The 57,479-nt window shown below is 61.8% G+C and carries 51 protein-coding genes and 1 pseudogene (2 of these 52 cut by a window edge); 30 read left to right on the top strand and 22 right to left on the bottom strand.

The features are described from left to right. On the top strand, nt 1–1,627 hold the 3' portion of the coding sequence (locus tag ACVHNU_RS28435; protein WP_473018734.1) for a heavy metal translocating P-type ATPase. Its footprint begins 767 nt before the window's first position; only the last 1,627 of its 2,394 coding nucleotides appear in the window; its start codon lies beyond the left edge, outside the window; its stop codon occupies nt 1,625–1,627. Beyond that, nucleotides 1,624–2,037, top strand: coding sequence for a Cu(I)-responsive transcriptional regulator (cueR, locus tag ACVHNU_RS28430; RefSeq protein WP_473018733.1), 414 nt, complete (start codon nt 1,624–1,626; stop codon nt 2,035–2,037). Before ACVHNU_RS28435 ends, cueR begins: the two co-directional genes overlap by 4 nt. Here cueR and ACVHNU_RS28425 read toward each other — a convergent pair. From ACVHNU_RS28425 to ACVHNU_RS28415, 3 genes are all read right to left on the bottom strand, one after another. Next, complete coding sequence (locus ACVHNU_RS28425) at nt 1,991–3,193, bottom strand: MFS transporter (RefSeq protein ID WP_473018732.1); 1,203 nt, start codon at nt 3,191–3,193, stop codon at nt 1,991–1,993. The genes cueR and ACVHNU_RS28425 overlap by 47 nt on opposite strands. A gap of 222 nt (nt 3,194–3,415) precedes the next feature. Then, nucleotides 3,416–4,312 carry a PA4780 family RIO1-like protein kinase gene (locus ACVHNU_RS28420; protein WP_003221347.1) on the bottom strand — a complete coding sequence of 299 codons (897 nt, stop codon included), beginning with the start codon at nt 4,310–4,312 and terminating at the stop codon, nt 3,416–3,418. 323 nt (nt 4,313–4,635) lie between these two features. Continuing rightward, nucleotides 4,636–5,913, bottom strand: a complete 1,278-nt coding sequence (locus ACVHNU_RS28415; RefSeq protein ID WP_473018731.1) for an acetyl-CoA C-acetyltransferase — start codon at nt 5,911–5,913, stop codon at nt 4,636–4,638. Between the two features lie 282 nt (nt 5,914–6,195). On the opposite strand from ACVHNU_RS28415, the gene ACVHNU_RS28410 reads away from it, so the two are divergent. The 4 genes from ACVHNU_RS28410 to ACVHNU_RS28395 all read left to right on the top strand — a co-directional run bounded on the left by ACVHNU_RS28410 (nt 6,196) and on the right by ACVHNU_RS28395 (nt 12,171). Beyond that, nucleotides 6,196–7,548: a 3-oxoacyl-ACP reductase gene (locus ACVHNU_RS28410; protein WP_103520191.1), complete on the top strand. Its 1,353-nt coding sequence runs from the start codon at nt 6,196–6,198 to the stop codon at nt 7,546–7,548. Between the two features lie 2 nt (nt 7,549–7,550). Further along, entirely contained in the window at nt 7,551–8,405 is an 855-nt protein-coding gene (locus ACVHNU_RS28405) for a MaoC family dehydratase (protein ID WP_473018730.1), read from the top strand. A 332-nt stretch (nt 8,406–8,737) separates the two neighbouring features. Beyond that, nucleotides 8,738–10,366, top strand: a complete 1,629-nt coding sequence (locus ACVHNU_RS28400) for a collagen-like triple helix repeat-containing protein (RefSeq protein WP_400508217.1) — start codon at nt 8,738–8,740, stop codon at nt 10,364–10,366. Nucleotides 10,367–10,500: 134 nt separating this feature from the next. Beyond that, complete coding sequence (locus tag ACVHNU_RS28395) at nt 10,501–12,171, top strand: ShlB/FhaC/HecB family hemolysin secretion/activation protein (RefSeq protein WP_473018729.1); 1,671 nt, start codon at nt 10,501–10,503, stop codon at nt 12,169–12,171. 169 nt (nt 12,172–12,340) lie between these two features. Here ACVHNU_RS28395 and ACVHNU_RS28390 read toward each other — a convergent pair whose 3' ends face one another. From ACVHNU_RS28390 to ACVHNU_RS28370, 5 genes are all read right to left on the bottom strand, one after another. Continuing rightward, nucleotides 12,341–12,478, bottom strand: coding sequence for a hypothetical protein (locus ACVHNU_RS28390; RefSeq protein WP_473018728.1), 138 nt, complete (start codon nt 12,476–12,478; stop codon nt 12,341–12,343). Continuing rightward, entirely contained in the window at nt 12,471–12,641 is a 171-nt protein-coding gene (locus tag ACVHNU_RS28385) for a hypothetical protein (protein ID WP_473018727.1), read from the bottom strand. The genes ACVHNU_RS28390 and ACVHNU_RS28385 overlap by 8 nt, the downstream gene beginning before the upstream one ends. A 111-nt stretch (nt 12,642–12,752) precedes the next feature. After that, nucleotides 12,753–13,160 carry a response regulator gene (locus tag ACVHNU_RS28380; protein ID WP_003221334.1) on the bottom strand — a complete coding sequence of 136 codons (408 nt, stop codon included), beginning with the start codon at nt 13,158–13,160 and terminating at the stop codon, nt 12,753–12,755. 71 nt (nt 13,161–13,231) lie between these two features. Next, on the bottom strand, nt 13,232–13,438 hold the full coding sequence (locus ACVHNU_RS28375) for a Flp family type IVb pilin (RefSeq protein WP_003221332.1): 207 nt from the start codon (nt 13,436–13,438) through the stop codon (nt 13,232–13,234). Nucleotides 13,439–13,468: 30 nt separating this feature from the next. Then, nucleotides 13,469–13,684: a Flp family type IVb pilin gene (locus tag ACVHNU_RS28370; RefSeq protein WP_003221330.1), complete on the bottom strand. Its 216-nt coding sequence runs from the start codon at nt 13,682–13,684 to the stop codon at nt 13,469–13,471. 331 nt (nt 13,685–14,015) lie between these two features. Here ACVHNU_RS28370 and cpaB point away from each other — a divergent pair, with 331 nt between their 5' ends. The 8 genes from cpaB to ACVHNU_RS28330 are packed head-to-tail and all read left to right on the top strand — an operon-like array spanning nt 14,016 to nt 21,468. Further along, on the top strand, nt 14,016–14,954 hold the full coding sequence (cpaB, locus tag ACVHNU_RS28365) for a Flp pilus assembly protein CpaB (RefSeq protein WP_473018726.1): 939 nt from the start codon (nt 14,016–14,018) through the stop codon (nt 14,952–14,954). A gap of 20 nt (nt 14,955–14,974) precedes the next feature. Further along, on the top strand, nt 14,975–16,198 hold the full coding sequence (locus ACVHNU_RS28360; protein ID WP_045122276.1) for a type II and III secretion system protein family protein: 1,224 nt from the start codon (nt 14,975–14,977) through the stop codon (nt 16,196–16,198). Continuing rightward, complete coding sequence (locus ACVHNU_RS28355; protein WP_473018725.1) at nt 16,195–17,385, top strand: CpaE/TadZ family protein; 1,191 nt, start codon at nt 16,195–16,197, stop codon at nt 17,383–17,385. Before ACVHNU_RS28360 ends, ACVHNU_RS28355 begins: the two co-directional genes overlap by 4 nt. After that, on the top strand, nt 17,382–18,650 hold the full coding sequence (locus tag ACVHNU_RS28350) for a CpaF family protein (protein ID WP_003221319.1): 1,269 nt from the start codon (nt 17,382–17,384) through the stop codon (nt 18,648–18,650). Before ACVHNU_RS28355 ends, ACVHNU_RS28350 begins: the two co-directional genes overlap by 4 nt. A gap of 18 nt (nt 18,651–18,668) precedes the next feature. Continuing rightward, a complete protein-coding gene (locus tag ACVHNU_RS28345; protein ID WP_262143627.1) occupies nt 18,669–19,553 on the top strand; it encodes a type II secretion system F family protein in 885 nt (294 codons plus the stop codon). Nucleotide 19,554: 1 nt separating this feature from the next. Then, the gene (locus ACVHNU_RS28340) at nt 19,555–20,439 is read left to right on the top strand and encodes a type II secretion system F family protein (protein ID WP_400508228.1); all 885 of its coding nucleotides are present in this window, start codon (nt 19,555–19,557) and stop codon (nt 20,437–20,439) included. A gap of 23 nt (nt 20,440–20,462) precedes the next feature. Continuing rightward, nucleotides 20,463–21,185, top strand: a complete 723-nt coding sequence (locus tag ACVHNU_RS28335; protein ID WP_201135889.1) for a tetratricopeptide repeat protein — start codon at nt 20,463–20,465, stop codon at nt 21,183–21,185. Between the two features lie 10 nt (nt 21,186–21,195). Continuing rightward, nucleotides 21,196–21,468, top strand: coding sequence for a DUF3613 domain-containing protein (locus ACVHNU_RS28330; protein ID WP_473018724.1), 273 nt, complete (start codon nt 21,196–21,198; stop codon nt 21,466–21,468). An 813-nt stretch (nt 21,469–22,281) separates the two neighbouring features. Here ACVHNU_RS28330 and ACVHNU_RS28325 read toward each other — a convergent pair. Together ACVHNU_RS28325 and ACVHNU_RS28320 are read right to left on the bottom strand one after the other, a co-directional pair. Next, nucleotides 22,282–23,070: a response regulator transcription factor gene (locus ACVHNU_RS28325; RefSeq protein ID WP_045122702.1), complete on the bottom strand. Its 789-nt coding sequence runs from the start codon at nt 23,068–23,070 to the stop codon at nt 22,282–22,284. A 126-nt stretch (nt 23,071–23,196) separates the two neighbouring features. After that, nucleotides 23,197–23,667, bottom strand: coding sequence for an A24 family peptidase (locus ACVHNU_RS28320; protein ID WP_473018723.1), 471 nt, complete (start codon nt 23,665–23,667; stop codon nt 23,197–23,199). Nucleotides 23,668–23,742: 75 nt separating this feature from the next. Between ACVHNU_RS28320 and ACVHNU_RS28315 the strand changes: the two genes are divergently transcribed. Both ACVHNU_RS28315 and ACVHNU_RS28310 read left to right on the top strand, forming a co-directional pair. Next, nucleotides 23,743–24,204 (top strand): TadE/TadG family type IV pilus assembly protein, encoded by a 462-nt coding sequence (locus ACVHNU_RS28315; protein WP_003221302.1) that lies wholly within the window; start codon nt 23,743–23,745, stop codon nt 24,202–24,204. Then, entirely contained in the window at nt 24,201–26,954 is a 2,754-nt protein-coding gene (locus ACVHNU_RS28310) for a PAS domain-containing sensor histidine kinase (RefSeq protein ID WP_473018722.1), read from the top strand. The genes ACVHNU_RS28315 and ACVHNU_RS28310 overlap by 4 nt, the downstream gene beginning before the upstream one ends. On the opposite strand, the gene ACVHNU_RS28305 is transcribed toward ACVHNU_RS28310, so the two are convergent. The 5 genes from ACVHNU_RS28305 to ACVHNU_RS28285 form a co-directional block, all read right to left on the bottom strand. Next, nucleotides 26,951–28,948 carry a pilus assembly protein TadG-related protein gene (locus ACVHNU_RS28305; protein ID WP_400508233.1) on the bottom strand — a complete coding sequence of 666 codons (1,998 nt, stop codon included), beginning with the start codon at nt 28,946–28,948 and terminating at the stop codon, nt 26,951–26,953. The two genes, ACVHNU_RS28310 and ACVHNU_RS28305, sit on opposite strands and share 4 nt — an antisense overlap. Nucleotides 28,949–29,078: 130 nt before the next feature. Beyond that, on the bottom strand, nt 29,079–29,636 hold the full coding sequence (locus ACVHNU_RS28300) for a DUF4136 domain-containing protein (protein WP_473018721.1): 558 nt from the start codon (nt 29,634–29,636) through the stop codon (nt 29,079–29,081). Nucleotides 29,637–29,687: 51 nt separating this feature from the next. Then, a complete protein-coding gene (locus ACVHNU_RS28295) occupies nt 29,688–30,296 on the bottom strand; it encodes a DUF4136 domain-containing protein (RefSeq protein ID WP_473018720.1) in 609 nt (202 codons plus the stop codon). Nucleotides 30,297–30,308: 12 nt separating this feature from the next. Then, the gene (locus tag ACVHNU_RS28290) at nt 30,309–31,058 is read right to left on the bottom strand and encodes a methyltransferase (RefSeq protein WP_338800703.1); all 750 of its coding nucleotides are present in this window, start codon (nt 31,056–31,058) and stop codon (nt 30,309–30,311) included. Beyond that, nucleotides 31,058–31,360 carry a MazG-like family protein gene (locus tag ACVHNU_RS28285; protein ID WP_135294881.1) on the bottom strand — a complete coding sequence of 101 codons (303 nt, stop codon included), beginning with the start codon at nt 31,358–31,360 and terminating at the stop codon, nt 31,058–31,060. Before ACVHNU_RS28285 ends, ACVHNU_RS28290 begins: the two co-directional genes overlap by 1 nt. 159 nt (nt 31,361–31,519) lie before the next feature. Between ACVHNU_RS28285 and ACVHNU_RS28280 the strand changes: the two genes are divergently transcribed. Both ACVHNU_RS28280 and ACVHNU_RS28275 read left to right on the top strand, forming a co-directional pair. Further along, the gene (locus tag ACVHNU_RS28280) at nt 31,520–31,813 is read left to right on the top strand and encodes a hypothetical protein (protein ID WP_003221294.1); all 294 of its coding nucleotides are present in this window, start codon (nt 31,520–31,522) and stop codon (nt 31,811–31,813) included. Nucleotides 31,814–31,963: 150 nt separating this feature from the next. Next, nucleotides 31,964–33,313 carry an MATE family efflux transporter gene (locus ACVHNU_RS28275; RefSeq protein WP_103520864.1) on the top strand — a complete coding sequence of 450 codons (1,350 nt, stop codon included), beginning with the start codon at nt 31,964–31,966 and terminating at the stop codon, nt 33,311–33,313. On the opposite strand, the gene ACVHNU_RS28270 is transcribed toward ACVHNU_RS28275, so the two are convergent. From ACVHNU_RS28270 to ACVHNU_RS28240, 7 genes are all read right to left on the bottom strand, one after another. Beyond that, nucleotides 33,307–34,182, bottom strand: a complete 876-nt coding sequence (locus ACVHNU_RS28270) for an alpha/beta hydrolase (RefSeq protein ID WP_473018719.1) — start codon at nt 34,180–34,182, stop codon at nt 33,307–33,309. The two genes, ACVHNU_RS28275 and ACVHNU_RS28270, sit on opposite strands and share 7 nt — an antisense overlap. 12 nt (nt 34,183–34,194) lie before the next feature. Beyond that, nucleotides 34,195–34,989 carry a DUF4123 domain-containing protein gene (locus ACVHNU_RS28265; protein WP_473018718.1) on the bottom strand — a complete coding sequence of 265 codons (795 nt, stop codon included), beginning with the start codon at nt 34,987–34,989 and terminating at the stop codon, nt 34,195–34,197. Continuing rightward, nucleotides 34,986–36,323, bottom strand: a complete 1,338-nt coding sequence (locus ACVHNU_RS28260) for a type VI secretion system Vgr family protein (RefSeq protein WP_473018717.1) — start codon at nt 36,321–36,323, stop codon at nt 34,986–34,988. Before ACVHNU_RS28260 ends, ACVHNU_RS28265 begins: the two co-directional genes overlap by 4 nt. A gap of 230 nt (nt 36,324–36,553) precedes the next feature. Continuing rightward, a complete protein-coding gene (speA, locus tag ACVHNU_RS28255; RefSeq protein ID WP_003221289.1) occupies nt 36,554–38,467 on the bottom strand; it encodes an arginine decarboxylase in 1,914 nt (637 codons plus the stop codon). A 217-nt stretch (nt 38,468–38,684) separates the two neighbouring features. Beyond that, on the bottom strand, nt 38,685–39,056 hold the full coding sequence (locus tag ACVHNU_RS28250; RefSeq protein ID WP_003221288.1) for a translation initiation factor Sui1: 372 nt from the start codon (nt 39,054–39,056) through the stop codon (nt 38,685–38,687). A gap of 188 nt (nt 39,057–39,244) precedes the next feature. Continuing rightward, nucleotides 39,245–39,802, bottom strand: coding sequence for an NUDIX hydrolase (locus ACVHNU_RS28245; protein WP_003221287.1), 558 nt, complete (start codon nt 39,800–39,802; stop codon nt 39,245–39,247). Between the two features lie 3 nt (nt 39,803–39,805). Further along, nucleotides 39,806–40,873, bottom strand: a complete 1,068-nt coding sequence (locus ACVHNU_RS28240) for a DUF2333 family protein (RefSeq protein ID WP_003221286.1) — start codon at nt 40,871–40,873, stop codon at nt 39,806–39,808. Nucleotides 40,874–41,308: 435 nt separating this feature from the next. Between ACVHNU_RS28240 and gcbA the strand changes: the two genes are divergently transcribed. The 12 genes and pseudogenes from gcbA to ACVHNU_RS28180 form a co-directional block, all read left to right on the top strand. Further along, the gene (gene gcbA / locus ACVHNU_RS28235; RefSeq protein WP_473018716.1) at nt 41,309–42,979 is read left to right on the top strand and encodes a diguanylate cyclase GcbA; all 1,671 of its coding nucleotides are present in this window, start codon (nt 41,309–41,311) and stop codon (nt 42,977–42,979) included. A 1,491-nt stretch (nt 42,980–44,470) separates the two neighbouring features. Beyond that, nucleotides 44,471–44,977 (top strand): annotated as a pseudogene (locus tag ACVHNU_RS28230) (methyl-accepting chemotaxis protein); the annotation flags it as partial. Between the two features lie 241 nt (nt 44,978–45,218). Next, a complete protein-coding gene (gene aroQ / locus ACVHNU_RS28225) occupies nt 45,219–45,671 on the top strand; it encodes a type II 3-dehydroquinate dehydratase (protein ID WP_003221283.1) in 453 nt (150 codons plus the stop codon). A gap of 48 nt (nt 45,672–45,719) precedes the next feature. Beyond that, on the top strand, nt 45,720–46,184 hold the full coding sequence (gene accB / locus ACVHNU_RS28220; protein WP_024164417.1) for an acetyl-CoA carboxylase biotin carboxyl carrier protein: 465 nt from the start codon (nt 45,720–45,722) through the stop codon (nt 46,182–46,184). 17 nt (nt 46,185–46,201) lie between these two features. Next, nucleotides 46,202–47,560, top strand: a complete 1,359-nt coding sequence (gene accC / locus ACVHNU_RS28215; protein ID WP_045122275.1) for an acetyl-CoA carboxylase biotin carboxylase subunit — start codon at nt 46,202–46,204, stop codon at nt 47,558–47,560. Between the two features lie 256 nt (nt 47,561–47,816). Beyond that, on the top strand, nt 47,817–48,695 hold the full coding sequence (gene prmA, locus ACVHNU_RS28210; RefSeq protein WP_041068147.1) for a 50S ribosomal protein L11 methyltransferase: 879 nt from the start codon (nt 47,817–47,819) through the stop codon (nt 48,693–48,695). Nucleotides 48,696–48,725: 30 nt separating this feature from the next. Beyond that, nucleotides 48,726–50,018 (top strand): DUF3426 domain-containing protein, encoded by a 1,293-nt coding sequence (locus tag ACVHNU_RS28205; protein WP_473018715.1) that lies wholly within the window; start codon nt 48,726–48,728, stop codon nt 50,016–50,018. A gap of 185 nt (nt 50,019–50,203) precedes the next feature. Further along, entirely contained in the window at nt 50,204–51,214 is a 1,011-nt protein-coding gene (gene dusB / locus ACVHNU_RS28200) for a tRNA dihydrouridine synthase DusB (protein WP_003221277.1), read from the top strand. Further along, nucleotides 51,211–51,531 carry a DNA-binding transcriptional regulator Fis gene (fis, locus tag ACVHNU_RS28195; protein WP_003221275.1) on the top strand — a complete coding sequence of 107 codons (321 nt, stop codon included), beginning with the start codon at nt 51,211–51,213 and terminating at the stop codon, nt 51,529–51,531. Before dusB ends, fis begins: the two co-directional genes overlap by 4 nt. Nucleotides 51,532–51,613: 82 nt before the next feature. Further along, entirely contained in the window at nt 51,614–53,221 is a 1,608-nt protein-coding gene (gene purH / locus ACVHNU_RS28190) for a bifunctional phosphoribosylaminoimidazolecarboxamide formyltransferase/IMP cyclohydrolase (RefSeq protein ID WP_473018714.1), read from the top strand. A 157-nt stretch (nt 53,222–53,378) separates the two neighbouring features. Then, entirely contained in the window at nt 53,379–54,674 is a 1,296-nt protein-coding gene (gene purD / locus ACVHNU_RS28185) for a phosphoribosylamine--glycine ligase (RefSeq protein WP_473018713.1), read from the top strand. 99 nt (nt 54,675–54,773) lie between these two features. Next, nucleotides 54,774–57,479, top strand: the 5' portion of a protein-coding gene (locus ACVHNU_RS28180) for a hybrid sensor histidine kinase/response regulator (protein WP_045122274.1). Its footprint extends 69 nt past the window's final position; only the first 2,706 of its 2,775 coding nucleotides appear in the window; the start codon lies at nt 54,774–54,776; the stop codon falls past the right edge of the window.

Genomic DNA, 57,479 nt, shown 5'->3' with positions numbered 1-57,479 from the left:
GATCGCCCTGGTACTCCTCGGCAAATACCTGGAAAGCCGCGCCAAACGCCAGACCGCCAGCGCCATCCGCGCCCTCGAAGCCTTGCGTCCGGAACGGGCGATTCAGGTCATTGACGGTCACGAGCAAGACGTGGCGATCAGTGCTCTGCGCCTGAATGATCAGGTGCTGGTCAAACCCGGCGAACGTTTCCCGGTCGACGGCGAAGTGCTCGAAGGCCAGAGCCACGCGGACGAAGCGCTGATCAGCGGCGAAAGCCTGCCAGTGCCGAAACAGCCGGGCGATAAGGTCACCGGCGGTGCGATCAACGGTGAAGGTCGTTTGCTGGTACGCACCACCGCCCTCGGTGCGGAAAGTGTGCTGGCGCGGATCATCCGTCTGGTCGAGGACGCTCAGGCAGCGAAAGCGCCGATCCAGAAACTGGTGGATAAAGTCAGCCAGGTGTTCGTGCCCACCGTGCTGCTGATCGCTTTGGCGACACTGATCGGCTGGTGGCTGTACGGCGCGCCCATGGAAACCGCGTTGATCAACGCGGTCGCTGTGCTGGTGATTGCCTGTCCGTGCGCCCTCGGCCTCGCCACGCCGACGGCGATCATGGCCGGTACGGGTGTGGCTGCGCGTCACGGCATTCTGATCAAGGACGCCGAAGCGCTGGAACGTGCCCATGAAGTCGACAACGTGGTCTTCGACAAGACCGGCACGCTGACTTCCGGCACCCCGCGCATCGCGCATTTCAGTGCGCTGGATGGTGATGAAAATACCCTGCTGACACTGGCCGGTGCCCTGCAACGCGGCAGTGAGCACCCGCTGGCCAAAGCCGTGCTGGACGCTGCCGCCGAGCGCGGCTTGCAGGTGCCGGATGTCAGCGACAGCCAGTCCCTGACCGGGCGCGGCATCGCCGGTACGCTTGCCGGTCGGCGCCTGGCGCTGGGCAATCGGCGCTTGCTGGAAGAAAGCGGCTTGAGCGCCGGCCAACTCGCCGAGTCCGCCAAGGCCTGGGAAAGCCAAGGCCGGACCTTGTCGTGGATGATCGAGCAAAGCCCAGAAGCGCGGGTGCTTGGGTTGTTCGCCTTCGGTGACACGCTCAAGCCCGGCGCACTGCAAGCGGTGCAGCAATTGGCCGCCCGAGGGATCCACAGTCATTTGCTGACTGGCGACAACCGTGGCAGCGCGCGTGTGGTGGCCGAGGCGCTGGGCATTGAAAACGTGCACGCCGAAGTGCTCCCCGCCGACAAAGCCGCGACCGTCGCCGAACTGAAGAAAACCGGGGTGGTGGCGATGGTCGGCGACGGCATCAACGACGCCCCGGCACTGGCGGCGGCCGACATTGGCATTGCCATGGGTGGCGGCACCGACGTGGCGATGCATGCCGCCGGCATCACCTTGATGCGCGGCGATCCACAGCTGGTGCCGGCGGCGCTGGAGATCAGCCGCAAGACCTACGCGAAGATCCGCCAGAACCTGTTCTGGGCCTTCGTCTACAACCTGATCGGCATTCCGCTGGCGGCGTTCGGCTTCCTCAACCCGGTGCTGGCCGGCGCGGCGATGGCATTGTCGAGCGTCAGCGTGGTGAGCAATGCACTACTGTTGAAAACCTGGAAACCGAAGGATCTGGAGGAACAGCGATGAACATCGGCCAAGCGGCCCGGCACAGTGGCCTGAGCGCGAAGATGATCCGCTATTACGAGTCGATCGGCCTGCTCAAGGCTGCCCATCGCACCGACAGCGGCTACCGGGTCTACAGCGATGATGACCTGCACACGCTGGCGTTCATCAAGCGCTCGCGGGATCTGGGATTTTCCCTGGAGGAAGTCGGCAAGCTGCTGACCCTGTGGCAGGACCGGCAACGCGCCAGTGCCGATGTGAAGGCCCTGGCGCGTCAGCACATCGACGAGCTGAACCAGAGGATCCGTGAGCTCGGCGAGTTGCGCGACACCCTGCAGGACCTGGTCGAGCACTGTAATGGCGACCATCGCCCCGACTGCCCGATCCTCAAGGAACTGGCGTCGGGCTGCTGCGCGCAACCCGCCCGCGCCTGAGCGCCAGCAGCTTTACGGTCAACAGCGTACCGAGCGGGATGCCATGGAACAGCATGACCACGGCACCCGGCGTCCACCAGCCGTAAAACGGCGCGGCAACCAGCATGCCGACACCGAACCCGGTCATTTGCAGCAAAGTCAGGAAACTGAAAATCGGCAGGCGCAAATGCTCCGGTTCACGCTGCAGACGCGACATCAGGCTGACTTCGGAGAAACCGTCCCCCAGCCCCGCCGGCAGCGAAAACAGCAGCAGACCGTAAAGGCTGTGCTGCTGGAACATCAGGATAAAACCGCAGGACATCAACGCCACGCCGAAGAAATACCGTCGCTCCAAATCACGGTTATCCGTGCCTTTGAGGCGACTGGCAATCCGTGCGCCGAACAGTTTGCCGCTGGCCCATACCGCCAACATCAGACCCAGCGTGGTGCTGGCCGAATCAGGGGTCAGCAGTTTGGAGATGATCGGGAATCCGACGTTGTGCGCGGCACTGCCCAAGGTGTCGGCCATGGTCACGGCAAGCATCGCGGCGATCACCGGAGCGCTGCGCAGGCCTTGTTTCAGAGCTGACCATTCGCCGCGTTCGCTGGTTGATTGCTCGCTGACTTCTGCAACGGCGAAGCGCAACGGCGTAATCAACAGCGCCGCCAGCACATAGGTCAGTGCGTTGAGCGCAAACACCGTTGCGAAACCAAATGCCGCCACCAGCAAACCGGACACCAGACTGCCGCCGACCATGGCTGCGGATGACGCCGAGGTGATCCAGGCATTGGTTTTCAGTAGCTGCGCCGGGTCGATCAGCCTCGGCAACTGGCTGTTGAGGCCGATGGCGAACATCGAATTGCCAAAACCCAGGCCGAAGGCGATCACCGGCAACAGCAGCGCCTGCTGGCTCAGCGGCAGGATCAACAGCAGGCCAAGCAGCGCCGCACGCAGCAGATCGAAGGCGATCAGCGGCACCCGGCCACTCCAGCGCCGATAGAAGCGCGTACCGATCAGACTGGCAAAAATCCCCCCGCCAACCCGGCTGGCGAGAAAGATCCCGACGCTCATGGCGCTGTTGCTCAGCAGGTAGACATAGGTCGCCAGCGCGACCATGTTGAGGAAGGCGCCGAAGTCGGAGATCAGCCGGGCAGTGATGATGAGGCGGGCGTTCACATTCAATCCTTGAGTGTGCGAGGGCGGACAAGATTCCCACACACATTCCAGGAACACCACAAATCCCTGTAGGAGTGAGCCTGCTCGCGATGGCTGTGTATCAGGTAACACTTTTGCTGAATGACACACCGCCATCGCGAGCAGGCTCACTCCTACAAGGGATCTTCGGTGTTTCGGGCAAACACAAAAAACCCGGCCGAAGCCGGGTTTCTGTTCAAGCGCTTACTGCATCCACGGTGGCGGCGGTGGTTCGTCGGACTTGCCCTTGGGCTCGTCATCCGCCGCACGGATCGCCTGCTTGCGCTCTTCGTCGAGACGCGCCGCTTCGATCTCGCGCAACACACCGCCAACGTCGGCCAGATCTTCCGGATCATCGAACTCACCGGTCAGCACGCTGTTGGGGTGCAAGGTGCCGGCTTCGTACAACGCCCACATTTCCTTCGCGTAGCGGGTCTGCTTCAGCTCCGGGGCAAAGCGCCCGAAGTACGACGCCATGTTGCCCACATCGCGCTCGAGCATGCTAAACGCGTGGTTGTTACCGGCGGCATCCACCGCCTGCGGCAGGTCGATGATCACCGGCCCGGTCGGGGTCAGCAGCACGTTGAACTCCGAGAGGTCACCGTGCACCAGACCGGTACACAACATCAGCACGATCTGCGAGATCAGGAACGCGTGATACTCGCGGGCCTGATCCGGCTCCAGCACCACGTCGTTCAGACGCGGTGCGGCATCGCCATACTCGTCGGCCACCAGTTCCATCAGCAGCACGCCATCCAGAAAGTCGTATGGCTTGGGCACTCGCACACCGGCACCGGCCAGACGGAACAGCGCCGCGACTTCGGCGTTCTGCCAGGCGTCTTCGGTCTCTTTGCGACCGAATTTCGAGCCCTTGGCCATCGCCCGGGCCTGCCGGCTGTTACGCACCTTGCGACCTTCCTGATACTCGGCTGCCTGGCGGAAACTGCGTTTGTTCGCCTCCTTGTAGACCTTCGCGCAACGTAACTGGTTACCGCAGCGCACCACATAAACAGCTGCTTCTTTACCACTCATGAGTGGGCGCAGCACTTCGTCGACCAGACCGTCTTCGATCAGGGGTTCAATGCGTTTTGGAGTCTTCATCAGCTTTTATTGTGGGTCCTTTATTACCAAACACGCGAATGTCACTCGTTATACGGCAATCCTCGCGCTACGGGGAGGGGGTGCCGACCTGTGAACCCTATGGATGCACACACTGTGCCGAAATAATCGAGCTTTGCCGATCATAGCTGAGCCGGTTTGAAATGTTGGTAATCGGCGTCGAGGGCATTTGCGACAGAATCTGACATTGGCGTTCATTTCCCCTGTGGGAGCGGGCTTGCTCGCGAAAGCGGTCTGTCAGACACAATGACGGCGCCTGACACGACCCCTTCGCGAGCAAGCCCGCTCCCACAGGGGGATTGCGCTCAACGTTCGATGATTGCGGTGACACCTTGGCCACCAGCAGCACAGATCGAAACCAGCCCCCTGCCCTTGCCTGCTGCATCCAGCAGTTTCGCCAGGTTCGCGACAATTCGCCCGCCGGTCGCGGCAAATGGATGCCCCGCCGCCAGCGAGCTGCCTTTCACATTCAGTCGACTGCGGTCGATCGAGCCCAGCGGCGCGTCCAGCCCCAGGCGCGTCTCGCAGTATTCGGGGTCTTCCCAGGCCTTGAGCGTACACAGCACCTGCGCAGCGAATGCTTCATGAATTTCGTAGTAATCGAAATCCTGCAAGGTCAGCCCATTGCGCGCCAGCAGGCGCGGCACGGCATACACCGGCGCCATCAACAGACCTTCGGCGCCGTTGACGAAATCCACCGCCGCCGCTTCGCCATCGCGCAGATACGCGAGGATCGGCAAACCACGTTCTTTCGCCCATTCCTCGCTGCCCAGCAGCACCACTGAGGCGCCGTCGGTGAGTGGCGTGGAGTTGCCTGCCGTCAGCGTGCCCTTGGCGCTTTTTTCGAAAGCGGGTTTGAGCGTGGCGAGTTTTTCCAGGGTCAGGTCGGGGCGCAGGTTGTTGTCACGGGTCAGGCCGAGAAACGGCGTCATCAGATCGTTGTGCCAGCCTTCGCTGTAGGACGCGGCGAGTTTGTGATGGCTTTCGAGGGCCAGTTGATCCTGTTCTTCACGGGGAATGTTCCAGGTCTGCGCCATCAGTTCGCAGTGCTGGCCCATCGACAGGCCGGTGCGTGGCTCGCCATTACGCGGAAATTCCGGGATCAGGTGCCGTGGTCGCAGTTGCAGAAAGGTTTTCAGCTTGTCGCCGGTGGTCTTGGCGCGGTTGGCCTGCAGGAGGATTTTGCGCAGGCCTTCGCTGACGCTGATCGGCGCGTCCGAGGTGGTGTCGACGCCACCGGCAATGCCGCAGTCAATCTGGCCGAGGGCGATTTTGTTGGCCACCAGCAGCGCAGCTTCCAGCCCGGTGCCGCAGGCTTGCTGGATGTCATAGGCCGGAGTGGCCGGTGACAGCCGCGAGCCGAGCACGCATTCGCGGGTCAGATTCATATCCCGTGACAATTTAAGCACCGCACCCGCCACCACTTCGCCAATCCGCAGGCCGTGCAGGTTATAGCGTTCGATCAGGCCTTCAAGCGCGGCGGTGAGCATCACCTGATTGCTGGCAGTGGCGTACGGCCCGTTGGAGCGGGCGAAAGGGATACGGTTACCACCGATGATGGCGACGCGGCGCAGCTGACTCATGAAAAGCTCCTTTTCCAAATGGTCGAATTCACCTGAATCCTTGTAGGAGTGAGCCTGCTCGCGATCGCATCGTGTCAGTCAAAACATCTGTATCTGACAAATCGCTATCGCGAGCAGGCTCACTCCTACAGGGTTCAACGTTGTTTCTGAATTTGTGTTTGGCCACACAACCATCAGCGGCCAACTACTCTGCTGTTCTAGCGTAGGCCTTATTGTGTGGATCGAACGATTGATTGCCGTTGGTAGTCCACACTTTGAACCCCAACATTTGGAGAGCGTTCCATGTCTGACCGCTATATCGACTTCGCCAACTCATCCATCGGCCACCGTCTGGTCGGGGCTTTGGGCCTGCCGTCGCCGGTGCGGCTGGAACGCTGGCAGGCCGGACGCCTGCGGCCGGTGGACGGTGCGCTGCTGATCGGCGGCGGGCCGCTGGCCGAGCGGGTCAACGCGTTCGCCAACCGCCTGACCGACGCGATCTACAGCTACGGCACCGAACCGTCGCTGGCCACCGCGTGGATTCCCGGGCACGGGCCGAAACTCAAGGCCGTGGTGTTCGATGCCAGCGATCTGCAGCACACCGACCAGCTCAAACAGCTGCGCGAGTTCTTCCAGCCGCTGATGAAAAATCTCGACAGCAGCGCACATCTGGTGATTCTCGGTCGCGCCCCGGAAACCCTGCGCGAGCCCTTCGCCTCCAGTGCGCAACGGGCGCTCGAAGGTTTTTCACGCTCGCTGGCCAAGGAGCTGCGCAGCGGCGGCACGCTGCAACTGATCTATGTCGGTGAGGGTGCCGAAGATCAACTGGAAGGCCCGCTGCGGTTTTTCCTTTCGCCGAAAAGTGCCTTTGTCTCCGGGCAGGTGATTCGCCTGAGCCCATGCGCCACGCCGGTCACCGATTGGACCCGGCCATTGGCCGGACGCAAGGCGCTGGTCACCGGCGCGGCACGCGGGATCGGCGCATCCATCGCCGAAACCCTCGCCCGCGATGGCGCCGAGGTGATTCTGCTCGACGTCCCCCCGGCCAAGACTGATCTGGAAGCCCTCGCCGCGCGTCTTGGCGGCCGGGCGATCACCCTTGATATCTGCGCCGAAGATGCCGCCGCGCAACTGATCGAACAACTGCCGGACGGCCTCGACATTCTGGTGCACAACGCCGGGATCACTCGCGACAAGACCCTGGCCAACATGACCCCGGAATTCTGGGATGCGGTGCTCGCGGTCAACCTCAACGCCCCGCAAGTGCTGACCAAGGCTCTGCTCGACAGCGGCACCCTGCACGACAATGCGCGAGTGATTCTGCTGGCCTCGATCAGCGGCATCGCCGGCAATCGCGGACAGACCAACTACGCCGCGAGCAAGGCCGGCCTCATCGGTCTGGCGCAGGCCTGGGCGCCAACTCTGCACGAACGCGGCATCAGCATCAACGCCGTGGCCCCGGGCTTCATTGAAACCCAGATGACCGCGCACATTCCGTTCGCCTTGCGCGAGGCCGGGCGGCGCATGAGTTCGCTGGGCCAGGGCGGTTTGCCGCAGGACGTCGCCGAAGCCGTCGCGTGGCTGGCGCAACCGGGCACCGGCGCGTTCACCGGGCAGGCGCTGCGGGTCTGTGGACAAAGTGTACTGGGGGCCTAGGCATGAGCATCGAATGGCACACGCTGGATCGCGAACCGAGTCTGCCCGGCCTGTATGCGCGGGCCGCTGCACGACGCAAGATCACCGGCACCACCCTGCCCGACAGCGGTTTGCGCTGTTGGATCGACATCGACCACAAGCGGCTGGCGGACTATCGCAAGGTCTGTGGATTTACCGATGACGGACTGCTGCCGCCGACTTATCCACACATCCTCGCGTTCGCCCTGCAGATGCAATTGCTCACGGCGAAGGAGTTTCCATTCCCGCTGCTGGGGCTGATTCACCTGAACAACCGCATTCGCGTGTTGCGGCCCATGGGCGGGATCAGTCGCGCGCAAGTCAGTGTGCGGGTGCACAATCTGCAGCCGCATCCCAAAGGCGCGACCTTCGATGTGCTGACCACTCTCGATGATCAACTCGGGCCGCTGTGGGAAGCGGAAAGCCAGATGCTCTGTCGCGGCGTGAAACTCGACGGCGAACCCGTCGAGCAACGCTGGGAACCCACGCAGATCCTGACGCAGGTTGCGCAGTGGAAAGCACCGGCCGATATCGGTCGGCAATACGCCAAAGTCTCGGGCGACTACAACCCGATTCACCTGAGCGCCGCCAGTGCCAAGCTCTTCGGCTTCCCCACGGCCATCGCTCACGGTTTGTGGAACAAGGCCCGTACGCTCGCAGCGCTGAGTGATCACCTGCCCAAGGCCAACCTTGAGGTCAGCGTGTTTTTTCACAAACCGGTGCGTTTACCCAGTGAGGTGACTTTGCTGGCGAGTGCAGCAGGCTCCAGCGGTGAACTGCGTTTGATCGGTGCAGGCGACCTGGAGCACATGGTCGGTCAGTGGCAGCCGATTGCCTGATCGCTGAAGAGGGGGCTTTGTCTCCCTCTTCAAGGCCGGCCAAGCCTGTAAATTGTGTATATATCACTTAAGTTTTCACCCGCACGAGCCCTTTTCCGGCAACGCACCAAGCCTTGATTCTCAAGGCTTTTTTTTTGCCCGTTTATACCTTGGGTATTAGTCCTTAGGTCCTGTACACCGCTATGTATATAAAGGCGTTAATACCAACTTGAGAATGGCGAGGATCCAGTCGCGCGATTGATATGAGCACAACGGACGGAGGCATTGCCGGCGCTAGAACCGGCGGGCCATCGAATACAACGAACGTTGTGACAGGTGCAAGGAACTCAATCATGAAAACTCAATTTGCGTGGTCCAAATCAGCAATCGCTTTGGCATTGATCTTCTCCCTCGGCCTCGCTGGTTGCAGCAGTGGCGGTGGCGGGCATCACAGCAGTTCCGGCAGTTCGTCTCCAGCCAGTGGTACGGCAGGAACGTCCGGGTCTTCGGGCAGCTCCGGTACAGATGGCACGAGCGGTACTGGCGGCACGGGCGGTACTTCCGGAACCGGCGGCACCGGTGGAACTGGCGGCACGACAGTGATTACCGGTCCGGTCGGGCCGACCGGACCTACAGGGCCAACTGGCCCGACAGGCCCCACCGGCCCCACGGGTCCAACTGGCCCGACTACCCCAACTACCCCGACCACCACTCCGGTAGTGACCAACTCGCTAGTGCAGGATGTCGGCAAAACCGTCGCCGGCGTCGGCGATGGCGTCGGCCAGATCGGCGACTCCCTGGGCACGGTTCCTGTCGTCGGTGGCGTCGTACAAAGCGCAGCCAACACCGCCGGCAACGTAGTCAGCACGTTGGGTAATGGCTTGACCAACGGCATCGGCAAGCTGGGAACAGTCGACAATGGCCTCGGTGTGACCGCCTCCTCGGTTGGCGGCGTGGTCACCGATGTCGGCAACGGCGTCTCTGATCTGAGCGGGAAACTGGCCACGGCGACCAGCAGCGTTCCGGTGGTGGGTGGCGTGGTCACCAAAGTCGCACCGGTACTCAACGGCGTTGGCGAAAAAGTCACCATGCTCGGTGACACCCTCAGCACGGCAACAACGACCGGCCCACTCGGTTCAGTGACCAAGAGTGTCGGTAACGGACTGGTGCCGGTGATCGCCATGGTTGAAAGCACCACCGACAAAATCGGTGACACGACCGGGCTGGGCACACCGCTTAACGGTGTCCTGCAACAAGTCGGCGGCGCCGTAAACGGGCTGGGTACACAGGTCACCGGCACTGGCAATGGCAATCCCGTGACCAACACCCTCGGCGGCGCACTGAGCAACGTCGGCACCACGGTCAGCACGGCTGGCGGCCTGGTCAGCAGCGGCACAAGCACCGGTGGAGGCACGGGTGGCGGTCTTGGCGGGGGACTTGGCGGAGGCCTCGGCGGTACCGGCCTGCTGCAAACCGTTGGCGGTGCAGTGGTCAACGTCGGCACAGGATTGAACGCAGGCAACAACAATGGTCTGGTGAGCGCAGGCGGCGTGGCCGGCGCATCGGCGGGCAACGTAATCGCCTCGCTCAATACCGTTCTGGGTGGTTCCGGTACACCGATAACCAGCACCACAGCGCCACTGGCAGCACTGGGCAGCAACGTCGGCGCCGCACTCAACCCGGTTACCACAGCAGTCTCCGGCCTGACCCAACAAGTCGGCGCCGCGACCGGCCTCGGCAGCCCGGTTGCCGGCCTGACCAATCAGGTAGGTGGCGCGGTCAGTGGTCTGGGCGGTGCAATCGCCGCAACGAATAATCCGGTAGGCACCGCAGTCGGCGGTCTCGTCAGTAACGTCGGCGCTACCGTTGGTGCGGTCGGCGGACTGGTCAGCGGCGGCACCACCACTGGAGGCACCGCAACCGGTGGCCTGGGTGGCGTACTTGGTGGCCTGACCGGCGCTCTTGGAGGCAACAAACGCTAAATTGCACCTGGCCGATTCGACGGCCTCACCTACAGCGCCTACGCTTGGTTGAGGGCGGAAGATTCCCACGAATCTTCCGCTTTTTTCTTAGGAGAAAAACAGCCCTGTGCTGCGACCTGACCACGGAGTGTCCTATGCGCGTAATGGCATCCCTGCTGTTCCTCAGTCTCAGTTCCGCCGCTTTCGCCGACACCCTGCCCAGCTTTCTCAACAGCAACGAAACCATTCGCAATCTGCCCGTGCCGAATCTGCCGGCCGATGCCTATCGCCCGGCCACCACCCCGGTGCAAGTGCCGGAACCCGGCGCGGCCAGTGCCCAGCCGCTGATGATGGAAACCAGAATCACCCTGAAGACGGTGCAGATTGAAGGCGGGACGATCTATCCACTCGGCGAACTGGCCGAGATCTACAAACCCCTGATCGGTCACCAGACCAGCCTTGCCGACCTGATCGAAGCCACCCGCAACATCACCCGCCGCTACCAACAGGACGGTTATCTGCTGTCCTACGCGTTCTTGCCTCAACAAAAGTTCGACGACGGGGTAGCGCGGGTGGTGTTGGTGGAAGGCTACGTCAGGGATATCCAGATGCAGGGCGACGTCGGCCGGGTCAAAGGCCTGCTCGATAAACTGGCAGCGAAAATCCAGGCCGAACGGCCGCTGACCCGCAAGACCTTCGAGCGCTATACCACGCTGATGACCCGCATTCCCGGAGTGACGGTGCAGGCCCAGGTGCCTCCGCCCGGCACCACCGACGGTGCCACGACCCTGGTCGCCCAGGCCAGTCGCAAACCGTTCACCAGCACCCTGAGCACCACCGAAGACAATCGTAACGGCACTCAGGCATTGCTCGGCGTGAGCAGCAACTCGCAAACGGCCATGGGCGAACAGCTGACCCTCAGCGGCCTGTTTCCGCCGGGGCACGACGCAGAGCATTACTATCGCCTGGACTACAACCAGTTCCTCAATGCAGAGGGCACACAACTGAGCCTGTTCGCTTCGCGCTACCGCGCCGACCCGGGCACCAACGTGCAACTGGATAACGGTCTGGAACTCAAGCCGCATCAGGAAGACGATCGCTACTCCATCGGTTTCAGTCACCCGATCATCGCTTCGCCCAACGAGTTGCTCAGCGCCGGCGCAAGGCTTTATGCGGTCGACGATACCACCCGCTATAACGTCGTCGGCTACCCCTTGAGTGTCGAAGAACGCACCGACATCCGCGCCGTCGCCATCGAAGGTGACTGGCGCAAGTCAGACGCCCAGCAACTGCGGATTCTCAGCGCGGGCCTGTACCAGGGCATCGACGGCATGGGCGCGCACACCAATAACCCGGATCTGGATATCAACTTTTTCCGGATGCGCCTGTCCGGCGTACAGAGCGACAAGTTCTTCGACAACTGGCAGGGCGTGCTGTCGGCGGCGCTGTACTGGAGCGATGACACGCTGCCCGACAGTGAGCGTGCGGTGTTTGGCGGGCAGAATTTCGGCCGTGGCTACCCGGACGATCAGGCGTCGGGGGACAAGGGCTGGGGGGCGGCTTACGAGGTCAACTACAGCTTCAACCGCGACGGCAACTGGGTGCGCATCCTGCAGCCGTACGTGGTGCTGGACCGTTCGAAAACCTGGTTCAACAAACTGGCGGTGCAAAGCAGTGACCTGTCCTCGGCGGCCGTCGGGCTGCGCTTCGGCGATGCCAAGTACTACAACATTGCGCTGGAAGCGGCCAAGCCGATGGCCGATGAAGCACTGGACACCTACAACCGCCGGATGAGGTACAGCATCAGCTTCAGCTATCAGTTGTAGGAAGTCAGATCAATCAACTGAGCGGACAGACCGCTTGCTCTCACATTGCAGCGCACATCCCTGTGGGAGCGGGCTTGCTCGCGAAAGCGGTGGATCAGCCAGCATTTTTGCCGACTGACACTACGCCTTCGCGAGCAGGCTCGCTCCCACAGGTTTTACGCGAAGTGGATCAGAACGCGTAACGCACCTTCGCAGTAAAGCTGTCGGAGTCGAAACCGCTCGAAGTCAGATAGTTGTAAGAGCCGCCGACGCTCCAGGCACCCATCCGGTAGTTGGCGCCCAGACCCAGTTCGTAGCTGTCACGCACCGGCGGTCTGGTAAACCGTATCCTGCTCATCCAGCCGCGCCAGCAGATTCGATACACGACCGACCGCCGTCGCCGCGTTGCGGCTGCCACCGACCGCCAGGGTGTTCTCGGCCAGTTCCTCGCTCGACTTGGTCGTCACCACACTGGTGATGCCCGTTGCCACTCAAGTCGACCAGACCCAGGCTCTGCAGATTGCTGTTCAGCGATCCGCCGCTCAAGTCGTAATTGAGGTTGGCGCCAATAATCAAAGAGCTGGTGAAAGGCGCAAGGCGCGTCAGCCGACATCTACCTTGGCAATGGGAAACAGATTGTTCAGCGTCTCAAGCAACCTGACGTGATAGATCGGCTTGCGAAACAGATCCAGCACCTGCAAGCGCAGCATGTCGCTGACATCTTCCATATCCGCATGCCCGGACGTCACGATGACCGGCAAGTGCTGACGCGACGTGTGCTCGCGCAAACGCTTGATCAGCGACATGCCGGACTCCTCCGGCATGCGCAGATCCGTAATCACCAGGGCAATATCGGGATGCCGGGTCAGATGGTGCAACGCAAGCTTCACCGATGTCGCGGTATGGCAGACAAACCCCTCGCCCTCCAGCAACTCCGCCAACTCGAGCAACGCGTCCTCTTCATCGTCAACCAGAAGCAACTGTTGGCGCGGGATCGAGGAAGCAGTCATGGGCAATACCTGAAAACCGAGGGTGGAACAGAGTGTAGTGCGACAGTCGCCAAGTGCGAGTTTTATCCCGCTCAGGGCGTGGGTGCCGTTACCGCCGTACCACCCAGTGCCACCAGCAGATTATTGAACATGATCAGCACTCTGGCACCGACGGGCGTGACAAAGACCACCACCACGACCGCTACCATCGCGACCACGATTGCATACTCGATAGCCGAGGCAGCTTCGGTACTGGAGAAAAAGCCGCGGGCACGCATCTTCAGGTACTCAAAGAACATCACCGTTCTCCTCAGGGATTGGCAGCGCGACTATGGTGTTGCACGGGTTTGCGCGGTGCCACCCAGTCCGACCAGAATATCGTTGAAGTACTGCAGGACGCGGTTGCCCAGTGGTGTCACAAACGCCACGACGACAACGGCAACCATGGCCACCACTATCGCGTACTCAATTGCCGACGCCGCTTCTTCGTTCTTCACGAACAGCCGGGTTCTGGCCACCATATAGTCGATGATCATCTGAAACATACGTCCACTCCTTTGCGCCTCTGGCGCCGCTAACGCTACAGCGGCAAAGCCTCCACCGTGCTATCTGAGCATTGTCAACAAACCCCCGGTCAACAACTGTAAGAACGGATTAATCACAAAGAATTAATCAGTTGGTCGTGACGCTTAGTTCAACTGTTAATTGGCGATTGCTCATACTTTAGTGAGTTATTTTCCGGCCAGTAATGGCGTTTTGGCTTGGATCAGCTAGCTTGGAAATAGCGAAATAGTTGCATGTTCATAGCTGCCTGAATGCGAAATTCCCTTGTCAGGAAATACGGGCTTGTAGTGCAGCAGGAAAGGGAGAGCCGTCATGAACAGTCGCATCACCATGGGCCTTGCAGCATTACTTCTGCTGGGAGCAATTTTTGTCGGCTATTGGGGACTGGTGCTCAGTCGTCAACCGGCGCCTGTTGCCGAAGCTCCCGCCGCCCCGGTCGCCACTGTTGAAAAAACCGTTGCCGTCGCCGAAGACCAGACCCGTCAACCCGTGGTGGTGCTGCTGCACGATGTGCCGCCGTTCACCCCACTCACTGCCGCCGACGTGACCGTGGAAAAGCTGCGTAACGCACCGGCCGGCAGCCTTAAAAGTGTCGATCAGGTCGTTGGCCGCAAACCCTGGCGGCCGCTGTCTGCCGGCACCTGGCTGAACGACGAAAGCTTCGACGCCGGCGGTGCTCTGGCCCGCATGATCCACAGCGATGAACGCGCGCTGACCGTGGCAATCGATGAAGTGATCGGCGGCGCCGGGCAACTGATTCCCGGCGACTATGTCGATGTGCTGCTGTACCTGCGTCAGGACAGCAGCAACCTGCAACAGTCGGCGCAGGTTGTCGTGCCCGCCCTGCGCGTGCTCGGCGTCGGTGACCAATACGGCCTGACCAACGACGGCCAACCCGCCACACCGGCCCTGAACAGCGACGACAAAATCAAACAGGATCAACGCCGAATCGCCGCGCGCACCGTGGTGCTGGCGGTGCCCGAGCAATTGCTGAGCCGGATGATGCTCGCCACCCAGGTCGGCACCTTGCGGCTGGCCGTGCGCAGCAGCGAAGAACAGCGCCTGGCCAAATACTGGGCCGGCGAAGCGCAGTCGCCGGCGCACCTGGACAACGCCAACAGCCAACTCTTCCAGTTCACCCAACTGGCGCTGGGCAGCGGCCCGAAAGCGCCATCCAGCGCTGAACACGGCGCTGCGCGCAAAGCGATGGAAGTGATTCGCGGCAATCAGATTTCCCAACAAGCCCCATGACTGAGCAAGGATCCAAGTGCATGCAGAGTCGATTCAGGCCGATATTAAAACCTGTACTCCGGGCCTTGATACTGACAGGACTGTCGATGAACGCGGCCTTCGCGGCCACGGGCAATTGCTCGGCGCTTTCCCGCATGCCCCCGGTGATCGAGATCGGCGAAGGATTCCAACAGGACATCCAGTCGCCAGTGACGATCACCCGCGTGGCAATCGGCGACCCGAAAATCGCTGACGTGCACGACACCGGTCACTCATCTTTTCTGCTGACCGGGGTCGCCCCCGGCGCCACCAGTCTGATGGTCTGGACGTCATGCTCCAGTGAGCCGCGCCAGAGCATGGTGTTCGTTCAAGGCAGCGCCACTGCTGCTTTGACCAACGCCAGCCGAATGCCTTCCGATGATCCGACGCTGCCCTCGCAAGTGCAGACCGACATTCGCTTCGTCGAAGTCAGCCGCACCAAACTCAAAGAAGCCACCGCCTCGCTGATCGGCACCCGTGGCAATTTCCTGTTCGGCTCCCCGGGTACGCTGCCGCCCATCGACGGTGTACCGACCCCGAAACTGCCGGTGGACAACACCCTGTTCAACTTCTCGTGGATCGGCGGCAAGACCATGGCGATCATCAACGCCCTGGAAAGCAGTGGCTTCGCCTACACCCTCGCGCGGCCAAGCCTGGTGGCACTGAGCGGGCAGAGCGCGAGCTTTCTGGCCGGGGGTGAAATCCCGATTCCGGTGCCCAGTTCCGGCAGCGACAACGTGTCGATCGAATACAAGGAGTTCGGCATCCGCCTGACCCTCACCCCGACCGTCATCAGTCACGACCGCATCGCGCTGAAGGTCGCACCGGAAGTCAGCGAACTGGATTTGAGCAACGCCGTGCAAATCGCCGGCACCACCGTTCCGGCCCTGACCATTCGCCGGACCGACACCAGCGTCTCGCTGGCCGATGGCGAAAGCTTTGTTATCAGTGGCTTGATCAGCACCACCAACAGTTCGCAGGTGAACAAGTTTCCGGGGCTGGGCGATATCCCGGTGCTCGGTGCCTTTTTCAAAGGCTCGCAGATCAAGCGCGAAGAGCGCGAGCTGCTGATGATCGTCACGCCGCATCTGGTACAGCCACTGGCGGCCGATGCACAACTGCCGTCGCTGCCGGGGGAAAAACTGCGCAACTACGACCCGAATTTCTACCGCATGTTCTTCCTCGAAAACGGCAACTTCGACAAACGCAGCGGGTTGTCGCAATGAGCCAGAGCCTGAGCCAGACCTTCCTTGCGATCACCCGCAACAGCACCGATCTGGAGTGGCTGCAAAGCGCCCTCGCCCCCCTCGGTCAAGTGGTGAGTGCCGGTGGCGGCAGCCTCGACGAACTGCTGGCACTGGTCGACGTGACCTTTGCCAGCCTGGTGTTCGTCGGCCTCGACCGCGAGCACGTGGTGGCGCAGAGCGCACTGATCGAAGGCGCGCTTGAGGCCAAGCCGATGCTGGCGATCGTCGCGCTGGGCGACGGCATGGACAATCAGCTGGTGCTCAATGCGATGCGTGCCGGTGCCCGGGACTTCGTCGCCTATGGCTCGCGCTCCAGCGAGGTTGCCGGACTGGTGCGCCGGTTGAGCAAACGCCTGCCACCCGTGGCACCCAACACGCAACTGGGCGGCCTGACCGTGATGTACGGCGTGCAGAGCAGTTCCGACGGCGCGTTGCTGGCCAATCACATGGCGCTGGTGGTGCAAAAGAGCGGGCAGCAAACCTTGCTGCTGGACCTCGGCCTGCCCCGCGGCGATAGCCTTGCCCTGTTGGGGCTGGAGAGTTCGTTTCACTTCGGTGATGCCTTGCGCCACTTGCGCAGACTCGACGCCACACTCATCGACAGCGCCTTCACCAGCGCCGAAGCGGGCCTGCGGATTCTCGCCTACGCCAGCAACGACGAGCCACTGGAAAACACCAGCGCCGCCGAGCTGTATATGTTGCTCAGCGCGCTGCGCCAGCACTTCCAGCACATCGTCGTGAACCTCACCGGGCAAGCCGACAGCGAAGCATTGCGCACCTTCGTCAGCCACTGCGACAAGCTGCTGTGGTACACCGATCAGAACGTGCTCAACTGCCGCCGCAACCTCGCCGTGCTCAACCAGTGGCGCGAAAAAGGCATGAAACTCGATCATGGACGCCTGCTGATCGACCGTTATCTGAGCAACGTGGCGCCGAGCTCGGAAACCCTCGGCAAGACCTTCAATCTGGAAGTCATTGCGGTACTGGCGTTCAATCCTGAAGTGCGGCTCAACGCGAAAAATCAGGGCGTGAGTCTGTTCGAACTGGCGCCCCGGGAAAAAGTCACCCAGAGCCTGCGCGCCCTCGGTGAACGCCTGGCCAAACGCTCCGAGGGTCTGGCCAAACCGAAAGTCACCTGGTTCGACCGCTTGCGAGGTTCCTCATGAGCGCGGAAAAACTCTTCGGCGCACCGCAACGCGCAGGTCTCGGCAACACCGATCACGAAGGCCTGAAACTGGTGCTGCACCGCTACATCATCGACGCCATCGAAGAGTCGGGGAGAAACCTGCTGGAAGGCTCGCGCCAGCAGCTGGCGCAATTTGTCACCGACAAGGTCGCCGAATACATCGCCCGTTTGCACCTGGCGATTTCCCGCTATGAGATGGAGCGGCTGGCCGAAGAAATCGTCGACGAACTCACCGGCTTCGGCCCACTGGAGGTGTTGCTGCGTGATCCGTCGGTGACCGAAATCCTGGTCAACGGCCCGCACCGGGTGTTCATCGAACGCGACGGCGTGCTGCATCAAAGTGACTTGCGCTTCATCGATGCGCACCACGTCGAACGGGTCATGCAGCGAATTCTCGCACCGCTGGGGCGACGCCTCGACGAGTCTTCACCGATGGTCGACGCACGCCTCCCGGACGGCAGCCGGGTCAACGCGATCATCCCGCCGATCGCTCTCGACGGCCCGTGTCTGTCGATCCGGAAGTTTCGCAAGGACATGCTCAAAAGCACCGACCTGATGGCCATGCAGACGATCGACATGGCGATCTTCGACTTCTTCCAGGACGCCGTGGGCAAGCGCTGCAACATCCTCATCAGCGGTGGGACCGGCACCGGGAAAACCACGTTGCTCAATATTCTCAGCCAACTGATCAACCCTCATGAGCGTCTGGTGACCATCGAAGACGTCGCCGAATTGCAGCTCGGCCACCCGCACGTCGTGCGCCTCGAAACCCGTCCGCCGAATGCCGAGGGCCACGGCGAAGTGAAGGCCAGCGACCTGATCCGCAACGCCCTGCGGATGCGTCCCGACCGGATCATCCTCGGCGAGATTCGCGGCGTCGAAGTGGTCGACGTGCTGACCGCAATGAACACCGGCCACGACGGTTCGATGAGCACCGTGCACGCCAACAACGCGCAGGATGCCTTGCTGCGACTGGAGACGCTGGTGGGCCTTACCGGCCGCACGATCGCCGAACGCACCTTGCGCCAGATGATCTGCGCGGCGCTCGACGTGGTCATTCAGTTGACCCGCATGCCCGACGGCCGCCGCTGCGTCAGTGAAGTGGTGGAAGTGGTCGGTATCCGCGAGGACGTCTACGTCACCAACACCCTGTTCCGCCTCGACCGTCGCACCGGTTTCGGCTTCCTGCGCGAAGCCGTCAACCCGGCCGGCGACAAGTTGCGCAACGACGCCCATCCGGGCTGACGGCAAGGAGCACCGAGCATGCTTGGACCGGTCATTCTCATCATCATGTGTCTGATTCTGCTCGGGCTGTCGATCCGCCTGTTCCTGCATGGCATCCACAAGACCGCCAACGAAAAGGTACTCAATCGACTCGCCGCCGGCCAACCGCAGATCGCTGTGGAAAAAACCCGATGGGTGGGCCTTGAGCGAATGTTTCTGCGCGCCGGGCTGGGCCGCCCGACCGAGCGTTTCGGTCTTTGGCTGAGCCTGTGGGCCATCGCCATATTGCTCGGTTACCTGCTGGGCCACTGGCTCGGATTGCTGGTGGCGCTCCTCATGCCGCCGGTGATTTTGCGCCTGTACATTTCGTGGCTGTACCGCCGCCGGCTCAAACGCATGATCGAGCAACTGCCGCAGTTGCTTGATCACACCGTGCGCAGCCTCAAGTCCGGCCGCACCCTGAGCGACGCGGTCATGGGCGGAATCGAAGCCAGCGACGATCCGCTGAAAACTGCCATGGGCCGGGTACAACGCAACGTGCAACTGGGGGTCAATCTGCCGGACGCCGTCAGCGACTTCGCCGAGCTCTATGAGCAAGACGAACTGCGCATGTTTGCCCTGGGCCTGAAGGTCAACCACCGCTACGGCGGCAACGCCAGCGAGCTGCTGGAGAACCTGATCAAACTGATCCGCGAACGTGATCAGGGCGCTCGCCAATTGCGCGCGATGACCGGCGAAACCCGGATGACCGCGTGGGTGCTCGGCGCGCTGCCCGTGATACTGGTGAGTTACTTCATGCTGACCAATCCCGGCTACATGCTCGGCATGTGGCACGACTCCGGTGGCCAGACCATGCTGATTGCCGCACTGGTGCTGCAGGTGCTCGGCTGCCTTGCGCTGTGGCGCATGTTGCGGAGCGTCTGACATGATCTTTCTTGTCGCCCTCATGTTATTGCTCGGTGCGTTTTTGCTGGTGGCCAACCACTTACTCACCGAACGCCGCCGCGAGCGCCAGGTGACTCAACGCCTGCAAGGCAACCTGGTGCGCGAAAGCCGCCTGGGCAACTGGTTGCGCGCCTTGGGCAACAGCCGGTTTGGCCGACGCTCGGTGAGCATCGACAGCGAAACCCAGACCCTGCTCAGCCGCCTCGGCTGGCGCCGCGCCAGCGAGCGTTCGTTGTACGCGGCGTGTCAGATCGGCACTCCGCTGCTGGCGCTGGGTGTCGGACTGTTTTTGCGAGAAGTGTTCTTCCCCCACGCGCCGAACGGCTGGCTAGTGCCGATGCTCGCCACCGGCGCCGGTTACCTGCTGCCCAAACGGCTGCTGGCGTACGCCGCAGCGCGCCGGCAGAAGACCATCGCCGTAGAAATTTCGACATTCATTCCGCTGCTGCGCATCCTGTTCGAATCCGGCATGGCGGTCGAACAGGCGCTGCGTGTCCTCAGCACCGAAGGGCAAAAACTGCTGCCGGAACTGACCACCGAACTGCGCCTGATCCTCAGCCGCGTCGACTCGGGCCTGGAGCTCGGCCAGGAACTCAACAAGACCGCCGTGATGCTCGCAGTGGACGAATTCACCGACACCTGCGTGATCCTCCAACAACTGATTCAACAGGGCGGCGGCGCGATGAAATCGCTGTTGTCGCTCAAGCAATTGCTCGACGACCGACGCCTGACACGGCTGCAGGAGTACGTGTCGAAAATGTCGGCAAAGATGTCGGTGGTGATGATGCTGTTTCTTTTTCCGGCCTTGCTGATCGTTCTGGCCGGTCCCGGTTTCACTGCCATTTCAAGGGCGTTTGCAAACTGACGTGGGCTCATGGAGAGCGTTTGATGAAAGTACTGATTGTCATGGCAAGTCTGTTGATGCTCGGCGGTTGCGCCACCGACGGCCAGGCGCCGTGGACGGCAATGCTGTCACCGTCCAGTTGCAGCAAATTGAGCTCTGAACAAGAGCTGTCCCTGAACCTGGCGGACGATCTGGCCAACGACGGCAAACTGCACGCCAGCCTCGCCAACCTGCAGAGCATGCCCGACAACTTGAGCGAAGTGCGCCTGCGCAAAGCCAAGGTCTACCGCCTGCTCGGCCGCAGCGAAGCCGAGCCGCTGTACCGCGGTTTGCTCGGCGGCTGCCTGACCGCCGAAGCCGAACACGGCCTGGGCCAGCTCTACGCCGCCCGCGGCGACAACGGCCAGGCCCAGGCCCACCTGCAACGCGCCGCACGCCTGGCCCCCACCGACGAAAAAATCCGCAACGACCTCGGCGTGGTCTACCTCAACCAACTGCGCCTCGAAGACGCCCGCTTCGAATTCCTCACCGCCATCGAACTCAAGCAGAACAATCAACTGGCAACGATGAACCTGGTGTCGTTGCTTCTGTACCAGAACAACTGGCAACAAGCCGCCGAAATCGTCAGCCGCGCCAAACTGACCCCGGCGCAATTCACCGAAGCCCAGGAACGCGCGGAAAAACTCAAAACGCCGATCCCGGCGAAACCGGCGACCAGCAATCAAGTGGCGGTAGCGGCTGATCCGCAAACGTCGACAATCAAATAAGGAGACAGCCATGAACGCACTCAAAGGCCTGTGCTACCTGAGCTTGTTGAGCTTGCCGCTGAGCGCCTTCGCCATCGACGCCGGCCCGGCCTCCGCGCAGCAACAGGAAACCGAAGGCTGGCTGCTGCTGCAAAGCCGCAACAAAGCCGCCTCGGAAAAAACCCAGACCGCCACCGCCGCTGAACGGGAACTGGCGATGCAGCGCTGGCTGAAAAAGTACAAATACGAAATTCCGGATCTCTACGACCCGGATGCGGGCGGCAAGATCGAGACCAACAAGTGATTTGATGCTGGCCGCCATACCGCCATCGCGAGCAGGCTCACTCCTACAATGGGATGGGGTGTGTCCTGTTGGAGGTTGGGCGGCTGTCAGGCCGCCTTCGCGAGCAAGCCCGCTCCCACAATGGGATGGGGTGTGGTCTGTGGAGGCTGGGCGGCTGTCAGGCCGCCATCGCGAGCAAGCCCGCTCCCACAATGGGATGGGGTGTGGTCTGTGAAGGCTGGTCGGCTGTCAGGCCGCCTTCGCGAGCAAGCCCGCTCCCACAATGGGATGGGGTGTGGTCTGTTGGAGGTTGGGCGGCTGTCAGGCCGCCTTCGCGAGCAAGCCCGCTCCCACAATGGGATGGGGTGTGTCCTGTGGAGGCTGGGCGGCTGTCAGGCCGCCATCGCCAGCAGGCTGGCTCCTACAATTTAGCAAGCGCACACACCATGCGGCGAAGCCGCCCCACTCAACAGGATGAGCGCAAGCTCGGCTGCAGCTCTTGATCTTGATCTTGATCCACGGGCGACGTCGGAAGGCTGAGTGGAGGGATTGATCCGGGGGTGGGAGCGCAGCGACCGTTTGGCGCAGCCAAACACAGCGAGAGGAGGTGCAGCGAAGCAAACCGTAGGCGCTGCCCCCGGATCAATCCCGGAACGAAGGGACCCCGAGCCCCAGCGAGCGGGCCGAACGCAGGAGCAAGCCTTTTTGGTTACTTTTTCGGCGTCTGGAAAAAGTGACTCGCCGTCAGGGCGAAACCACCAGCCGCAACACCCGCAGCAACGGATCCCCCCCAAAAAACCCCCATGAACATGGCCGGCCCACAGGCCGCCAAGGTCAATGCGCCGTCACCCGCTGCCGCAAAGCCGACCCACCGGGAGACAACGCCAACGCCAACTGCGTCCGGTTATGCATATGCGTCAACCGCAAAACCTGCGACACATAAAGCTTCACTGTGTTCTCAGTAATCCCCAACTCACAGGCAATCTGATAATTGGTCTGCCCCTTGCCCACCAACCGCGCCACATCGAGCTGGCGTGGCGACAGTTGTTGAAAGATCTCCGGCATTTCCTGCTGCTCGCTGTCAGGCGCTTCCCCGCCCATCACATCACGAACCACCGCCGCCGGACTGCGCCGAACCTTGTCGAGATCCTGATAAAGGTCATCAATCGACTCGGACAAAAATTGCAGCTTCTGATTCAAATGCCCCAACTGCACATTTTTATGCCGTTCGTGCAAAGCCTGCTCCTGACGCTGCAAGCCCTCGAGCAATTCCGTCAAAACAATCGGCTTCTGATAGTAATCGGCAATTCCGGCACGCAACGCCTTGATCACGTCCTGCTTATCGGCGCGCCCGGTGAGCATGATCGCCTCGAACACCCGGTGCTTGCCGCAGATCCGCTGCAGCGCCTGCACCAGCTCGATGCCATCCATGTCCGGCATGTGCAGGTCGCACAGCACCAGGCCGATATCAGCATCTTCACTGAAGCGCGCGATCGCCTGCTGACTGGATTCACAGGGTACGCAGCGGTAACCGCTGCTTTCGAGAAACTCGCACAACTCCTCCACGATCAAGGGCTGATCGTCAACCACGAGGACTTTTATCGCAGACGTAAGCTTGTTCACGTGCCACTCCATGCCGTAGGCCAAAGCTGACCATTCCTGTACTGCCAGACTTTGGCTGTATAACCTGCTCATTTGAAAGTAGACGCACTTTCCGACTATGTACATAGGACTAGTGGCATCGGGCGACTAATGGATCCAATGTATCGAAAGCAATACACCGATCAGCACAAACGGTGCAAATGGCAGCTTTTTTGACTTTTCCGGCTCCAGATAACGAAGATGTTCTCTAACTCGTTGACTCATATGCAGCCAGAGTCTTGGCGCTATCAGCAGCCAGATCAAACTCGCAAGGCCGGCGCCGATAAACGCGCCAAGAATGAACAGACCGTCCGTCGCAAGCCCCAGTGCTGTCATTAATTTCACATCGCCGGCCCCCATGCGACCCATGAAATACCCCGGTAGTGTTAGCACCAGCGCAATCAGAAAAGCCCAACCACCCTGCCCCGCATCGGCGCCAAGCCAGGTGTTGCCGGTCCACAGCAAATACCCCAGCGCGAGCGCACCTGCACCGAGTGTCAGAACGTTGGGAATACGCCGCTGGCGGGCGTCGAAGGCGGCACACATGGCCAGCCAGACAAGAAGGGTGAAGCTGAGCATTCGGTAAAAACCGTCCGTTTTGGCTGAATGATTCTATGCTGATACTACGCAGTGACTGTCAGGGTAGACGCACTCATGAAAACCGGCTTTCGCAAGTCGCAAAAAGGCGCGGTGGCGATTGAGTTCGCCTTGGTATTCGTGATCTTTTTTGCGGTGTTTTACGGTCTGGTCAGCTACAGCCTGCCATTCGTGATGATGCAATCGTTCAACGAAGCCACATCCGAGGCGATCCGCCGCAGCGTACAGGTCGATCCGAACACCCCCAACTATTCAACGGTGGTGGTGAACACCGCGAACGCCGCGCTCACCCAGCAATTGTCCTGGGTGCCGCCGGCCTTCAATCTGGTAATCGGGGTCGATACCAATGCGGTCTATAACACCGGCAGTGCCTATGGGCCCAATGGCACGCTGACCGTGTCGGTGAAATACCCGGTCAGCAAGCTGAATCAGGTCATCCCCTTTCTGGTACTGCCGGGGATAGGCACGGTGCCGAACCTGCCGCCCAATCTGACCGCCATTTCGAGCCTGCAATTTTGACGGCCGGCGACAATCTCTTCGGGCGTTTGCTCAAGCGCGCACCGACCGCCGCCCTCGACCTGCCCGACCCGCTCGGGACGCCGCCGGTCGGCCTGCATGTGTATCTGGACGACGACGGCGGCGTGCTGCAAATGGCCGGCCCGCTGCGCCACCTGCTCGCGCAACAACCCCCGCATGAGCCGCCGTTACCGTTGCGTGCCTGCCTGCTGCCACACAGCACACTGGCGATCCACGGCCGCCCGGCAGATTGGCAGGGGCAAATGTTCGATCTGGATTTCCCCGGTCTCGGCGATCAGATTCTGCACCTGCGCGGCTGGGTGCAGCCGTCGGGCAACGGCTGGCTGATGCAACTGCTGGACATCGCCGACCTGTTGCTCGAACGCCAGCAGTCCCGTCATCGCGAAGCCAGCCAGTTGATCGGCGGACAAATCAGCGAGCAGGTGCGCATCTGCGGCCTGAGTCGCCTGCCGCAGGTCGTCAGCGAACAACTGCAACTGATCGCCCAGCGCTGGCATATCCCCTGCCTGGGTCTGGCGCTGCTCGATGAGCAGACACAAGGCTGGCAGATCTATCGTCAGTTCAGCGCCTACGATGCGCCCACACTCTGGGAGGACGGCCAGCGTCTGGGCACGTCACTGGACAGCCTGAGCGGCAGCGCGCCGCAGCGGATCGGTGCGCAGCATGGCCTTGACGAACATGCGCGGGTGCAAGCCGTGTTCGGCAATGGCGAAGGGTTGGCTGTGCCCTACAGTGATGAACGCGGCGTGGTGGCCTGGCTACTGTGCGGTTTTTTTGCGCTGGATTCGGCCGCGCCGTACCTCAAGGACCGGGACTGGATGGCCTTGACCAGTGCCCTCGCCGGCCCGTTGCTCGGGCGTTTGCGTGAGCAGCAACATCACCTGCAACTGGAGCGCCTGGAATCCTTGCAGACGCTGCTCGGTACCGGCTGGTGGGAAATTCAGGCTGACGGCAGCGAGATCCAGTTGGCCCCCTCACTGACCAGCGCCCTGCAGCTGAGCAACTCGCGGCTGGCAGTCGAAGACTGGCTGGCGCTGCTGCATCCCGCCGACCGCGATGAGGTGCGCAGTCGTCTGCAGGCCTTGCAGCAACAGGGCGAGCCGCTGACGCTGTGTGTACGCCTCAACCGACCGGAGGCCGGGCAAACCTCGACGTGGTATCGCCTGCAGGGTCAGACCAGCGGCAACGGCGAACAACGCCGGCTGATCGGTTTCATGCTCGACATCAGCGACATCAAGAACCAGCAGCAACTCGCCGCCGCGGCGCACGCACGGCTGGACAACCTGATCGCCAGTTCACCGGCGGTAATTTACGTGCAGCACTACCTTGAGGGGGCTTTGGTGCCGGCCTTTTTCAGCGCCAGCCTGCAACCGTTGCTGGGTTGGAGCCTGGCCGATTGCAGCGCCAGCGCACTGGTCGAAATGATTCACCCCGAAGATCGCGACGGGTATTTCCAGCGCACCCGCCAACTGCTGCGCGAGGGCTCGGTGAGTACGCGTTATCGGTTGCGCGACAGTCGTGGGGTTTATCACTGGCTGCTCGATGAGGCCAGATTGCTGCGCAACGATCTCGGCCTGCCGGTCGAAGCCGTCGGCTTGTGGCTGGACGTCACCGAGGCGACGCAAGCCGCCGAACAAGTGAGACAAAGCGAAGAGCGCTATCGGATTCTGGTGGAAGACTCACCGGCAATGATCTGCCGGTATCGACCTGATCTGACCCTGACTTTCGGCAACCGGCCACTGGCGAATTATCTGGAATGCACCCCGCAGGATCTGCCGGGGGTCGATCTGGGCGGCTGGATGTCCGACGAGCAACGTAGCGCGTTCAAGCATCGCGTGTCCCTGTTGACCCCGGACCTGCCAGTGAGCACCGCGGAAATCAGCCTGCAACTGCCGGGGCGCGAACATGCATGGTGGGTGTGGTCGGATCGCGGTGTGTTCGACGAACACGGGCAGTTGATCGAGGTACAGGCAGTGGGCCGCGACAACACCGAAGTGCGCCGCTCGCAGCAGCAACTGACACAAAGCGCAAAAATGGCCACCCTCGGCGAAATGGCCACGGGACTGGCGCACGAAATCAATCAGCCGCTGAACGTGATGCGCATGGCCATCGTCAACGTGCTCAAGCGCCTGGGCAATGGCGATGTGCAAATTGATTACCTGACCGACAAGCTCAATCGTATCGATGCGCAGGTCGAGCGCGCGGCAAAAGTAGTGGATCACATGCGCGTGTTCGGCCGCCGTTCGGAGATCGAACAGCAACTGTTCAACCCGGCCTCGGCCATCGAGGGCACGCTGTCGCTGCTGGCCGAAGGCATGCGCGGCAAAGGCGTGGATCTGCGCATCAGCGAAACCGCGTTTGTGGTGCAGGTGCGCGGGTTTGTCGATCAACTGGAGCAGGTGTTGATCAATCTGATGGTCAATGCCCGCGATGCGTTGCTGAGCAAACGCGAGAAGGATTCGACGTTCAAGCCGTGGATCTCGATCTACGCCGAACGTGATGATCAGAAGGTACGGCTGTGGGTCGAGGACAACGGCGGTGGCATTGATCCACGGCTGCTGGAGCGGATTTTCGAACCGTTCTTCACCACCAAACCGGTGGGCGTCGGCACCGGGCTGGGTCTGTCGGTCAGCTACGGCATCATCGAGAACATGGGCGGCCATTTGAGCGTGCGCAACTCGGTGGAAGGCGCACGCTTCTGCATCGAGCTGCCACTGGCGCCGGACGCCTAGATCACCAGATAGGCTTTGCCGGTCTGGCCGCAGGTCATGTTGGCGCCCACATCGACGTCCATCAGATTGATGCCCAGGCTATTGAGCAGGTTGTTCAGCAAGGGGTCGAGCAGCGGGCTGAGCAGGTTGGTAATCAATGGCTGAAGAATGGTAGTAACGCTGCTGATCAGACTGGCCACACCTGTAACGATGGCACCCAGGGGGTTGCTGCCCAAAGGTTGATAAACAATCAGATTGATCCCCGCCAGCGTGCTGGCCAGGCTGTTGACGATGTTGCTCGATGGCGCAGCGGAAATCACACTGGGCGGCAGCTTCAGGTTGGGCGGCGTCGCGAATGGGGTCGCGCTGGAAAACACCAGGTCCTGAGTATTCTGAGCCACGCGGGTGTTGACCATGATCGCAATCCCGCCGGCACCGTATTGCACATGCGTGCTCTCGTCGCAGCTGCCGATCCCGAGAATCTTGTGGCAGGTCACGGTGCCCAGATCCACAAGAGGCAGCGGCGTAACGGTGGGTTCCGCGGACGACGAAAAGGCATTGGTCGGGTCGATCTTGCCAACCTTCAGATCGGCAATCGAGGTGATGGTGTGCGCAGTCAGGCTCTTGGTGCCCGTGGTACCCGTCGGGCAGCTGTAATCGGTGACGTAGCTGATGGCACCACCGGCATCCAGGGCGATATCGATTTCCGGGGACGGCAATAGCAGCGGGTCGAGTTGTTGGCAGCCGGCACCTAGCAGACAGCCGACCGAATTGAGGGTCGCTACCAGGTTGAGGCTCAGCAGAGCATTCAGGGTCGGAGTCAAAGTTCCGACCAGCCCCAGTACCGCATTGACCAGACCGGTCACCCCGGACAGCACCGGCAGATTCACCGACAGCATCGTGCGAATCTGCGCCGTGCGCACATAAATCCGGTTCGGTCCCGTCGGGTTGGCCTTGGCCAGCGCCGGATCACCGATCGCGGAGAACTGCGGCGGCTCGATGACTTTGACCCGCACCGTAACGTTCGCCAGCCCCAATACGCTGATCGGCACCGTGGCGGACACCGCGCTGTTGCTGTTGGCCAGTTGCACCACGGCCTGCACCAGTTGCAGCAACTGCAGGTTGGCATCCAGCCCCGCCGCAGTGGTACCGGTCTGCAGTTGCAGGATGTCGCCGAGCTTGACCGGCGCGGCATTGATCGCGGCGATTTGCAACTGGCCCAGTGCGGTGATCACGTCGGCGGTCGCGCCGTTGAGTTGCACCACGGTGGCGGCGGCTTGAATCAGCTGCGTGACGGTAGCCTGGGTGTTGAGCAACTGGGTGTAATTGCCAGCGGCCACGTTGAGATTGATCGCCAGTTGATTGAGGTAACTGAGCAAGTTGACGTTGGTATTGAGCAAACCGTTCCAGCCCAGCGCAGTCAAGTTGACGTTACCGCCGAGCAGCGATGAAAACAGCGGATTGAGAATGTTCGACTGAGCCGTGTTGATGCTCGCCAGCGTGCTGCGAATGTTCAATTGCGCGACGGTCGGCTGTGGCTTCGCGGCGACGGCAGAGGCATTGAGCGTCGTATTGAGGCTCACCGGCGTCCCGCTGAACAACGCCTGCACGCCGCCGGCAATGCTGGTGATGACGGTGCGGCTGGCGGCGACTTTCACGGCGGCGGCTTGAGTGGCGTCTACCGTGAAGGTGCGCAAGCCTGTGGCGGCGGTGACCAGCGTGCCGCAAGTGGTAACAAGGGTGTCGCTGGCATCGACGGTGTAGCCGTTACGCACGGCGCTTTGTCCGGCGTAGGTCGCGGCCGTCAGACCGGGCAGACAGGTGCCACCGCGACTGACCGCTTCCAGCGCGGCGTTATCCACCACCCGCTGCAGCTTGCGTTGTTCCATGTACAACCGGCCGGTATCGACCACGAGCAACATCAATACCACTGCCAGGCTGAGGGTGACTGCCGCCATCAGCCCGATAGCCCCGCGTTGCCGCGCCGGGCTGTTGAATTGCGAACGGGGCGACATCGCGCACTCCTTTGCCGGCCCTGTGCCGGGCGCTGCCTCCATGGGTGCTGTTGAGTGTAGACGGCGCTAGTCGCAGCGCGCCATTTCGTGCGCCATAAAACCACTGTGGGAGCTGGTCAGTCTCGACGTCTTAGCGCGGTGGATAGTTGGCCAGGATACGACTGACCGTCTCGCGAATCGCTTTGCTGCGATCCTCGGGGTTCGGCGTGCTGCTGAGCATCTGCTCGTCGCTGCCGCGCCACACCAGTTTGCCGTCGTTGCCGTCGAGCAGGTCGATCTGAATGGTCGCCACTTTGTAGGTGATGTTGCGGGTTTCGTTGTACATCGGTGCGCCCCAGTATCCGTTCCACGGGCCGCCCCAACCGCCGCCGTAGTTGGTGGTGACTTGCTGCTGGCGATCCTCGACGATCAGATAGGCTTGCACGCTCAGGTCACCCTTGGTGCCCGCCGCCGCAGGACGCAAGCCACGCTGGTCGAGCTGATCACTGACGGCCTGGCGAATGCGTTGTTCGGTCAGGTCGCTCTTGATCCGTGGATCATCGGGGCGGTATTGCAGCGCGGGTTCTTTCCAGTTCCAGCTGCGATAGGCGGCAAAGTCGCGGCTGGCATCGAAGTCGTGATTGACCTGGTTGGCGGCGCAGGCGCTGAGCAGTGCGGCCATGGCCAGTAAAGCGAGACGGCGGAACATGGGTTTTCTCCGGTTGAAGGTATAAACCTGCGAAGCGTTCTCACCTGAAGTCTAGCTCGGCGGATAGGCCGACAGGGCTTTTTCCACAGCCTCGCGAATCGCATCGGTGCGTTCGAGCTGGCTGCCCTGATTGGCGGTCTCGCCGCTGGCGCTCCACACCGGTTGACCGGTAACTGCGTCGAACAGATTGACCTGCACCACCACGACCTGCTCCTGATAAGTGCGAACAATCGGCACGCTGTTGTACATGCCGTAACCGCGCCCGTAGCGATCATAGCCACTGTATCCGCCGTAACCGTAATCGTCCTGGACCTGACGCAAGCGGGTTTCCAGACGCAGATTGGCGCTGACCAGCAGGTCGGCCGGACGGTTGTCGTGCAACGGCCGCAACCCGCGCTGATCCAGTGCATTGCTCACCGCTTCGGCCACTTGCGCCGAATCGGCCCAGGCCGTGCCCGGCGGCAACTGGCCGTTGAGCCAGGTCCAGTTGCGATAGCGCGCATAGTCGCGCGGCGGCGCCGGATAGGCGCTGCGATCAAAGGTGTTGGCGGCTTGAGGCGGCGCCGGTGGCAAGGGCCGCGATTGCGCTACGTACGGGTTGCTGCCCTGGCAGGCAGCCAACCCCAAACAGATCAGCAATAACCCGGATTGAGCTTTCATGTGGTGCTCCGATCAGATCGGCCGGCAGATCCAGTGCAAGTAACGCCCAAGCCCGGCGAAGCTTGGGTGGCGACGGTGAGCGAGCTCCATCTCCAGCAAATCCACCAGTTCGGCGCGAGCCTGGAATTCCACCGGCATGTAGTCATGGAAAACCCGGATCCCGCTCTGGCTTTCGACCTGCCACAACCCTTCGAGTTGCGTTGCCAATTCTCGTGGATCGAGCGGCTGTTGCGGGGTCAGACTCTGCTTTTCCCCGGCCAGGGTGTTCTTGCGCATTTTCTTGAAATGGCCTTTGAGCAGGTTGCGGTAGATCAGCGCATCGCGGTTATAGAACGCCAGCGACAGCCAGCCACCGGGCTTGGTCAGTTGATGCAGCACCGGCAGGATCGCATGCGGTTCGGCCAGCCATTCGAGCACCGCGTGGCAGATCACCAGATCGTAGGGCTCGGTGAGCTGACCGAGCAGCTCCTGCCACGGCGCCTGAATGAACGTTGCGCTCTGCCCGGCTTCGGCGAAGCGCTGACGGGCGCCCTCAAGCATCGGCTCCGCCGGCTCGGTGAAGGTCACTTCATGGCCGCGCTCGGCCAGCCACAGCGACATGTGGCCCAGACCGCCGCCGATGTCCAGCACGCGCAACGGTCGATCCGGCAACGCTTCGGCAAGGTCGGCCTGCAATACTGCGAGGCGAATCGCGCCTTTGGCACCGCCGTAGATTTTTTCGGCGAAACGGGTCGCCAACTGATCGAAATGCCGGTCGCTCATCAGTTGAACCGCCGTTCGCTGTCGGCGAGCTTGCTGCGCACCACTTCATTCATGTCCAGCCCCAACTCGCTGCACAGCAGCAACAGATACAAGACGATGTCGCCGACTTCCTGCCCGGCATGCGCCAGTTTGTCCGCCGGCAACTGGCGCGACTGGTCTTCCGTCAGCCACTGGAAGATCTCCACCAGCTCGGACATTTCCACACTGGCAGCCATGGCGAGGTTTTTCGGGCTGTGAAATTGCCGCCAGTCATTGCGGTCGCGAATGGCGTGCAGGCGTTCGGTCAGTTCAACAAGGTTCATCGGGTTCTCCTGAAGGCGTATAGCTTCGGGGGGATGCCAAACGAAGGCAAGGGGCACGCGTCGCTCCCACACAGGATTGAGGCAAACCCTCTATAGTTGCAGGGAACTCGGCCACCTGCGTTGTGGCCCAAGGCTCAGCTCTTTCATCAGGATGCACACATGCAGGTAGAAAGCTTTTTCGAATGGCTTGGCCAGGCGCTCGGTTCGGTCATCCGCTTTATCGTTGATGGCCTCAGTGGCCTGTTCAATGTGCTGAGCCATGCCGGCGGCAACTTTGTCGACGGTCTGGCCAAGACCTTGGGCATGGACACCTCGATCATCAGCATCCTCGCGCTGATCGTTGGCTTGATGCTGTTGTGGTCGGCGATTCGCGCGTTCATGAATGCGTCGATCATTGCCGGGATCATTTGGCTGCTGTTGGGGTTGTGGTTATTGAGCTGGATCATCCACTGACACCACTCTTTCCCTGTGGGAGCGGGCTTGCTCGCGAAAGCGTCAGATCAGTAAAAGCTGTTTTGACTGACACACCGCCTTCGCGAGCAAGCCCGCTCCCACAATAGGTCGCATGAATCGCTACAATCCCCGCTCCCCCAAGGAGCCCGCATGTCCAACCTGATCGCCGACTGGCGCGACCGCCCGACTCACCGCAAGGTCTGGGCGCTCGCTGCGCCGATGATTCTTTCGAATATTTCCGTACCGCTGGTGGCGCTGGTCGACAGCACCGTCATCGGCCACCTGCCCCACGCTCATCAGTTGGGCGCGGTGGCAGTCGGTGCCAGCCTCTACACTTTTCTTGCCTGGGCCATGGGTTTTCTGCGCATGGGCACCACCGGGTTTGCCGCTCAGGCGGCCGGGCGCAGCGATGGCGCGGCGTTACGGCAGATTCTGTTGCAGGGTTTGCTGCTGGCGCTGGGACTGGCGATCGTGCTCGGCGCTCTCGGCGTGCCGTTGAGCGGCGTGGCCCTGCATTTCATGCAGCCATCGGCAGAACTCGATCAACTGACCCGCGAGTTCTTCCACACCCGGCTATTCGGCTTGCCGGCAGCGCTGGCCAGTTACGCCCTGGTCGGCTGGTTTCTCGGCACCCAGAATGCACGGGCGCCACTGGCGATTCTGCTGACCACCAACCTGATCAACATCGCTCTCAACCTGTGGTTCGTGATAGGTCTGGAATGGGGGGTGGTCGGCTCGGCCCGGGCCTCGGTGATCGCCGAGTGGAGCGGCGCCCTGCTCGGCCTCTGGCTGACCCGGGGCGCATTGCGCGCCTATCCCGGGCACATCGCCTGGGCAGCGCTGAAGGTGTGGCAGAGCTGGCGCCCGCTGCTGGCGGTCAACCGCGACATTTTCATCCGCAGCCTGGCGCTGCAATCGGTGTTTTTCCTGATCACCGTGCAAGGCGCGCGATTGGGCGACGCCACAGTGGCGGCGAATGCCTTGCTGCTCAATGGCCTGCTGTTGACCGCGCATGCGCTGGACGGTCTGGCCCATGCGGTCGAAGCCTTGTGCGGCCACGCCATCGGCGCCCGCGACCGGCTCGCCCTGCGCCGCTCGCTGGTGGTGGCCGGCGGCTGGTCGCTGCTGGCCAGCCTCGGTTTCGCCGCGCTGTTTCTGTTGGGCGGGCACTTGTTCATCGAGATGCAGACCGACATCCAGAGCGTGCGCGACACCGCGTTCATCTACCTGCCGTATCTGGCGGTGTTGCCGCTGATTGCGGTCTGGAGCTACTTGCTCGACGGTCTGTTCATCGGCGCCACCCGTGCCCGGGAAATGCGCAACGGCATGCTGCTGACCATCGCCCTGCTGCTGCCATTCGCCTGGGCACTGCAAGGGCTGGGCAATCATGGGCTGTGGATAACGTTCCTGCTGTTCATGGTCTTGCGCAGCCTGACCCTCGGCGCCTTCGCCCTGTGGCTGCGGCGTAACGACGGCTGGTTCAGCGGCGCCACTCACTGAGTCGGCGTGTGTTTGACGAACGCCACGACCTGATCGAGTACTGGCGCCAGCCGCCGCAGCGGCCGCGACAGGGTCGCCACCAGCGTCACATGATTGGGGCGCGAGTAATACAGGTCCTGCACCGGCACGCCGGCCTCACGCAGTTTTTTCGCGAGGCCGGCGGTGTTGCGCGTCGGGTTGACCAGATTGTCCTTGGTCGCAGCAATCAGCAACGCCGGAGGCTCGCCCGCCCTGACGTGGTTGATCGGCTGCGATTGCGGCGGTGAGTCCGGCCAGAAAAACACCGGGCGCACGTCGGTATTGTTGATCGGCAAAAAGTCATACGGCCCGGCCAGGCCGATCCAGCCGCTGAGGTCTTTCGACGACATGCCCACCGCCCCCAGCAGGCCGGGGTCCAGCGCCAGCATCGCGGCGTTGTAGGCGCCGGAGCTGTGGCCCATCAGATACAGGCGTTGCGGGTTGCCGGAGAACTCGCGGATATGCGCGCGAGTCCAGGCCACCGCCCGCGCCGAGTCTTCAAGAAACAGCGGATAGCGCACTTGCGGGTACAGCCGGTAATCCGCCAGCACCGCGACAATTCCCCGCGACGCCAGCGCCTCGCCGACAAACGCGTAATCGCCACGATCACCGCTGTTCCAGCTGCCGCCGTAGAAGAACACCACCACCGGCGCGTCCTCCAGCGGCTGGCGCGGCACGTAGACGTCGAGTTTCTGTCGCGGATCATCGCCATAGGCAATCCCGGCGGTTTTGTGGAACGTGTCGTCGGGGGTCAGCGCATTGAGCACCTTGACCGGGGAACATCCCGTCAGCACCAGCAGCAGAAACCCGCCGAGGACTGCGCCGAACCGCTGCCACAGAGGATTTGTCATGGATGTCGCACCTCAAGATTGATCGTTCTGCCACTGTCGCCGCACATGGTCGAGCCGTTCCTGCTGGGTCAGCCCGTCCGGCATGTCTGGCAATCCCGCTCGGGGATGCTGCAAGCGTAGCCACAACCAGCCATCCAGCACGGTTCGGTCACTGAAACCCAGCGTCAGCCCCTCCTGCACATGGGAGGCCATCCGCGTGTAGTCGGTTCCGAGTGATTGGCACCAGCGCCAGATGTGGTGTTCCAACAGGCAACTTTGCAAACGTTCGCGCTGACGATGGGTAAGGCTTTCGTCGATCCCCAGCGGCTCGACCGCCCACTGCGGATTGCGCAGTTGCTGCCAGCCCTGACTGCCGATGGCGAGGTCGGCCCAGGTGCCACCGAACCAGCGCATCAGCCGGATCGGGCCGAGCCAGCGGCTCAAGTCGGCGGCATCACAGGCATCGAAGAAATAACTCGCTGTCTGCCGGTTGTAGTAACCGAGCAAGGCACGGTGGTTGAGCCCGAACGAAACGCTGAGCATCCGGCGCAGGTGGTTCAGAAGTGTCTGCTGCGAAGCATCGCTGGCCAGCAGCAGACCGCGCCAGGTCTGCGGATCGCGGTGGCACAGCGCAGCCAGTGCCGGGCTCTCGTGCAACTCGACCAGCAGCGGCCCGTACTCGCTCACCGCTTGAAACTCGGTGCCCTCGAGCAGCCGCGTGCAACGTACTCCGGCGAACCCCTGACGCAGTGTCGCCAACGCCTGCTGCGCGTCGGTGCCGTCGAGCAACAGCCACTGTGCCTGCTGGGCAAACCCGACGCCGCTCAAGTGGCGCCGCCCTGATCCAGCGACGCGACCAGTCGGCAACTGCAGATCGACGCCGTGCAGTGGTTGTAACTGCCACCACCGGGCAACAGGCACAACAGCAACAGCGGTTCGGCAGACTGGAGCCATTGCGCCAGACCCGCACTCGCCAGCACGTCCGGCAGCGCCAGTGACTCGTCGACGTCTTCGATCACCGCCGGTTCCTGCAGCACACCACTGATCACCGGTTGATCCGGATCGCCCTCATGAAAACTCACCACCACTTCGACCCCTTCACGCAACGATGCCAGCGACGTGTCGCTCAACGCCGCCGCCAGCGGCAGCCAACAGTGGCTGGCGGCAGCGCCTTCGCCCTGGTAAAGCCAGTCAAACTGCACGGCCACCGGTCGCAGGTCGTCAGGTTGTGGTTCATCGACCGTCACCACCCAGGCACGTTGCAGGCTGTGCATCCGCGGCCGGGTACAAGTGCTCGCCAGCGGGGGGAGTGGCGCCTGGGCGGCGGCAACTATCCGATTGCTGTATGACGGCTCGCTGGCGGGGTCAGCACGATGCTCGATCCGGCTCAGCAACCAGCGGCGGTTGCACTCGGTAAACGGATGTTCGGTCAGCGCCAGCCACTGCGCACTGCGCAAGGTCGGCAGATCGCTGTGGCCGTAAGCTTTGCCGATCTGGGCGGGATGCGCGCCCGCATCCGGCGCATTCATCTCTATCTGCCAGCGTCTTACCGTCGCCGTACTCGCGCCCGTGTCCACAGACGCCACGCCCGCCACGGGCAGGCGCGCAGGATCATCGGCGAAAACCACACAGTGCCCGTCGGGCCGGTGCTCGAAGTAGTAATGAATCCCGGCCTGCGCGCACAGGCGTTGCACAAACTGCAGATCCGATTCGCAGTACTGGGTACAAAAAGTGCGCACCGGGTAATCGCAGTGCAAATCAAAGCGTCGTTGCCCACCGATGATCCCGTGCTCCTTGAGCACCTGAGCGAGGATCTGCGGCACGCACTGGCTGCTGAAAATCCGCTGGCTGAACCGTAGCGCCAGGCAACTCAGCTTCGGCCCCAGCGTCACCCGACACAAGCGGCAACCCTCAGCGTGCTCGTGCTGGACAAGACTCTGCAATTGTCCGCTCAAGCCATTGTGCAAGGGGCCGAACTGCAGGAACGCCGAGCGGAAAAGCAGACCGGCAAGGTCCAGTTGCGGATCATCGATCAACAGATCGATCGCAAAAACGAAGGGTTCGCTGATGCCCTCACTCCCGGTAAAGGCCAGCACCTCGAAGGGGTCGGGCAGCCCCGCTACATCGAGACGAAACGACGGCTCGTTGACTGATTCGAACATGGGCGGATCTCTACAGGAGGGACGGCCGGGGATTCTCGCCGAGAGCCATGGCCGAGTAGAGAGCTGAAGTACAACTTAGGAAATGACCTACGCGAAAAGCAGACCGGATGACTTCACGGGCGATGTCATGCAGTCTTTTCGCGGGGAATTTGGGAGATGTCCCACCGGGTCATCCGAATTTTCCGCAGCTTGCGGAAAAATTTCAGACAACCCGGTGCAACAGACCTGACTCAGGAAGACAGGTAGGAGGAGCGGGTCAGACCCAGACGCAAGGCATCGAGGAACTGCGTGCGCTCGCTGGCACTGATACGGGCACTGGCGCACTTGTCGCGGTAGTGGGTCATCAGTTCTTCCGGCGACAAGTGCACATAACGCAGCATGTCTTCGATGGTGTCGTGGGTCTCGATGCCGGCGTGGTACACGCTGCCATCGGCGTTCTGGTAGATGTTCACCGAGTCGGTGTCACCGAACAGGTTGTGCATGTCGCCGAGGATTTCCTGATAGGCGCCGACCAGGAACACGCCCAGCAGGTAGTCTTCACCTTCGTTCAGACCGTGCACTGGCAGGCTGGTCTCGATGCTCTGCTCGTCGACGTACTGGTTGATCTTGCCGTCGGAATCGCAGGTCAGGTCTTGCAGCACGGCGCGACGCAGCGGCTCTTCGTCCAGACGATGCAACGGGATGATCGGCAGCACCTGATCAATAGCCCAGGTGTCCGGCAGGCTCTGGAACACCGAGAAGTTGCAGATGTACTTGTCGGCCAGCTTGTCGTTGAGTTCGTCGAGCACCTGACGATGCGAACGCTGACGTGCTTTCAACGAGTTGTGCAGGCGCCGGCACACAGCGAAGTAGCACTGCTCGGCCAGGGCTTTTTCCGCCAGGGTCAGTTTGCCGTCGGCGTACTGCGAAGCCACGTCGCTCATGTAGTGCGTGGCGCGCCAGTAAGTCTCGGTGACCATCTCGATGTCGGTCGGACCGAGCAGGTCCACCAGCCACTGCACGGTTTCCGGCAGGTTTTCCTTGTTTTCGATCAGCGGGATTTCGTCGTTGTGTTTCTCGACGTCGGTCACCTGCACCACCAGCATCGCGTGGTGCGCAGTCAGCGAGCGGCCGCTTTCGGAGAAGATGTGCGGATGCGGCAGGCTCTGCGCGTCGCAGAATTCCTTGAGCATGCCGACCACGACACCGGCGTAGTCGTCCATGTCGTAGTTGATCGAACTGGCGTTGCGCGAGTGAGTACCGTCGTAGTCGACACCCAGACCGCCGCCGACGTCGATGTGATCGACCGGCAGGCCAAGGTTGCGCAGCTCGCCGTAGTAACGGATCGCTTCCTTGAAACCGTGCTGGTAGTCAGCCAGGTTGGCGATCTGCGAACCCATGTGGAAGTGCAGCAGGCGAATGCCCTGATCGAGGCCGGCAGCGCGGAAGCGTTCGACCACCGACAGCAGTTGCGCCGCCGACAGACCGAATTTGGATTTCTCGCCACCGGTGTCGGCCCACTTCGAGGACGCCAGCGACGACAGGCGCACGCGCAGGCCGACCTGTGGCTTGACCTTCAGCGAGGCGGCTTCTTCGATCACCAGGCCGACTTCGGATTCTTTCTCGATCACGATGAACACGTTGTGGCCGAGCTTCTGGCCCATCAGCGCCAGACGGATGAACTCGCGGTCCTTGTAACCGTTGCAGACGATGGTGCCGCCCTTCGGCGCCAGCGCCAGTACCGCCAGCAGCTCAGGCTTGGAGCCGGCTTCCAGACCGATGGAAACGTTCTGGGTGGCGATGATGTTCTCGATCACCGCTTCTTGCTGGTTGACCTTGATCGGGTAGAGCGCGGTGTACTTGCTCTGGTATTCCAGGCGCTCGATGTTCGAGTCGAAAGCACCGGTCAGCTGACGGACACGGTCTTGCAGGATGTCGGGGAAACGTACCAGCAACGGCAGGGACAAGCCGCTCTTGCGCAGTTGGTCGACTTGTTCGAACAGGTCGATAGGCGAACTGCTCGGGCCGTTCGGACGAACTTCGACGCGACCGGCGTCATTGATCGCGAAATACCCGGCCCCCCAATGGCGAATCCCGTAAACACTGCGGCTGTCCGCAACTGTCCATTGGCTGCCATCGTCTTTACGTGTGCGTCGTACGGACATCGAAGTCCCCTATAAAGAAGTCATAGTGCGTCGCCTGATCGCAGGCCGGCGCAGTCTAAAGAATGAAAATGACGATTCGTCAGCGCGGCGGTAGACCGCGCTGACCGCGTGTAGTTTAGAAACCGGTATGAACAGGCTCTGTGAAAACCATGGAGACGACGCCGGCGCTGAGCATTTCAGAGCCGGATCAAGCCGCAGGTGGTTTTCACAGAGGCTGCTAGCCGCCGGACTTCTTCGCCTTGAAACCGAGCTTGATCAGTTCTGCCAAGAGTAGCTCGACATGATCGCCCTGGATTTCGATGATCCCGTCCTTCAACGCCCCACCGGTGCCGCAACGTTTCTTCAACGTTGTCGCCAGCTCCTTGAGGGCGTCTTCGGCCAATGGCACGCCGGTAATGGTGGTCACCGTCTTGCCGCCACGGCCCTTGCTCTCGCGACGCACGCGGGCAATGCCGTCCCCGGCCGGGATCACGGTTTGTTTGCAGATACAGGCGTCCACCGGCTTACTGCATTCCGGGCAATGACGACCTGCGTCGGTGGAAAATACCAGGCCACCAAGGGCGGCGAAGGATGCGGCTTTTTTGGCCACCGGCAATCCTCTTGGGAGGACAAAGACTGATCGCAACCTTGGGCAAGGTTATCGACCGCGAAGCCCCACTCAGGCAGGGGCAGCGCTACTGCACCGTGCGCTTCAACAAAAGCAGGTCGGTGCAGCTTGAAAAGGTCGCGCAGTGTAACGGCAAAAAGCGCAATTGCTAAGAGCCAATCGGCGCCAATTTATGAGTTCTTTGCGACGTCGCTTTGCTGAGCCTTCAGATAGCGCTTCAACGCGGCCAGAGAGTCCGGACAGTAAGGCTTTTGCTCGATTTCGCGCATCACCTGTTCGACCGGAATGAAGCGTGCTTCCAGCACTTCTTCAGGCTGCAGTTTCAGCGGGCCGTCCCACACCGCGGAAAATGCCGAACACCACAGACGGTTGCCGGTGTCTTCGAAGAAGAAATGATCGTGGGCGGTCAATTCCACCCCGCTCACACCCAACTCCTCTTCCAGCTCCCGGGCTGCAGATTCGGCGTAGGTTTCATCGGCCTGCACCATGCCGCCTGCCGCAACATCCCAGTAACCGGGATAGATCGCCTTGCTCAAGGTGCGCCGATGCACGCAAAGCTCACCGGCACTATTGAACAGCATGATGTAGGTGCCGCGACCGATCAGCCCGCGTTCACGCAAATCGGCCCGCACCAAGGCGCCGAGCAGGTTGTCCTGCTCGTCGACCCAGGCGATCTGTTCGGCATCGGAGGCGGCGCGGTGGGCCGCCTCTTTGGCGCTCTCGACCATGACTCAGCCCTGATTGAGCAGTTGACGCAAATCGATCACTGCTGCGTTGGCCCGGGAAATGTAGTTGGCCATCACCAGCGAGTGGTTGGCCAGAATCCCGAAACCGCTGCCATTGAGGATCATCGGACTCCAGACCGTCTGCTGCGAGGCCTCCAGTTCACGAATGATCTGGCGCACGCTGACCGTGGCGTTCTTCTTGGCCAGCACATCGGCGAAGTCCACCTCGATGGCGCGCAACAGGTGCGACAGGGCCCAGGCCTGACCGCGAGCTTCGTAGAACACGTTGTCGATCTGCATCCAGGGAGTTTCCACAACTTCCTCATCGACCTGTGGCACCTGCCCCGGCGCCACGACTTCAGTCTTCAGCGCAGTGTTGAGCTTGACCCGACCGACACTGGCCGACAGTCGTTGCGACAACGAACCGAGACGTGTACCGACATCGCCCAGCCAGTTGTTCAGGTTGTCGGCGCGAGCATAGAACAGCGCGTTTTTCTGCGAAGGATCGGACAGACGTGCCTGATAGCGGCTCAGGGAATTGATGCCTTCCTGATATTCCGACTCGCTCGACGGCAGGATCCAGCTCTTGTTGTCGAAGTTGAAACGCGGCTCGGCCTTGGCCAGATCGGCGTCTTCGGCCGACTGCGATTGCGAGCGCGCAAAGTCCTTGCGCAGGGCACGGGTCAAGTCACGTACCTGCACCAGCACGCCGTATTCCCAGCTCGGCATGTTGTCCATCCACAGGCCCGGCGGGAAACGGTCATTGGCGATGTAACCGCCCGGCTTGTTCAGCAAAGTACCGGCAACGGTTTTGAGGGTTTCGACCGTGGTGTAGCCGACGACCATCTGCTTGCCTTCTTTTTCGGCCGCAATCTGAGCGTTCTGCGCCACCGGGAACAACGCCGGCTCCTCGCTCCAGTAAATGCCCAGGGCGATGGTCACCAACAGGTAAATGCCGACCAGTGTGGCCAGCGCACGGCTGAACAACAGGCCGCCGAAATAGCTGCGGGTGGCCGACTTGGGCTCAGCGGCACGTTCAGGCGCGCTGCCCGCGCGGTTCTTCCAGTCCAGCATGGCGATATCCTTTCAATCACTTGGGTTCAACGGTTCGACCACAACCATACAACAACGTGCCAAGGCCGGCACCCGCCCGTAAAGATAAGCAGCAAATACGCGGCGTGGACGAAGCATCCGCCAGAGTCTAGGGGAATACCTGATACCGCACCGGCAAAAATCCTTCGCCGAACGGTTTTTCAAGCACGCAAAAACCATTCAAGAGCTTTATGTCAGCCGCAGCGGAAAGTCATGTGAATGATCCCGCCGGCCACCGCATACCCCCGGCCTTCGGGGACTTGCCCGACGAGCAGGTCCGTTTTGAAACCCGCCAGTCAGAAACTGAATTGTGTCGCACCGCAGATTATTGACGCACGACACTGATGTAAGGGAAAAGAGGTGCTAGCATAGAGCCACCAGTCGATCTCAGCATGCACCCTAACTAGTAGTCAGGATATGACCGAGCCAGAAGACCCCAGCCGTGAGCGCCTCAAGCACCACTTTGCCCAGCGGGTAATTCATCAGGCACGTCAGATTCTTGAGATATGGCAGCGCCTGCAACGCAGTGAGTGGTCCACTGCCGATCTCGCCGAACTGAGCGAGGCCAATTTGCGCCTGCTGCGTTTTGCCGAGCGTTTCGAGCAGCCTGAGCACACGCAACTCGCGCGTCATATCGGTCAGTCGCTGGAAGCGGTGGACGCCAATCGCGGCCGCCTGAGCAGTGGCCTGATCACCGATCTCAATCGCTTGATGCAGCGCCTGTCGCGCACCGGTCTGCGCCATGGCGATCAACTCGACCAGACCTTCCTGCCGCCGTTGCGCAAACCGATCTACGTGATGTTGCAGGATTACGACCGCGCCGAGCGGCTGGCCAAGCAGCTGGAATTTTTCGGCCTCACCGCGCAGGCGCTGGACAGTGTGGCGGCGTTTCGCTCCTCGATGGTCGAGCGCTTGCCGGCTGCGATTGTCATGGACGTTGACTTCAGCGGGCCCGGCGTCGGCCTGCAACTGGCCGCCGAAGCCCAGGTCGGTCTGGAAGAGCCGCTGCCGCTGCTGTTTTTCAGCCTGAACGAAACCGACACCCCGACCCGCCTCGCCGCCGTGCGCGCCGGCGGCCAGGAATTCCTCACCGGCACCCTCGAAGCGTCGAGCCTGCTGGAGAAGATCGAAGTCCTGACCTGCGTCGCCCAGTACGAACCCTATAAAGTGCTGATCATCGACGACTCCCGCGCCCAAGCCTTGCACACCGAGCGCCTGCTCAACAGCGCCGGGATCGTCACTCGCACGCTGATCGAACCGATCCAGGCGATGGCCGAACTGGCGGATTTCCAGCCGGACCTGATCATCCTCGACATGTACATGCCGGCCTGCACCGGCACCGAACTGGCCAAGGTCATTCGCCATAACGACCGCTACGTCAGCGTGCCGATCATCTACTTGTCCGCCGAGGACGATCTGGATAAACAGCTCGACGCGATGAGCGAGGGCGGCGACGACTTCCTGACCAAACCGATCAAGCCGCGGCACCTGATCACCACCGTGCGCAACCGTGCTGCCCGTGCGCGCAACCTCAAGGCGCGGATGGTCCGGGACAGCCTCACCGGCCTGTACAACCACACGCACATCCTGCAATTGCTCGAAGACTGCTCGTTCCGCGCGCGCCGCGAGAACAAGCCACTGAGCTTTGCCATGCTCGACATTGACCACTTCAAACGGGTCAACGACAGCCACGGCCACCCGATGGGCGACCGGGTGATCAAGAGCCTGGCGCTGTTCCTCAAGCAACGGCTGCGCAAGACCGACTTTATCGGTCGTTACGGCGGCGAAGAGTTCGCCATCGTCATGCCCGACACCGACATAGAAGCGGCGCACAAAGTGCTCGACGAGATCCGCCAGCGCTTCGCCGAAATCCACTACCCGGCGCAGCCGCAGGATTTGTGGTGCACCTTCAGCGCCGGCGTGGTGGAAATGCAAGAGGACTCCGACAGCCTGATGATGGCCAGCCAGGCCGACGAGGCGCTGTACCGCGCCAAAGGTGCCGGACGCAATCGGGTACAGACCGCGTACGGATCAAAGCAAAGTGCCACTTTTTCATCGGAATCCACCGATTCGGTCATAACCCTGTAACAGAACCGCAATAAATTCAGGCGCTTACCATTTCTGCCGTTGGTAGCCGTCATGCGCCTGAAGTTGCTCACCAATCTCAACACTCTGCTGCTGGTCGCCGTCTGCGTGGCCCTCGGCGCGACGCTGTGGTGGTCGCAAAAAGCCCTGGAGCGTCCCTATCTGTTGATGGAGCGCTACCTCGGTCTGTCGCAGCAATTTCAGAATGATGTGGCGCGCAATGTCGAGGACTACCTCGCCAGCGGCGACGCCCTGCGCCTGAGCAGCGCCAGCCAGGCGATCGACGGCCTGCAGAAGGAACTCGGCGAACTGCCACCGGCACTGGCCGAGACCCTGCGCCCAAGCCTGTCGAGCCTCGAAGATTTCAGCAAAACCGACCTGCTCGCAGCCGGCAAACTGGCCGGTGATCCGCAAGCACTGCTGTTGCAGGCCGAACGCGAACTGAGCGCCAGCCTCGATCAGCTCAGCACCTACGCCAATGGCAACGCGACGTACCTGACACCCCTGCTCACCGCCTCGCAGCATCTGGGCAAGCTGTCGCTGGCCCGCGACAAACTGGTCAGCAGCGGCCGCAGTGAACTGGCCGCCGACGTCGAGCGCGAGGTCAGCAACATCCGCGCTCAGGCGCAGGTGATCGATGCCCTGCCCCTGCTCGGCGTGGTCGCCAAGAACGAATCCGGCAGCGATGACTTTGCCGCCATGATGGGCATCGAAAGCAACGAAAAAGCCGCCGCCGAAGACGCTGGTGTCAGCCTCAAGCGTGAACTCAACAGCCTGCTCGGACGCTATCCGGCGGAGCTGGAACGCACCCGCGAGCAGATCCAGAAACGCACCGACCTGAGCACCGCCACCCACCTGAAGATCGCCGCCGTGCAGCAGGCCATCGCCGGCCTCGAACCGGTGGTGCGCGCGCAGCACGGGCAGATCCAGGGCGAAGTGCGCCTGATGCAGGGCGTGATGATCGGTCTGATTCTGCTGATCGCGCTGCTGATCGACACCCTGCAGCGGCGCCTCGCCCGCACCCTGACCAACCTCGCCCCGGCGCTGTCGACCTGGGCCGAGGGCGACTTCAGCAACGACATTCATTTGGGCAAGACCAACCGCGAGCTGCACGACATCGAAGCGTCGCTCAATCGCTTGCGCGCCTATCTGGTGGATCTGGTCGGCACGATTCGCGGCAATGCCGAACAAGTCGCCGGCAGCAGCCGTACCCTCGCCGAACTGAGCAACGAGTTGCACAGCGGCGCCGAACATCAGGCCGGCGATACCGCGTTGATCCGCGACTCCCTCGGCGAACTGGAGGCGACCATCCAGCAAGTGGCCGGTGATGCGCGCCAGGCCGCGGACGCCAGCCGCCATGCAGGGCTGGCGGTCGAACATGGACAGACCGTGATCGGCCAGAGCCTCACCGGGCTGCACGCACTGGTCGGCGAGGTGCAAGGCAACGCGCAGATGATCGAGCACCTGGCCGAAGAGTCGGCGACCATTGGTGGCGTGCTGACGGTGATCCGTTCGATTGCCGACCAGACCAACCTGCTGGCCCTGAACGCAGCGATCGAAGCGGCGCGGGCCGGGGAAATGGGTCGTGGTTTTGCGGTGGTCGCCGAGGAAGTGCGCTCACTGGCACAACGCACGGCGGGCGCGACGGCGGAAATCCAGACGCTGATCGCCGGCCTGCAAACTGCCGCCCGACAATCGGTCGAAGGCATGCGCGCGCAGGTCGAACACGCCGAAGCCACGGCCAATCAGGCGCAGGCGGCGGACGGCGCGCTGGATAAAATCGTCGGTGCGATCCAGACCATTTCCGATACGGCGATCCGCATCGCCGACATCACCGCCCAGCAAAGCGGCGCGGTCAGCGAGATCCGTGACCACAGCGAGCGGATTCATCAATTGGGCGGGGATAACTTGCTGCGCATCGGCGAAGGCCGCGAACAGGGCGAGAACCTGCTGGTATTGGGCGGACAACTGCATACCGCCGTGCAAGCCTTCCGCGTCTGAAAAATCGCCTTCGCGAGCAAGCCCGCTCCCACATTGGAATGCGTACCCCTGTGGGAGCGGGCTTGCTCGCGAAGGCGGTATTGCTGTCACCACAAATGACCGGATCAAATTACTCAGTCACAAATTTCGCGCAAACATCGGTCATCGTGCTGGCTATTGCAGAGAACTGGACAGTCACAAAGTCTTTGCGGCATAGTCGCCGGGTTCTGACGACTGCTCATTCATAACAAGGAACACGCAGATGGCAACGCTACTGGTGCTGCACGGCCCCAACCTGAACCTGCTCGGCACCCGCGAACCCGGCACCTACGGTTCAACGACCCTGGCGCAGATCAATCAGGATCTGGAGCGCCGCGCCCGTGAAGCCGGCCATCATCTGCTGCACCTGCAAAGCAACGCCGAGTACGAATTGATCGACCGCATCCATGCCGCTCGCGGCGAAGGTGTCGATTTCATTCTGATCAATCCAGCAGCTTTTACGCACACAAGCGTCGCATTACGTGACGCGCTGCTGGGAGTGAGCATCCCATTCATCGAAGTGCATTTGTCCAACGTGCACAAGCGCGAACCTTTCCGCCATCACTCTTACTTCTCCGATGTAGCGGTGGGAGTGATCTGCGGCCTTGGCGCCAGCGGTTACCGACTGGCCCTGGAGGCCGCACTAGAGCAGCTTGAAACACAGGCAACAGCTTGAACCACAAGCGTTAAACGCCCCTGACCGACCCTTGGGAGTTGATGATTCATGGATATCCGTAAAGTTAAGAAACTGATCGAATTGCTGGAAGAGTCCGGCATCGACGAGCTCGAGATCAAGGAAGGCGAAGAGTCCGTACGTATCAGCCGTCACAGCAAGACCCCGGCTCAGCAGTACTACGCTCCGGCGCCGATGCAGGCTCCGGCCGCCGCACCTGCCGCCGCTGCCGCTCCAGTGGCTGCTGCCGCTCCGGCTGCCGCTGCTGCTCCAGCACTGAACGGCACCGTGGCCCGCTCGCCAATGGTAGGCACCTTCTACCGTAAATCTTCGCCAACCTCGCCAGCCTTCGTTGAAGTCGGCCAGACCGTGAAGAAAGGCGACACCCTGTGCATCGTCGAAGCCATGAAGATGATGAACCACATCGAAGCTGAAACCAGCGGTGTGATCGAATCCATCCTCGTCGAAGACGGCCAGCCGGTTGAGTACGACCAACCGCTGTTCACCATCGTTTGAACTGCGGAGAGCCTTTGATGACTGCGAAGTTGGAAAAAGTTCTGATCGCTAACCGCGGTGAGATCGCCCTGCGGATTCTGCGTGCCTGCAAAGAGATGGGCATCAAGACCGTCGCCGTTTACTCCAAGGCCGACAAAGAGCTGATGCACCTGGGTCTGGCAGACGAATCCGTCTGCATCGGCCCGGCTTCTGCCGCTCAGTCCTACCTGCACATCCCGGCCATCATCGCTGCCGCTGAAGTGACTGGCGCTACCGCCATTCACCCAGGCTACGGTTTCCTCGCGGAAAACGCCGATTTCGCCGAGCAGGTCGAGAACTCCGGCTTCGCCTTCATCGGCCCGAAAGCCGACACCATTCGCCTGATGGGCGACAAGGTATCGGCCAAGCACGCGATGATCGAAGCCGGCGTGCCAACCGTTCCAGGTTCCGACGGCCCACTGCCGGAAGACGAAGAAACGGCACTGCGCATCGGTCGTGAAGTCGGCTACCCGGTGATCATCAAAGCCGCTGGCGGCGGTGGTGGTCGCGGCATGCGCGTGGTGCACAAGGAAGAAGACCTGATCGCCTCGGCGAAACTGACCCGCTCCGAAGCTGGCGCGGCGTTCGGCAACCCGATGGTCTATCTGGAAAAATTCCTGACCAACCCGCGTCACGTCGAAGTTCAGGTGCTGTCCGACGGCCAGGGTCACGCCATCCATCTGGGCGACCGCGATTGCTCGCTGCAACGCCGTCACCAGAAGGTTCTCGAAGAAGCGCCGGCACCGGGCATCGACGAGCAGGCGCGCCAGGAAGTTCTGGCTCGCTGCGTCAAGGCGTGCATCGACATCGGTTACCGCGGCGCCGGCACGTTCGAGTTCCTGTACGAGAACGGTCGTTTCTACTTCATCGAAATGAACACCCGTGTTCAGGTGGAGCACCCGGTTTCGGAAATGGTCACCGGTATCGACATCGTCAAGGAGATGCTCAGCATCGCCGCTGGCAACAAACTGTCGTTCACTCAGGATGACGTGGTTATCCGCGGTCACTCGCTGGAGTGCCGGATCAACGCTGAAGACCCGAAAACCTTCATGCCGAGCCCGGGCACGGTCAAGCATTTCCACGCCCCAGGCGGCAACGGCGTTCGCGTCGATTCGCACCTGTACAGCGGTTATGCAGTTCCGCCGAACTACGACTCGCTGATCGGCAAGCTGATCACTTACGGCGCCACCCGCGACGAAGCCATGGCCCGCATGCGCAATGCCCTGGACGAAATCGTGGTAGACGGGATCAAGACCAACATCCCGCTGCACCGTGATCTGACCCGCGACGAAGGCTTCTGCAAAGGGGGCGTGAACATTCACTACCTCGAGCACAAGCTGGCTGGCGAGAAGCACTAAGCTTCAGCCCGCACCTGACAAAGCCGCCTTCGGGCGGCTTTGTTGTTTCTGCAGATTACATAAACCCCTGTAGGAGCGGGCTTGCTCGCGAATGCGGTGTATCAGATACATTTATTTGTCTGGCACAGCGCCTTCGCGAGCAAGCCCGCTCCCACAGGGTGCAATGCAGCTCCCACAAACCCTGCGCGCTCGCGTAAACTTGCGCGCTTCTCGCTGGCCGCTAGGCTGCAATCATATTTTTTCAAAGGTGCCCGCCATGCCTTGGCTGCAAGTACGTCTCGCCATCAGCCCGGAACAAGCCGAAACCTACGAAGACGCTTTCCTTGAAGTCGGCGCCGTTTCGGTGACCTTCATGGACGCCGAAGATCAGCCGATCTTCGAGCCGGAACTCAACACCACCCCACTGTGGGCGCACACGCACCTGCTGGCCCTGTTCGAGGGCGGCACCGAGCCTGCGCCGGTACTCGCGCATCTGGAACTGCTGACCGGCAGCCCGCTGCCCGAGCATCACAGCGAAGTCATCGAAGACCAGGACTGGGAACGCAGCTGGATGGACGGTTTCCAGCCAATGCGTTTCGGCCAGCGCCTGTGGATCGTGCCTAGCTGGCACGCCGCCCCCGAGCCCGATGCAGTCAATTTGCTGCTGGATCCGGGCCTGGCGTTCGGCACCGGCACCCATCCGACCACCGCCCTGTGCCTGGAATGGCTCGACGGTCAGGACCTGAAAGACTGCAACGTGCTGGACTTCGGCTGCGGCTCGGGGATTCTGGCGATTGCCGCCCTGCTGCTCGGCGCGAAAGAAGCGGTCGGCACCGACATCGACGTGCAGGCGCTGGAAGCCTCGCGCGACAACGCCGGGCGCAACAACATCGCCGATGAGCTGTTCCCGCTGTACCTGCCGGAAGATCTGCCGCAGGTCAAAGCCGACGTGCTGGTCGCCAATATTCTGGCCGGCCCGCTGGTTTCCCTGGCGCCGCAGCTGTCCGGCCTGGTGAAAAGCGGCGGTCGTCTGGCGCTGTCGGGCATCCTCGCCGAACAAGGTGAAGAAGTCGCCGCCGCCTATGCGCAGGACTTTGATCTGGACCCAATCGCCAATCGCGATGGCTGGGTGCGTATCACCGGCCGCCGGCGCTAGAATGACCGACTGCATAATCCGGATCGCCGCATGACTGACAGCTTCGTCACCCAGTGCCCGCATTGCCAAACCAGCTTCCGCGTCAGCCATGCTCAATTGAGCGTGGCCCGCGGGGTGGTTCGCTGTGGCGCCTGCCTGCAAGTGTTCAATGCCGCCAAACAGCTGCTGGAACAACACGCCGGCAAGGACGCGGTCACCCCGGTGGCGCCGGCCATGGTCGAGCCATTACCGTCTCAGCCGGTGGTCAGCGAGCCGCCGCCGGTGGTCGAAGCGCCCGTCAACGACGAACCACCCGCGCCGCGCGCCATCAGCCAGAAGCAATGGAGCGCCAGCGAGCTGGACCTGGACAGCCTCGATCTGGACGAAGAACTCGCCCGGCTCGAACAACGGGAAATCCAGCCGACCACCGAATTCGGTCGTCAGCGCGAAGAGTCCCTGAGCGCCCGCCGCGACAGCCACGAAAGCGATGAAACGGAGTGGCGCGACAGCCTGTTCAGCGCACGCGACGATGAGCGTCTGCCCGAGCCCGAAGCTGCAGTCGAGCCTGAGATCATCGAAGCCGAACCACTGAAAACCACGCGCACCGAGCCTTCGTTGTCGCTGGAGCCGGTGGATCTGGACGACGAACCGCCGATCCCGCAACTGCGCCTGCACGACCCGATCGATCCGAATGCCCGCCGCGAACGCCTGTCCGCCGCCATAGAGCCGGACGATGACGACTTGCCATCGGTCGCACCGCTGCGCAAAAAGCGTGAGCGTGCCGAACCCGGCGTACGCGCTGAAGTGCTGCAGGACCTGACCGACGACCCGCTGCAACTGGACTGGCAGAAACGCCGCTCACCCTGGGGCCGACGCCTGCTCTGGAGCTTGCTGGTGCTGTTGGCCGCCGCCGGTCTGGCCGGCCAGTACATCGCCTATCATTTCGATGAACTGGCGCGGCAGGATCAGTACCGCCCATGGTTCCAGCAATTCTGTCCACAGATCGGCTGCTCGGTGCCGTCCAAGGTCGACATCGGCAAAATCAAAAGCAGCAATCTGGTGGTGCGCAGCCATCCGGAATTCAGCGGGGCGCTGGTGGTGGATGCGATCATCTACAACCGCGCGACGTTCTCCCAGCCGTTTCCGCTGCTGGAACTGCGCTTCGCCGACCTCAACGGTCATCTGATCGCCAGTCGTCGCTTCAAACCCGGCGAATACCTCAACGGCGACCTGGAGGGCATGGCGGAAATGCCGCCGCAAACGCCGATCCACATCGCGCTGGATATTCTCGATCCAGGCCCCAAAGCGGTGAATTACAGCCTGAGTTTCCACTCGCCCGAGTGAATCGCATCATCGCTTCAGGTTTGACGGCAGTTTTCTGACTTCGTCCGCGGCAACCAAACCGCTGGCAATAACAGAATAACTGTTCAGATTTTGTTCAATTCAGCCTTTATCCAGTCATCGAGAGCGGGTATCATGCCAACCCTTTTTCGAACTCTCATGATCCGGCCCCACTTCAGGGAAGTCCTATGTCGGCGGTACGCATCGGCCCATATACATTGCAGAACGGTTTGATTCTCGCCCCGATGGCGGGCGTCACCGACCAGCCCTTTCGTCAGCTGTGCAAGCGTCTGGGCGCAGGGCTTGTAGTCTCGGAAATGGTCACCAGCGACATGAGCCTGTGGAACACCCGCAAGTCGCGCATGCGCATGATCCACGAAGGCGATCCCGAGCCACGCTCGGTGCAGATTGCCGGTGGCGATGCGCAGATGCTGGCGGATGCGGCACGGGCCAACGTCGAACTGGGCGCGCAGATTATTGATATCAACATGGGTTGCCCGGCAAAGAAGGTCTGCAACAAGGCCGCCGGCTCCGCGCTATTGAAAGACGAAGCACTGGTTACCGAGATCCTGCAGGCCGTGGTCGCTGCAGTGGATGTGCCGGTGACCCTGAAGATCCGCACCGGATGGGATCGCGACAACAAGAACGGCCTGACCGTGGCGAAGATCGCCGAGCAGGCCGGGATCACCGCGCTGGCAGTGCATGGCCGCACTCGCGCCGATCTGTACACCGGCGAAGCCGAGTACGACACGATTGCCGCGATCAAGCAGGCGGTGTCGATGCCGGTGTTTGCCAATGGCGATATCGATTCGCCGGAAAAGGCCCGTTACGTGCTTGACGCGACCGGTGCCGATGGCCTGCTGATTGGCCGGGCTGCCCAGGGGCGGCCATGGATTTTTCGCGAGATCGAACACTTCCTGCGTACCGGCGAGAAATTGCCGGCGCCGGAGCTGAGCGAAGTGGAACGCATCCTGCTGGAGCATCTGGCCGCACTTCACGCCTTCTATGGGGATGTGATGGGTGTCCGTATTGCCCGCAAGCATGTGGGCTGGTATCTCGCAACCTTGCCGGGCGCCAGGGAGTTTCGCGCCCACTTCAATCGTTTGGATGGTACGGAAACACAATGCGCCAACGTTCGGGAGTTTTTCGCCGAGCGTTACAAGAGCCTGACAGGGGACGAAGAAGGGGTGGCCGCATGACGATGATGACCGAGACTTTAGTGAGTGGAACAGCACCCGTGAGCGACAACGTGAATTTGAAACAGCACCTCAATACCCCGAGCGAAGAAGGTCAGACCCTTCGCGGGAGTGTCGAGAAGGCGCTGCACAATTATTTCGCCCACCTTGAGGGCGCGTCCGTCACGGATGTGTACAACCTGGTGCTCTCCGAAGTCGAGGCTCCCCTGCTCGAAAGCGTGATGAACTACGTCAAGGGCAACCAGACCAAGGCCAGTGAGCTGCTGGGACTCAACCGCGGCACACTGCGCAAGAAACTCAAGCAGTACGATCTGCTGTAAGCATTCAATCAAACCAGAAAGGCGCCCGCGTAAAACCGGTCGCCTTTTTTGCTGACTTCCTTTGCTTTTGATGGAAATTGAGATGACCGACCAGACTACCCGCCTGCCGATCCGCCGCGCCTTGATCAGCGTTTCCGACAAGACCGGGATCCTCGAATTCGCCAAGGAGCTTGAAGCCCTCGGCGTCGAGATCCTCTCCACCGGCGGAACGTTCAAGCTGCTGCGCGACAACGGTGTTGCCGCAGTGGAAGTCGCGGATTACACCGGTTTCGCGGAAATGATGGACGGTCGGGTGAAAACCCTGCACCCGAAAATCCACGGCGGGATCCTCGGTCGTCGCGGTATCGACGACGCGATCATGAACGAGCACGGCATCAAGCCGATCGACCTGGTTGCGGTCAACCTGTACCCGTTCGAAGCCACCATCAACAAGCCAGGCTGCGACCTGCCGACCGCTATCGAGAACATCGACATCGGCGGCCCGACCATGGTCCGTTCGGCAGCGAAAAACCATAAAGACGTGGCGATCGTGGTGAATGCCAGCGATTACGCCAACGTTCTGCAAAACCTCAAGGCCGGTGGCCTGACCTACGCTCAGCGTTTCGACCTGATGCTCAAGGCCTTCGAACACACCGCCGCCTACGACGGCATGATCGCCAACTACATGGGCACCGTGAATCAGGCTGCCGACGTGCTGAGCACCGAAGACCGCAGCGACTTCCCGCGCACCTTCAACAGCCAGTTCATCAAGGCTCAGGAAATGCGCTACGGCGAGAACCCGCACCAGAGCGCGGCGTTCTACGTGGAAGCCAAGCCTGCTGAAGTCGGCATCGCCACCGCGACCCAACTGCAAGGCAAAGAGCTGTCGTACAACAACGTGGCTGACACCGACGCCGCGCTGGAATGCGTGAAGAGCTTCGTCAAGCCGGCCTGCGTGATCGTCAAGCACGCCAACCCGTGCGGCGTGGCCGTGAGCCCGGACGCCGAGGGCGGCATCCGTCAGGCCTACGAACTGGCCTACGCCACCGACACCGAGTCGGCCTTCGGCGGCATCATCGCCTTCAACCGTGAACTGGATGCCGAGACCGCCAAGGCGATCGTCGAGCGTCAGTTCGTGGAAGTGATCATTGCTCCAAGCGTCAGCGCAGAAGCTCGCGCTGTTGTGGCGGCCAAAGCCAACGTGCGCCTGCTGGCCTGCGGCGAGTGGTCGGCGGATCGCGTTCCGGCCTGGGACTACAAGCGCGTCAACGGTGGCCTGCTGGTGCAGAGCCGCGACATCGGCATGATCGGCGCCGACGACCTGAAAGTGGTGACCCAGCGTGCACCGACCGAACAGGAAATCCACGACCTGATCTTTGCCTGGAAAGTGGCCAAGTTCGTCAAATCCAACGCCATCGTCTACGCCAAGAACCGTCAGACCATCGGTGTCGGCGCTGGCCAGATGAGCCGCGTAAACTCCGCGCGTATTGCTGCGATCAAGGCTGAACATGCCGGTCTGCAAGTGGCGGGTTCGGTGATGGCCTCGGATGCGTTCTTCCCGTTCCGCGACGGTCTGGACAACGCAGCCAAGGTCGGCATCACTGCGGTGATCCAGCCAGGCGGCTCGATGCGTGATGCTGAAGTGATTGCCGCTGCTGATGAAGCGGGCATCGCGATGGTGTTCACCGGCATGCGCCACTTCCGTCACTGATAAACACGATCCAAATGTGGGAGCGGGCTTGCTCGCGAATGCAATCTGTCAGCGACAACTGTTTCGACTGACACACCGCTTTCGCGAGCAAGCCCGCTCCTACAGAAAAGCATCTCTGCGGTGCATCACAGAATTAGCGTCATCCGAGGTTTTTGAAATGAATGTTTTGATCATTGGCAGCGGTGGCCGTGAACACGCCCTGGCCTGGAAAGTGGCTCAGGATCCGCGCGTGCAGAAGGTTTTCGTCGCGCCGGGCAACGCCGGGACCGCGATTGAAGCCAAGTGCGAGAACGTCGCCATCGACGTGCTGGCCCTTGAGCAACTGGCCGACTTTGCCGAGAAAAACGTTTCCCTGACCATCGTCGGCCCGGAAGTGCCGCTGGTGGCCGGCGTGGTCGATCTGTTCCGCTCCCGTGGCCTGGACTGCTTCGGTCCGACCGCCGGTGCTGCGCAACTGGAAGGCTCGAAAGCCTTCACCAAGGATTTCCTCGCGCGCCACAAGATCCCGACCGCCGACTACCAGAACTTCACCGAGATCGAGCCGGCCCTGGCTTATCTGCGTGAAAAAGGCGCACCGATCGTGATCAAGGCCGATGGCCTGGCCGCCGGTAAAGGCGTGATCGTTGCCATGACCCTGGCCGAAGCCGAAGACGCCGTGCGTGACATGCTCGCCGGCAACGCGTTCGGTGATGCCGGTTCGCGCGTGGTGATCGAAGAATTCCTCGACGGCGAAGAAGCCTCGTTCATCGTCATGGTCGACGGCAAGAACGTGCTGCCGATGGCGACCAGCCAGGACCACAAACGTGTTGGCGACGGCGACAGCGGCCCGAACACTGGCGGCATGGGTGCCTACTCCCCTGCCCCGGTGGTCACCGCCGACGTGCACCAGCGCGTGATGGACCAGGTGATCTGGCCGACCGTGCGTGGCATGGCCGAAGAAGGCAACGTCTACACCGGTTTCCTGTACGCCGGTCTGATGATCGACAAGGCCGGTAACCCGAAAGTCATCGAATTCAACTGCCGCTTCGGTGACCCGGAGACCCAACCGGTGATGCTGCGTCTGCAGTCGAGCCTGGTGCTGCTGGTCGAAGCCGCTCTGGCGCAAGCGCTGGACAAGGTTGAAGCACAGTGGGATCCACGCCCGAGCGTCGGCATCGTGCTGGCCGCCGGCGGCTACCCGGGCGACTACGCCAAGGGTGCAGCGATCAGCGGTCTGGACGCAGCCGCAGGCCTGGAAGGCAAAGTCTTCCACGCCGGGACTGCGCTCAAAGATGGCAACGTGGTGACGGCCGGTGGTCGCGTACTCTGCGCCACCGCCATGGGCGCCAGCGTCAGCGCAGCGCAGCAGCAAGCCTACAAGCTGGCCGCCGCCATCGACTGGGAAGGCTGCTTCTACCGCAAGGACATTGGCTACCGCGCCATTGCCCGTGAACGTGGCGAAACCCAGGAATAAGCTGTCCTTCAAGTCCGGCGCGGGATGCAGTCCCTCGCCGGGCTGTTCCGCCGCCGCGCATCGTTATATTCTGGCATCAACCTACGAAGGGATTTCGCCGTGCGCTGGCTCAGGATTGCCATAAGCTTCACCGTCACGCTGCTGACCTTGCTCTGCATGCTTCCGGCCCAGGCCGCGCAAGGCAGTGGCTGGTCGGTATTGCTTGACGATCAGGGCAATCTGCAACTGAGCGACATCCGCTCGGCTCGCTACACCAATCAATTCAGCCCTATCGAACTTGATCGCCTCACGGCGGCCGAGCCCGATGGCGCACTGTGGCTGCGCTTCAAACTGGCGCCGGGCAAGCACGAGCAAGTGCTGCGAATCTTCGCCCCCGACCTGTCCAACCTCAGCCTTTACGTGCTCGACGGCGACAAGCTGATCGAGCAACGCACCTCCGGCACCCATCAGCCACAGGTCGAACGGCCACTGCCGAGCAGCGATTTCCTGCTGCCGCTGCCGCAAAGCGACAAGTCCCTCGACGTCTATCTGCGGATGGTTTCCGACCATCAGCTACGCCCGCACATCGCCCTGCAATCGGCGGTGCTCAGTGCCGCCAACCAGAACCAGACGCTGATCTTCGGTCTGCTGTTCGGCTGCCTCGGCATGTTGCTGCTGCACAACCTCGTGCGCTACGCCTATTCGCGTTCGCGCAGCAGCCTGTGGCTGGCGGTCTGCGAAGGCCTGCTGGGCCTGAGTCTGTTGCTGTTGCTCAACCTCGCCGGCCCGTGGCTGCCGAACTGGCATGCGATCCAGACCCCGGGCGCGTATCTGGCCCTGCTGCTGACCGCCCCGGCCGGGCTGATGTTCGCCCTGCGCTTCTTCGCCCCGCTCGGCCCGCACCCGCTGAACAAACTGTTGCTGGGCGACATTCTGTTCATCGTGATCTGCAGCCTGCTGCTGTTGTTCGTCAACACCCTGCCGCTGAACATCATCACTTACGCGCTGGTGGCCCTGGCCGGTCTGAGCATGTTGCTGGTCGGCTTCTATCACTGGCAGAAGGGCTACCGTCCGGCGCGGCTGTTCGTTGCCGGGATGGTGGTGTTCAACATCGGCACGCTGATCATTCTGCCGGCGTTGCTGGGGCTGACCCTGGTGTCGCCGCAAGGCCTGATCATGACCCTGATGGCGTTTATCTGCATCAGTGGCCTGCTGATGAGCATCGCCTTGGGTGAACGTCAGCGCAGCATCACCGAAAGCCGTTTCAGCATCAGCCGCGACCTCGCCGCGAGCAACGCCGAGATCAACGCCAAGGCCGAATTCCTCGCCAAGATCAGCCACGAAATCCGCACCCCGATGAATGGCGTACTGGGCATGACCGAGCTGCTGCTGGGCACGCCGCTGTCGGTCAAGCAACGCGACTACGTGCAAACCATCCACAGCGCCGGCAACGAACTGCTGACGTTGATCAACGAGATTCTCGACATCTCCAAACTCGAGTCCGGGCAGATCGAACTGGACGATGTGCAGTTCGACCTCAACGCGCTGATCGACGATTGCCTGAGCATCTACCGCGCCAAGGCCGAACAGCAGAACGTCGAGCTGATCAGTTTCATCCAGCCGCAGGTGCCGCGGGTGATCAGCGGCGATCCGACCCGCTTGCGCCAGACCCTGCTGAGCCTGCTGGAAAACGCCCTGAAGAAAACCGACGAAGGCGAAGTGCTGATCGTCGTTGCCCTTGACGAGCGCAGTGTCAAACCGCGCCTGCGCATCGCCGTGCAGGACAGCGGCCAGCCGATGGAGCCGGAAGAGCGCGAGGCGCTGCTGCACGCCGAACTGCACAGCAAGCATTTCCTCTCCGCCAACCGTCTGGGCGGCAACCTCGGGCTGGTGATCGCGCGACAGCTGATTCGCCTGATGCACGGGGAGTTCGGCATCAAGAGCGGCGCCAATCAGGGCAGCACGCTGTGGCTGACTCTGCCGCTGGACCCGGATCGCCTCGAACACCCGACCTCCGACCTCGACGGTCCGCTGCAAGGTGCGCGGGTACTGGTGGTGGACGACAACGACACCTGCCGCAAGGTGCTGGTGCAGCAATGCAGTGCCTGGGGCCTGAACGTCAGCGCCGTGCCGTCGGGCAAGGAAGCGCTGGCGCTGCTGCGCACCAAGGCGCACCTGCGTGACTACTTCGATGTGGTGCTGCTGGATCAGAACATGCCCGGCATGACCGGCATGCAACTGGCGGCCAAGATCAAGGAAGACCCGAGCCTCAATCACGACATTCTGTTGATCATGCTCACCGGCATCAGCAATGCGCCGAGCAAGATCATCGCGCGCAACTCGGGGATCAAGCGCATCCTCGCCAAACCGGTGGCCGGCTACACGCTCAAGACCACGCTGGCCGACGAATTGAATCAGCGCAACAAGGGTCAGGTGGTGTTCCAGCCACAAGTGGTTACCCCCGCCACAGCGGCCAAGGTGCCGAGCGATTTCCGCATTCTGGTCGCCGAAGACAACACCATTTCCACCAAGGTGATTCGCGGCATGCTCGGCAAGCTCAACCTGCAGCCGGACACCGCCAGCAACGGTGAAGAAGCCCTGCAAGCGATGAAGGCCCAGCGTTACGACCTGGTGTTGATGGACTGCGAAATGCCGATCCTCGATGGCTTCTCGGCAACCCAGCAACTGCGTGCGTGGGAAGTCAGCAATCAGCGCATCCGCACGCCAATCGTTGCGCTGACCGCGCACATCCTCGCCGAACACAAGGAACGCGCGCGTCAGGCCGGGATGGACGGGCACATGGCCAAACCGGTGGAGCTGTCGCAA

The organism is Pseudomonas sp. Ors-4-3C (assembly GCF_055755035.1).
Note: the sequence above shows the minus strand (reverse complement) of the source record. Positions and strands in the feature narration are given on the sequence as shown.

Bases quoted from the DNA above. Each gene is read 5' to 3' on its own strand.
- purH (WP_473018714.1), top strand. From the start codon at position 51,614: ATGACCGACCAGACTACCCGCCTGCCGATCCGCCGCGCCTTGATCAGC.
- ACVHNU_RS28360 (WP_045122276.1), top strand. From the start codon at position 14,975: ATGCAGAGTCGATTCAGGCCGATATTAAAACCTGTACTCCGGGCCTTG.
- dusB (WP_003221277.1), top strand. From the start codon at position 50,204: ATGTCGGCGGTACGCATCGGCCCATATACATTGCAGAACGGTTTGATT.
- ACVHNU_RS28240 (WP_003221286.1), bottom strand. From the start codon at position 40,873: ATGCTGGACTGGAAGAACCGCGCGGGCAGCGCGCCTGAACGTGCCGCT.
- ACVHNU_RS28410 (WP_103520191.1), top strand. From the start codon at position 6,196: ATGTCTGACCGCTATATCGACTTCGCCAACTCATCCATCGGCCACCGT.
- ACVHNU_RS28380 (WP_003221334.1), bottom strand. From the start codon at position 13,160: ATGACTGCTTCCTCGATCCCGCGCCAACAGTTGCTTCTGGTTGACGAT.
- ACVHNU_RS28345 (WP_262143627.1), top strand. From the start codon at position 18,669: ATGCTTGGACCGGTCATTCTCATCATCATGTGTCTGATTCTGCTCGGG.
- ACVHNU_RS28415 (WP_473018731.1), bottom strand. From the start codon at position 5,913: ATGAGTCAGCTGCGCCGCGTCGCCATCATCGGTGGTAACCGTATCCCT.
- ACVHNU_RS28300 (WP_473018721.1), bottom strand. From the start codon at position 29,636: ATGTTCCGCCGTCTCGCTTTACTGGCCATGGCCGCACTGCTCAGCGCC.
- ACVHNU_RS28285 (WP_135294881.1), bottom strand. From the start codon at position 31,360: ATGAACCTTGTTGAACTGACCGAACGCCTGCACGCCATTCGCGACCGC.
- ACVHNU_RS28275 (WP_103520864.1), top strand. From the start codon at position 31,964: ATGTCCAACCTGATCGCCGACTGGCGCGACCGCCCGACTCACCGCAAG.
- ACVHNU_RS28335 (WP_201135889.1), top strand. From the start codon at position 20,463: ATGAAAGTACTGATTGTCATGGCAAGTCTGTTGATGCTCGGCGGTTGC.
- gcbA (WP_473018716.1), top strand. From the start codon at position 41,309: ATGACCGAGCCAGAAGACCCCAGCCGTGAGCGCCTCAAGCACCACTTT.
- prmA (WP_041068147.1), top strand. From the start codon at position 47,817: ATGCCTTGGCTGCAAGTACGTCTCGCCATCAGCCCGGAACAAGCCGAA.
- accB (WP_024164417.1), top strand. From the start codon at position 45,720: ATGGATATCCGTAAAGTTAAGAAACTGATCGAATTGCTGGAAGAGTCC.
- ACVHNU_RS28295 (WP_473018720.1), bottom strand. From the start codon at position 30,296: ATGAAAGCTCAATCCGGGTTATTGCTGATCTGTTTGGGGTTGGCTGCC.
- cueR (WP_473018733.1), top strand. From the start codon at position 1,624: ATGAACATCGGCCAAGCGGCCCGGCACAGTGGCCTGAGCGCGAAGATG.
- ACVHNU_RS28260 (WP_473018717.1), bottom strand. From the start codon at position 36,323: ATGTTCGAATCAGTCAACGAGCCGTCGTTTCGTCTCGATGTAGCGGGG.
- cpaB (WP_473018726.1), top strand. From the start codon at position 14,016: ATGAACAGTCGCATCACCATGGGCCTTGCAGCATTACTTCTGCTGGGA.
- aroQ (WP_003221283.1), top strand. From the start codon at position 45,219: ATGGCAACGCTACTGGTGCTGCACGGCCCCAACCTGAACCTGCTCGGC.
- speA (WP_003221289.1), bottom strand. From the start codon at position 38,467: ATGTCCGTACGACGCACACGTAAAGACGATGGCAGCCAATGGACAGTT.
- ACVHNU_RS28315 (WP_003221302.1), top strand. From the start codon at position 23,743: ATGAAAACCGGCTTTCGCAAGTCGCAAAAAGGCGCGGTGGCGATTGAG.
- purD (WP_473018713.1), top strand. From the start codon at position 53,379: ATGAATGTTTTGATCATTGGCAGCGGTGGCCGTGAACACGCCCTGGCC.
- fis (WP_003221275.1), top strand. From the start codon at position 51,211: ATGACGATGATGACCGAGACTTTAGTGAGTGGAACAGCACCCGTGAGC.
- ACVHNU_RS28205 (WP_473018715.1), top strand. From the start codon at position 48,726: ATGACTGACAGCTTCGTCACCCAGTGCCCGCATTGCCAAACCAGCTTC.
- ACVHNU_RS28420 (WP_003221347.1), bottom strand. From the start codon at position 4,312: ATGAAGACTCCAAAACGCATTGAACCCCTGATCGAAGACGGTCTGGTC.
- ACVHNU_RS28280 (WP_003221294.1), top strand. From the start codon at position 31,520: ATGCAGGTAGAAAGCTTTTTCGAATGGCTTGGCCAGGCGCTCGGTTCG.
- ACVHNU_RS28350 (WP_003221319.1), top strand. From the start codon at position 17,382: ATGAGCGCGGAAAAACTCTTCGGCGCACCGCAACGCGCAGGTCTCGGC.
- ACVHNU_RS28405 (WP_473018730.1), top strand. From the start codon at position 7,551: ATGAGCATCGAATGGCACACGCTGGATCGCGAACCGAGTCTGCCCGGC.
- ACVHNU_RS28355 (WP_473018725.1), top strand. From the start codon at position 16,195: ATGAGCCAGAGCCTGAGCCAGACCTTCCTTGCGATCACCCGCAACAGC.
- ACVHNU_RS28305 (WP_400508233.1), bottom strand. From the start codon at position 28,948: ATGTCGCCCCGTTCGCAATTCAACAGCCCGGCGCGGCAACGCGGGGCT.
- ACVHNU_RS28370 (WP_003221330.1), bottom strand. From the start codon at position 13,684: ATGTTTCAGATGATCATCGACTATATGGTGGCCAGAACCCGGCTGTTC.
- ACVHNU_RS28375 (WP_003221332.1), bottom strand. From the start codon at position 13,438: ATGTTCTTTGAGTACCTGAAGATGCGTGCCCGCGGCTTTTTCTCCAGT.
- ACVHNU_RS28330 (WP_473018724.1), top strand. From the start codon at position 21,196: ATGAACGCACTCAAAGGCCTGTGCTACCTGAGCTTGTTGAGCTTGCCG.
- ACVHNU_RS28270 (WP_473018719.1), bottom strand. From the start codon at position 34,182: ATGACAAATCCTCTGTGGCAGCGGTTCGGCGCAGTCCTCGGCGGGTTT.
- accC (WP_045122275.1), top strand. From the start codon at position 46,202: ATGACTGCGAAGTTGGAAAAAGTTCTGATCGCTAACCGCGGTGAGATC.
- ACVHNU_RS28320 (WP_473018723.1), bottom strand. From the start codon at position 23,667: ATGCTCAGCTTCACCCTTCTTGTCTGGCTGGCCATGTGTGCCGCCTTC.
- ACVHNU_RS28395 (WP_473018729.1), top strand. From the start codon at position 10,501: ATGCGCGTAATGGCATCCCTGCTGTTCCTCAGTCTCAGTTCCGCCGCT.
- ACVHNU_RS28340 (WP_400508228.1), top strand. From the start codon at position 19,555: ATGATCTTTCTTGTCGCCCTCATGTTATTGCTCGGTGCGTTTTTGCTG.
- ACVHNU_RS28400 (WP_400508217.1), top strand. From the start codon at position 8,738: ATGAAAACTCAATTTGCGTGGTCCAAATCAGCAATCGCTTTGGCATTG.
- ACVHNU_RS28290 (WP_338800703.1), bottom strand. From the start codon at position 31,058: ATGAGCGACCGGCATTTCGATCAGTTGGCGACCCGTTTCGCCGAAAAA.
- ACVHNU_RS28245 (WP_003221287.1), bottom strand. From the start codon at position 39,802: ATGGTCGAGAGCGCCAAAGAGGCGGCCCACCGCGCCGCCTCCGATGCC.